This window comes from Lysinibacillus sp. AR18-8, from assembly GCF_001705465.1.
GTDB classification, from domain to species: Bacteria; Bacillota; Bacilli; order Bacillales_A; family Planococcaceae; genus Lysinibacillus; species Lysinibacillus capsici.
The window spans coordinates 1-57,671 of sequence record NZ_MDGU01000006.1 but is presented as its reverse complement, the minus strand read 5'-3'; the positions used below and the strand labels follow the sequence as shown (position 1 = coordinate 57,671).

The following is a 57,671-nucleotide window of genomic DNA, read 5'->3' as shown; positions in this document are numbered from 1 at the left end:
GTACCCCGCTTCCACTACTTTTATGGATTCGTGTAAGCCCTGCATTTGAAGCCCTAACTTAGGTAATGGCGCATTAAATGTGTAAAAAATGGACTCCAATAAATCGAGTGTCGAGCTACCACGTTCCCGATAAATAAAGTCCTCGTTCGATAATTCATAGATGGAGACAGTTTGATTTGCTAGAGGATGTGAAGGATGGACTATAAACCAAAACGGGATATCCAATACCTTTTCAAATTGTAAATCTTCATGACCAATTTTACTTTGAACGACAAAGCCAAAATCTACTTCATAATTCAGAACTTGCTCCTCCACAGATTGAACATTGCCTAACGATACAAAAAATTCAATTTGAGGATGTGCAAGCTTGTATTTAGCTATGTTAGGCGGAAGTATATAATTAATAGGGATGTAAGAGGACGCAATATGTATTTTGTCTTCCTTTGCTAAAAACTTACCAAGCTTCTCATCGATTTGTGCTTCTAAGTAAAATAAACGCATGCCTTGCTCGTATAAAAACTTCCCCTCTGGTGTTAATTGAATTCCACGCCCTTTACCTTCAATCAATTTTGCCCCTATTTCATTCTCTAATTTTCGAATTTGTATGGTAACAGCAGGTTGACTTAGTAGCATACTATTCGCCGCTGCAGTAATTCCCCCAAGCTTGGCTACATTCGTAAAGATCCTCAATGCATGTAAATTCATTCCATTCCAACCTTTCTATCCATAAATAATATTTATGAATAAGCAATAATTATATATTTGTTTTATGTATAGTTTACCAGTAATTTAAGTATTGAGGTGATTGAATGGAAATTTTACTACATGAATGGTTAACAGTAAAAGGAGTTATTTTATTTACAATTGGTTTACTCGCAGCCATAATAGGCGTTCTTTTTGGTGCAGCAGGCTTTATTTTGATGCCTTCATTGTTGCTCGTCGGCATTCCAATTCATACAACCGTTGCCGTTAATAAATTTGCGACAGGCTTATCAGCCCTATCAAATGTTGTTTCATTTGTCATAAAAGGACATTTATCTGTAAAAAAGTATTTTTCTTTCATGTTTGTTGCTAGTATAGGTGGAGTATTTGGGGCATTATTCGCAATCCTCTTATCGGAACAAATCATGAATGTCGTCGCTTGTATAAGCTTAATTTTTGCATTTCTGATTGTCCTTTGCAGTAATAAATGGATTGTCAAAGATGTAAAAGAAACAGAGGAACAACCCTTGAACAAGCTTATTCCATTTGCAATTTCCATATATGACGGTGGTTTTGGACCAGGCTCAGCTCTAATGAATATAACCTATTTCTTGAAAAAACAATACCATTATTTAAAAGCAGCCGAGTTAACGAGAATGCTCTCGTTATCAAGCTGTACAGGTGCTTTTCTCTTTTATTACTTTACTGGCATTGTTAATTGGGGAATTGCTATCCCTGTGTCACTTGGCTCTATTGCTGGCTCTTTCTTAGGTTTAAAGATTGTTCCGTATATCCAAACAAAATGGATTCAAATTATTTTACCAATCATTTTTTTGTTCTTAATTGTTCAAGTAGTGTCGGATTTAATAAAATAAGCGAAACAAGTCCTACCTTTTTTGCCCCCAAATTTAAGGACATCTAAGGTGGAGCTTGTTTAGAATCCGAAATTTACGACTGTTAGTATAATAGACGAAAGCAATAATAATTTGCCTATTTTTTATTTATCTACCGCCACTCACATGTATAATTTCTCCAAGGATGTAAATTGAGGCATCAGAAGAAAGGAAGGCAATTACTTCTGCTATCTCTTTAGGCGCTGCAGCTCGTTTAATTGGTACAGCGGAAGCCATTCGTTCAAGCCGATTGTCGCCAGGAGCAAATTTATCGTGAAAGGGTGTCTCTACCATTCCAGGCGCTACCCCGTTCACGATAATTCCATATTCAATTAATTCTCTGGACATACCAATCGTCATTGTATTGATAGCTCCCTTAGCAGATGCGTAATGAATACTTTCCCCTGCCCCACCAATACGTGCAGCTGCAGAAGAGACATTAATAATTTTTCCGCTTTTCTTCGGAATCATATGTCTTAATACAGCTTGAGAGCATAAGAGCACACTATTGACATTTAGCTTGAATGTTTCTTCCCATAGCTCTTCACTCATCTCCATAAAAGTACTTTGACGGATGCCGCCTCCAGCGTTATTCACTAAAACATCAATCGTGCCGAATGTAGAAATAGCCTGCTCAATCATTGCGTTCACTTCTTCTTTATTCACAATATTAGCTTGAATAGCAATGGCGTCTCCACCTTGTTCTTGAATTCGTTGGACAGCTTCGTTGGCACCTTCCACATTTGTATGATAATTGATAATTACTTTAGCCCCGTATTTTGCCACTAGCTCAGCCGTGGCAAATCCAATCCCAGAGCTTGCACCTGTGATAAGAATAACCTTTCCTGACAAGTTATGCATAGCGTCCCCCCTAACGTTTTTAATAGTAATTCGTTCATAAACAACTAATGCTCACGCACCACGATAGTTAATTATATGGTTCTACTACTAGTATATTTTTTAATGATCGTAACTAAAATCGCCAGAATAAATACAATCAAACTATTAATGAGTAAATAATAGGCAATGTTCAATCCATAGAATAATGCAAAGGGATCACGAATAATAATTAGTGCTAATACACTTCCTAGTCCACCAAATACACCTGCCAGTAGTAAAATGATAAAAGCAGCATTATATAGATTTTTCTTTTTTTTGTAGAATACAAACCCAATCACATTTGCAACAACAATTAAAAAGCCTATCAGTATGAAGAAAAAACCTTCCATTCAACTCCCTCTTTTCAAAACGATTTTGTCATGGGATAACTATTTCTTCCCCCTTGAATTAAAGTGGTCCACCCTCAAAACCAATAGGCCAACCATTTTCTTTAAATTTCACTTTATACTGAAACTCAAAGTGACCCTCATAAATAAAATCTAAACTAAAGCCTGAAAAGATATAACTATCAAAGTTAGCCATATTTCCAAAGCTTATTGTGGATAAATAATAACTGTTTATTTCTTGATTAGGAAAAAACTTATGTAAATACGCCAATGCGCGGCTTATATGTAAATGGAGTTCATCGAAAATTCTTTCTGCTAGTTCGATTATTCTCACCTCAGGATTTTCATTATTTCCTTGGATAATAATCTCTACATCCTCCCATTCCCCAATATTCATGCTGTATAACCACTGTTCCTGAATAAGATACTTTTCTTTATTGTATACAGGGGGATTGACTAGGTTTAATTCTTTGATGTCATCTTTAGTCAACGGTTTTGCAAGAATAAGCTTATTCTGCAAAATGTCTTTTATATTAGAGACCGTATATTTTGATTTGTTTAATTCTAAAGAGTCCATTTTCCACCTCCGTTTAAAGTAAGTTTACTTAAATTATACCATCATCGCTCTACAACCATTGTAAGTTCAAAAAGAAAAAAGAGCTAGCTATGTAACTAATTCTAGAAAAGATAACCGCTTCGAATCTAAACATATCGTTACCTCTGTTTTGACTAAATCAAGTGTCACTTTAATCTATCATCTATCAAGTTGTTCAGAAAAGAAGCCCCCAACCCTTGCAGTCAAAATAGCAAAACAGCTATTCAAAAAGGTTCGTCTTTTTGAACAGCTGCTGCATTTTATTGCAATGGAATGTTTACTTCAATATTCTCCCCAATCGGATTAGGGTAATAGTTTAAATATAGCTTAGCTTTTCCATTATATTCTTCAAATTGTGATGTCTCCACTACATACTGCTCGTCCCTTGAAATAGTCAAACTTTTGAATTCTAATGGCGTGCCATCTTCTTTTATGGCGTCAGAGAGCATTAATAATTTGCCTTCATTATTTTTTTTCATCTTAACTGCTACACTTTGCTGCACTATTGAAATGTCCCCCTTAAAATAAGTAGGCTTCGTGAGTATCTCTTTTGTGCCAAAATCAACTTCGATAAAATCCTCACCCTTTGGCACAGCTTGAACGGCGCCAATCATAACCGTCAATGACGCTGGATCATCGAAATAATTACTTTGCAAATAGAGCGTAAATTTGCCATCGCGAATATTCCCGTCTGTTGAAATGTCATTTCTAATACTTTCTCTACGTTCACCGCTTTCTGTCATGATGGCAACATCATCTAGCGCTAATAGTTGCATTGTATTATCTTTGGCTACCTCAATATCGAGTGCCACCTTTAATGGCGAACGGCGAATTTGTGTAATCGTAAATTTCTGCCCATTGACATCGATCGTACGATTTGCAGTAAAAATTTTCTCCTTTGCGATCTCGTTTTTCAGTGAAAACGGTAAAGATATTACAATGTTACCTTTCTCTTCATCCTGAAAGTGAAAAACTGCTTTAAAATCCTTGGAAGTATAGGCGATAGGCTTTAAAAAACTATATTTCACGGATGAAGAGATGTATGTTTGATTGCTAGCATTCATGGTAAACGTACAGCCGCATTCAATCTCCTCAGCTCCTTGAAACAATTGAACTTTCTCTAAGTTTAATTTTGAAATATCAAATGAGGCATCAGCGTCATAGAACAGGACAAATCCTAAATTGTCGGCAATCACGCCCTGCAATGTAAGTGCTAGACCTTTTCTAGATTGCGTCACATTGATTTCTTCATAGTATTCATGGTCTACAATATCTTTTATTCCTTTATCTATTGCAATCGCTGTGACAATTGCTTGAAAACCGGGTATTTTGGCAACTTGGCTAGCAATCGTTGGCGAAACGCGAATTGAAAAGAGAAGGCTTAAGCAAAGTATGGAGATGCATGCAACCGAAACAATGCGCTTCTTTCTTCTTTTTTCTCGTTGAACCTTTCGAAACATGTCCATACGAACTTGTTGCAGCTTCTCCTTTGGAACGTCAATTAATGGTTTACTCATAGCCAGTCCTCCTTTTCTCTAGCAAAGCTTCTAAGCTTCTTTAAAATGTAATGAAGCTTCGATTTTACAGTCCCCTCAGGAATTTGATTGAGCTCAGCAATTTCTTTATTTTTTAGTTGCTGGAAATATTTCATATAGACGAGTTGCTGCTCTGACAAAGATAAATGTTCCAATAATCTCTCCATATCTGAGTAGATGACCCATTCAGATAAGTGGTGTTCCTCAATCTGAACAGTCGGTAGACGTTTTCGTAAATGATCTTTACAACAATTGATTAAGACGCGCACAAGCCATGTTCTGGCATATTCGTACTGTTGAACGGTATGCATTTTTTTGAGTGCCTTGTAAACAAGCTCCTGCATCACGTCCATAGCATCTTGCTCATTTTTCATATATGTAAAGGCCATGCGATATAAAATATCCTCATCCATTTCAATCAGTGAAAGTATCGCTTCTTGATCTCCACGTATAGCACGCTGCTCTAATTCAAATTTCATCCTTTTTCGCCTCCTTCTCTCATTAGACTCAACATTGTTGCATTTCGTTCAAAATTTTTGAAACTTTTTAGGAAACTGTCATTTCAACACATTTCCCAATTAATGGTAAGAAGCGATTGCTCTAATTGAACAATCGCCTCTTCCCCTTACCTGTATGTATTGGCAAAAATTAAACACCATAATGAATCATCCATTTATCTTGTTTTATTGCTTCAGCTATTTTTTTGATTAATTCTTCAAGTTCTGCAGATTGGTATCCGACATTGGCTTCACTCACCATATTTAAAAATTGTTTATGAGAGCTCGGTGGTATCAAGGTTATCCCCCAATAGGCGAGACTTTTAAATGGCCTATTTGTGTTGTGTGCAAAAGTTTCGAGGTGATGTATTTTTTTGCCAAAATCCTTAGAAAGCAGTTCATCAAAGAGGTCACCATCTACAACGATGCAATTGTATTTTTCAGGTTCATAAGCAGCATACTCCTTGTCTTTTTCTATACAAGCAATGATCCCAAACTCATGAATGTATGGCATAGTAGCGCACCCCCCCATTCCATTTATGCCCTGCTAATGATTACGTTTCTTGCAAGAGGATCTTTGCAAGACGAAAAATGCCTTCCTCAATGGCTTGCTCGTCTATTTTAGCAAAGCCTAGTACCCATCCTTTTCGATTATTTTCTAAGCAATACTTGCTCAGTGGATAAACACGTATCCCATTTTCGAGTGCGAGGTTCGTCATTGCTTCTTCATCAAACGATTCTTCCGCCTCAAGAAGCATATGCAAACCCGTTTCAATGCCACTTAGCTTGAAACGTTCGGCTAATCCTGTCGCCATGATTGCCTTTGTCATCGCTTCATGTCTACGTCGATAGACATTTCTGGCTCTTCTCATATGACGCATAAAATGACCGTGCTCAATAAAATGGGCAAGCGTTAGTTGCTCCATAATGGGAAGATGCCGATAGGTTAATTGTTGTACTTGCGCAAGCTGGCGAATAGCATCTTTGGGGCCGATAACAGCCGATATTCGTATGCCAGGAGCAACCATTTTAGAAAAACTCATCATATATAATGTGTTGTGAGGTTGTTGGCTAAACAAGGTAGGAAGCGGGCCACCTCGATACCTAAACTCACCATCATAATCATCTTCTACAATCCAGAATTGATTTTTCGCGGATTTTTGCAGCAATTGTTGTTTGCGTGGCTCAGACATTATGACACCAACCGCGCATTGGTGAGAAGGTGTAACAAAAATAAGCTTGGTTTGTGGATCAATCTGCTCTACTTGTACGCCATACTCATCCACGGGCACAGCAACAACATTCATACGCCGATATTTCATGGTCATCCAGGCTGCAGGAAAGCCTGGATCTTCAACAGAAACCGTTTCTCCTTCCTTAAGAAGGGCTTGGGCAATGAGATCAATGCTATGCTGGGCGCCAGAGGTTAAGATGATTTGGTCAATCTCTACATGTACACCTCTTTCAAATGTCAGGTAACGTTGAATCTGTTCACGGAGCGGTGTGAAACCGTAGGCATCGCCATAGCCCCAATTGGTCAGATCTGTTTCTGCTGAAGCCTGTAAAAACGATTGTCGCCAAGTTTTTCGGAAATGCTCGTCCAAATACGGCTCATGGGGACAAAAATCGATTGCGACGTTTCCATTTTCTTTGCCTCTAAACCAACTGTTTAATTCATCAACTGCCACGTTTAATAAAGGTAATGTTGGCGTAGATGGTCCTTGAGGAATCACCTCTTCTGCCAAGTTGGTTTTAAATCCCCATTCACTTACTCTTGTTCCTCCACGCCAATTTGTCACAGTATATCCTCGACTAAATAATTCCTCATAAACAATTTGTATGGTTGAGCGTGAAACACCTACTAATAAGGCGAGTTCTCGGGATGGAGGAAGTAACTCCCCTGGTGGCCATTTGCCTGTTGTAATATGATGAATAGCTTGGTCAAGTAACTGTTGCCATATAGGATTTTTATCGTCTCGGTTAACTTGTAACATTCAATTCACTTCCAGTTAGAATAGAGATTGTTAAAATATGCGAAAATTAATCGTTTTGTACCGTCAATAAGTATTATACTATCAAATCGATCATTTTATAGATATAGGATGTTTGTAGTCCACTTTGCATCATCTAATTACACGACATCCTTTTAAAGGCTAGATCCGCAGCATGAATCGTTCTATCAATATCATGTATGGAATGAGCAGTCGAGATAAATATGCTTTCATATTGAGAAGGAGGTAGAAGTATACCCTGTTTAAGCATTTCTTTATAAAAACGGCGAAACATCTCAGCATCTATTTTTTGAGCATCATCAAAATTTTGTAAGGGCTGATCGATGAATGCGTATCCAATCATTGTCCCAGCTTTCGTTGTTTTAAGTGGAATATGATTGTTATGAGCTACTTTTGATAAGCCTTGAATAAGCCGATCTGCTAACGCTTCGATATACGTATAACTGTTATGATTTAATTTATTGATTGTGGTATACCCCGCTACCATAGCGATTGGATTACCCGATAAGGTTCCAGCCTGATAAATACTACCTTCAGGTGCAATGTGATTCATGATTTCTTTTTTTCCACCATATGCCCCAACAGGCATCCCTCCACCAATGATCTTTCCTAAACATGTTAAGTCTGGTTTTATGTTATAAAGCCCTTGAGCAGAGTGGTAATCTATACGAAAACCAGTCATGACCTCATCGAGTATAAATAGTCCACCATACTTTGTAGTGAAAGAACGTATTGCTTGAAGAAATTCAGGGTTAGCTGGTATTCCCGCCATATTGCCTGCAAACGGTTCTACGATGACTGCTGCTATTTGTGAGCCATATTTATCAAAGATCTTTTTCAGGACTTCGATATTATTATAAGGTATGGAGATTGTATGCTTAGTGATCTCTATAGGTACACCCAGACTATCAGGAAGGCTGAAGGTAGCAATTCCTGAGCCTGCCTTTACTAATAGATGATCACTGTGCCCATGATAGTTTCCATCAAATTTCACAATCATGTCTTTGCCAGTAAAGCCTCTAGCTAGTCTAATGGCGCTCATTGTCGCTTCTGTACCCGAATTAACCATTCGAATCTTCTCTATGGAAGGTATGCGAGTAGCTATTAATGTTGCTAGCTTATTTTCTTGTAAAGTTGGCAATCCAAAACTTGTCCCCCTCTTGATGGCTTCAAGAAGTGCATCTGAAACTTCCTTATCTGCATGTCCATGAATTAATGGCCCCCAAGATAGAACATAATCTATATAGCGATTGCCATCAATATCATATATGTTTGAGCCTTTCCCGTGACTCATAAAAATTGGCTCCATCCCAACTGATTGAAATGCTCTCACTGGGCTATTTACCCCACCAGGCATAATTTTTTTTGCTATTTCGAAGGCTTCTATTGATTTTGTCGTATCGATGTTAAAAACCACCTTTCGTAGTGATATTATCTTTGTCTAATTTGTTGTCCCTCATTTATACTTTGCTGTTTTCTGAGCAATGGAACATTCATTAATAAATGGGCGCCCAAACCAGCTACAAGCCCCCAAAATGCCCCGCCAACTCCAAGTAAAGTAACATTTGCGGCTGTTGCCAAAAAAGTAATGAGTGCTGTTTCGCGTCCAATAGGATTTGTTAAAGCATTGGCAAGGCTACTACCAATTGTGCCTAGCAACGCTAATCCCGCTAATGTTGCAATGAACGTAGCTGGGAGAATTAAAAACAATGCAGCCAATGTTACCCCAAAAATTCCGACAATTATATAAAAAATGCCACAAACAATACCTGCAATATAACGTTTTCTTGAATCCTCATGAGCGTCCTTCCCCGTACAGATGGCTGCTGTAATTGCTGCTATGTTAAAAGCATGCGATCCAAAGGGTGCTGTCAGGAGTGATCCCAATCCTGTTACAATCAAAATCGGATTGGCACTCGTTTTAAATCCATCATTTCGCAACACTAACATGCCTGGCATGTACTGTCCTGTTAAGGTAATAATAAAAAGCGGCAAAGCGACACCCAATAATGCATGTAGAGAAAACGTTGGCGCAACAAATACAGGAGACGCGAAGGCCAACTCGATATGGCTGAAATCTACCTGCCCCATACTTATTAAATAAATCAAGCCAATGACTAGAATACCGACAATTGCATAGCGAGATGTAAACCTTCTTAGTACGATATACGTAGTAAACAGGACGATGACAAGTAAAGGTTCCACTTTCGCACCACCAAAGGCTGAAATACCAAATTGTAATAAAATACCTGCCAATAGACCTGAAGCAATACCTGGAGGAATAAGTTGGACAAAACGTTCGAACATGCCTGATAAACCTAACAAAACAAATGCTATTGCAGAAATAATATAAGCTCCAATGGCTTCAGCATATGGGGTAACAGCTAAAGCCGAAACAAGAAACGCCACGCCTGGTGTTGACCAAGCTGTAATAATGGGTTCACGATACCGGTAACTTAGCCAGATACCCGTTACCCCCACACCAATGGAAATCGACCATATCCATGATGCAATCATTTCTGGACTTAGACCGGCAACCTTGGCAGCCTGAAACACCAAGATAAAAGTGCCCCCATAGTTAACTAAGACAGATATAAAAGCAGCGATGGTGGGCGACAGGAAATCCCGTACATTCAGTGAAACGGATGTTGAGTTCATACACTTTCCTACCTTTCTACAAATTATGTTAATCTCTTCTTCATACTAGAAATTCATCACGTATTCTCGTCCTTTAAGGACTGTTCCCTTGTGGAATGTTGTTTTCCTATTGTCATTAGCCCTCTTTATGTAAAGTGTCATTCCATTAAAATGTCAATTTGCTTGATTCCAAGTAACGCTTTACTTGCCGCTATTTGATAAAATGTCAATCTACCTGAACTAAACAGTAGCACTTCCCCTCCTTGCTAATAAATGAACGGTCTTAGCATAACGTAATACGGATTGATAAAAAACATCCAAAACTACGAATTTTAGCAGTCCATAAAATTAGGTACAATAAAAAAACACTATCCTTATATTGTAGTTTTAAAAAAGAATTGAACGTTTAAAACAAAGATTGATCATTCATTTTAAAGTTTGATTAAAAATCCTGTGTTGCTATGTAGGATTTTTTTGTTCAACAAACGGGCCAGATTGTGAAATAAAATCATTTTGTTCAATGTTACCAGTAGCTTATTTAACATAAATGATAGACTGTTTAAAAATTTCCATTAATATGTTATTTTTAATGAAATTAAATCTAATTTGAGGTGAATTTATATGTTATTAAAGCCAAATAAACTCCAGCAAGGAGATTATATCGCCACTATAAGTCCTTCTTGGGGAGGTGCTGGAGATCCAGAATTAAAATGGCGTTATGAACAGGGCGTAAAAAGACTTGAAGAGGTTTTTGGACTGAAAGTTATAGCAATGCCAAATAGCTTGAAAGGTGCAGATTATCTAGACAAAAATCCAAAAGCACGTGCAGAGGACTTAATGATGGCTTTTAAGGACCCCAAGATTAAAGCTATTATTGCAAATATTGGTGGAGATGATAGTGTTCGTTTACTCCCTTACATTGATTTTGAGGTTATAACTAAAAATCCTAAAATTTTAATGGGTTATTCAGATGTAACGATTGCTCATTTATTTTGTTTGAAGGCGGGTATATCTTCATTTTATGGACCAGCAATTTTAACCGATTTTGCAGAAAACGTTGAAATGCACTCATATACCGTTCAATCTATTCAGCAAACGCTATTTTCTAATGAAGTAATAGGTGAAATTGTTCCTTCTGTAGAATGGACAAGTGAGCATTTAGAATGGATAGAATCAAATAAAAATCAAAAACGCACAATGCAACCTAATAAAGGATACGAATTGCTGCAAGGTAAAGATATAGTACAGGGACGTTTAATAGGAGGGTGCATTGAAGTACTAGAGTTTGCTAAAGGTACCGTGCTATGGCCTGAAGAAAAATACTGGGAAAATTGCATCCTTTTCTTTGAAACATCTGAAGATCAACCGGAGCCTAACCTACTTAGATATTGGTTGAGAAACTACGGTGTACAAGGTATTTTACAAAAAGCAAACGGAATTATATTTGGTAAACCACAAGATGAAAAGTATTTCGAAGAATATAAAGAAGAGATTTTAAAAGTGATGGGAGAATTTAACTTGGATGATACACCAATTCTATACAATATGAACTTTGGACATACTGAACCGAAATTCATTTTACCTCTTGGTGCATTAGCAGAAATTAATTGTAATACAAGCTCTTTTACTATTTTAGAAAACGCTGTACTGTAAGATGTTAGCGGCTTTTTGGGATGAATAAGGATATTCAACAATCGGGCGCAATTTTGGAACAACATAGCTAAAAAATGTTCAAACTTTTTTATAAAAATCTCATACTTATCTAAAGAGAGTAACTCCATTTTGAGCGATCTTTTTTCAAAATGGAGTTTTTGATGTTGCTATTAGATAAGGATTAAGGGATGGGATATTTTTTAATCCATCTTTCTGATTTACCAATTTCTAAAACCAATACTATGTATGTGGGATTTTCTCAATATTGAACATCTCCCCTAAGGCAATTGGATTTTCTTTCGCGGTAATATGTTGAGGATCAATACGGTAAACTTGAACAGGCCCTCCGAAAACGGCTGATCGATATTTGTCCACGTGTTGCTGGGATAAGGGGCGATTATAGTAACCAGGTACATATTTATTTATCATCTCTTGCAACATGTGTGTCGCTTCATCCAAATCGAAAATAGGCTGAGCCTTGCCAAAAACCATGACACTCATATAAGCCGTGTCCGTCTTTGCAGGTACTGGATTTGTAATGGTTCCATATTCATCACAAACCGTAAAGCAAACCTCTGGATTCTCTTCCATCACTTGATTTCGTCTCCCGCCAGTGGCTCCATGGAAATAAAGCACTCCATTTGTCCACACAAAATTAAGGGGGACAACATACGGCAAATGACCATCAGCCATACCCAAATGCCCAATGCGAGCTTGCTGCAAAAATGCCTCAATTTTGTTCTTATCCAACACTTCTCTTACTTTATAACGTACCTTATCCATTGATATCACTCCTACTTGTAGTATGATGTGATTTTATCAACCTTTGGATTGAATAAAAACGTCCATAATTACAGCAATTAAGCAATCCATTTTCCAACTTGAACCAAAGACAAAACCACCGTTCGAACAAATAATGCTCAAACGATGGTTTCTATTGTTTAGGAGATAGGTAATTATAAACTTATTGGCTGACTAACTTTGCTATATTTACCTTCAAAGAACGCAAGTGGTGAACCATCGCTCATCTCAATATTGGGCTACATCTATCCTATAAAAGGAGAAGCCTTGAGGTTTGCGGTTATTACAAACAAAATACAATATAAAGGCTATTTCATTTTTACGATAATCTTCCCTTTTGCTCTACCTGACTCCGCATGTTCCATCGCCTTTTGAGCATCTTCAAATGAAAAAGTTCTATCAATGACTGGTTTGATTTTACCAGATTCAATTAAATCGGCGATTATGCGTAATTGATCGCCACTTGGTTTCATAAATAAGAAGGAATATTGAGCATGATATTTCTTTTCAAGTGAGGTCAGTTTATGACTTGCTGCTGAAAATAATAATGTTTTGAAAAATCCTGAACCATATTCTTTGGCGAAACGAGCATTCGGCGTGCCTGATACGGAGACAATTTTTCCACCATCCTTGATAATCTCGAAAGATTTTTCTAAGGTCTTTCCTCCAAGCGTATCAAAGACTGCATCATAATTTTTCAGTATAGCTTCAAAGTTTTCTTTCTTATAATTAATCACTTTATCTGCACCCAAAGATGTAACTAAGTTTGCACCAGCTTCGCTAGCCGTTGTTGCCACTGAGGCGCCCATTACTTTTGCTAGTTGTATAGCAAAGGTACCTACACCACCAGAGCCAGCATGAATTAAAATCTTTTGACCTTTTTGTAATTGCATGATGTCATGTAAAGCTTGGTATGACGTTAAGCCAACCAGTGGGATTGATGCAGCTTCCTCAAAGCTCAAATTTTTAGGCTTTAGGGCTATGTCATCTTCATGAATCGAGATATATTCCGCAAAAGTACCAATTTTACTCTTCCTTGGACGTGCATAAATTTCATCTCCTACTTTAAAGCGCGTCACTTTTTCGCCAACCTTTACGAGGACCCCTGAAAAATCATTTCCAAGGATCAGTGGCATTTTATAGTGGATTAACAGCTTTACTTTCCCATCACGGATTTTAAAATCAATCGGATTAATACTTGCTGCATGGATTTCAGCAAGTACCTCATATTCATCAATTTCAGGTGTAGGCAATTCTGCCATGTGCATTGGGGCTTTGCCATATTGATCTATCACCATTGCTTTCATCGTTCATTCCTCCAGATAACCTACTAATTGTCAATAAAATTCCGTTAACAACGTCTCAATATCCAACACCAGATTTTTTAACGAACCTAGTTTTGTCCGTATATCTATATAGTAAAAGTTTTTTGTACCTTCTTTGCGCATTAAAATAACACCAGCATCTCGCAAAATCTTAAGATGATGTGACACAGCTGGTCGAGATAGATGTGTTTGTTCTGTGATTTCACCTACACGCAATCCCGTTTGACAATCTGTGCTCATTAATACCATTAAAATAGCTTGTCTGGTTTCATCACCAATTGCTAATAGTACCTTTTGAGAATTTATAAAGTCGTCCTTAATCAAGTTAAGCTGGTCCTGTTTATTCATTAAAATCCCTCCTCTTACTAATCAGTTGAATAGTTTAAGTTAATGAACCATTGCTGCATATAACGATATAATATTGCCGTATTCGCTGCAATATTGGGAAAGTAAATCGAGACGAATGATTTTTAAAGGCGTACATCTTCCACTTTCCCCTCTTTCCATAAAAAAACACAGAAGTCACATGGACTTCTGTGTTATTTGCTCTCCTTAATAAGAGCCTTCATATCTCCAACGATTGTTTCAACTGGTACGTTTGTCGCGCCATCATAGTCTTTTACAACTGTGCCGTCTGCGTTTACTAAATAATAGCTCGACATATGTATGACTTGGTCTGAGTTAGGATCGTTTTTAACTAATGAATTAAATGATTTACGTGCAAATTGTTCAATGAATTTTTGTTGATAGCCAGTTAGTAGCTGCCATTTGCTTTCATCTACAACATTATACGTATTTAAGTAATTTGTTAAAACATCAGGCTTATCCACTTCTGGATCGACGCTAAATGCCACAATTTGATAATCTTCAAGGCCTTCATCCTGTAGTGCTTGTTGAACCTCTGTCATATTAAATGTCATGGGTGGACAGATTGTCGTACAGTTTGTAAAAATAAACATGGCTAGCCAAGGCTTACCTTTAAGATCATCTAGGGTCACTTGTTCATTTTTTTGATTCGTTACTGTGAAATCTTGAACCTCGAGATTTAATGTTGGTTCAAACTTGTAACTACCGCAAGCAGCTAGAATGCTACTAAATGCTAGAACTAAAACTAGCAATATACTTTTCTTTGTCATTAGTGGTGCCCACTTCCCTTCATTTCATCACCTTATTTTATTCATTATAGAAGCTAAACACAAGATAATGGACTTACACCCAGATGGCTATTTGTATAACATGTGAACATTAACTGATTCTGGAATTCCTCCTCACTAATTCTTCCAAATGACACATCCTTTTTAAAAATTTTTTCATAGCTTTTTTTTATCATTTTCGTTATTTCCCAAAACCTCAGATAATTGTTATATAACAAATTTTTTCTACTTAACAAGCTCCCATGGAATTTAATAGCAGAATAATAAAATACAGAAAATTCTCTTTTATGTTTGTATTTTCTCCTACATTCATTTTTATCAACAACAAACTATTTTAACAATATTATTTCATCAGAAAACTACACGCTCTTTTAAACAGAATTTTTCTAATAAATCCTTATTATTTCTATGTTATTTCCACAAAACAGAAGTGACTAAAAATTATAAAAACTCAAAATTTAGTATTGCATTATAGGATTCTCCCCCATAAAATAAGTGAATATAACGACGAACGAAAAAGAAATATGTCGTTTAAAACAGAAATATATAACTTTAGGGGGAATAATAATGGCGAATGTTTCAAGCAAAAAACAGGCCCAATCAATTGATTATCATGCAATTGAAGCAATGGAATCGTTTAATAGCTTTGTAAAAAAGAAAAATACCTTTCTTTTCTCGATTACAGCAGTGTTTTTAATTCTTTATATCCTGCTTCCGATTCTTGCTTTCCAGCCTGTACTACAACAAAAATTCTTCGGAAATATTACGGGTGTATGGGTTTATTCTGCAGGATTATTTATCATGACCATTGTGCTTTGTACAGTATATGTAAAAAAAGCTGCTTCATTCGATAAAGCTGCAGCCGCTGTTCTTGCAGAGTATCAGGCGAAAGGTGGAAAATAAATGAATATCGTATCTATAGGTTTCTTTTTAGCTATTGTTGGCTTAACACTTGTTGTTACTTATATTGCAGCAAAGCGTACATCTTCTGCGGCTGATTTTTACACTGCTGGTGGTGGTTTAAAGGGGTGGCAAAACGGCTTTGCGATTGCTGGTGACTATTTATCTGCGGCAGCCTTTCTTGGGGTGTCTGGTGCAATTGCCTTAACTGGCTTTGATGGTTTCTTCTTCTCTGTAGGCTATGTAGTAGCGAATTTAGTGCTGCTTTATGTCATTGCTGAGCCAATGCGAAACTTAGGCCGCTACACGTTAGCAGATATGTTAACGGCTCGTTTTAATGAAAAGCGAATTCGTGGTGTGGCAGCGTCTGGGACCATTATTATCGTAATTCTTTATATGATTGCACAGCTAGTTGGTGCTGGTGCATTGATTAAGCTATTATTCGGTATTGAGTATTGGATTGCCGTTTTAATTGTCGGTGTTATGATGACAACTTATGTATTGTTTGGTGGTATGACAGCGACTTCTTGGGTGCAAATCATTAAAGCAAGTCTATTATTATTCGGAACAGGTTTATTAGCGGTTTTAGTGTTAATGAAATTTGACTTCTCTCTTATGAAGATGTTCGACACAATTGCAGTAGATCATGGCGAAAAGTTCCTTGTACCTGGAATTAAGTATACAAGCACAATCGACTCCGTTTCGATGATGATGGCTTTAGTTTTAGGAACATCTGGTTTACCACATATTTTAATGCGTTTCTTTACAGTAAAGGATGCAAAGACAGCACGTGCCTCTATTTCTTGGACAACTTGGATTACAGCTATTTTCTTTTCATTAACAATTTTCTTAGGGTTCGGTGCATTAAACTTTGTAGGTTTAGATCAAATTCTTGCTGAAAGTAAGGCTGGTAATACAGCTGCTCCGCTACTTGCGCATTACTTAGGTGGAGATGTATTGATGGCATTTATCGGCGCAGTGGCATTTGCGACTATTTTAGCCGTTGTTTCTGGTTTAGTACTAACAGGGGCTTCAGCCATTTCTCATGATATTTATGGAGAAATCATTAAGGGCGGTAAATTAACAGAGAAGCAACAGGTAGTAGCAGCTCGTACAGGCTCTATCTCAATTGCGATCGTGTCTATAATTCTCGCTCTGTTTGCACAAAGCTTAAACGTTTCATTCCTAGTATCATTCGCCTTTTGTATCGGTGCGTCAGCAAACCTACCTGTAATCCTTTATACAATCTATTGGAAGAAATTTAATTCTACAGGTGCTGTAACTGCGATGGTAACGGGGTTAGTATCATGTTTAATTTTAGGAGCAATGGGACCAAATGTGTGGAGCCCTGTTGAAGGTGCGGCTATCTTTGTTGGACAACCCCTTGTGCCACTTGCTGTTCCAGCGATTATTACGATTCCATTAGGCTTTATTGCTGGATACTTAGGTACTGTTCTTTCATCTAACAAAGTGCCACAGGAAGAAGCAGAACGTATTTATAAAGAAATTCGTGTGAAAGCAAATACAGGCGTGTCTGTCTCTGATATTTCACATTAATATTTATACACCTCCTGCATAATGAATCTCAATTCAAAAAATGCAAAAAAATAGGCAAAAAATTCGATTTTTGGTCGAGTTTTTCGCCTTTTTTGTTATTCAATATCTACCAATTTATTTATCGAACAATATTATTTTACTTCCAAAAAACAGAAAAAATCCAATTTTCACTAGGTAAATAGTGTTTATTTTTAATTGAAAAAACAAGATTTTTTTGTAAATTTACCCTTCATTTTTTGTTAAGAATCTAGATTTCTCTTCACTTCATTTATTTATCTGAATTTTCTAAAACCCTTTATATTCTTGGCTTTGCGCCATTTTTTCTCTCTTAGGAGTATTTTCTGAAAAATTTTTTTTACATAATTTTTCTGAAATGTATTGCAATTTTGTGAACTGTTACATAAAATGAAAATGTGAATTCACTAAACTAGCAAAATCAAGTCTTGAGGTAGAAAAAATATACACAAAATGGGGAATGTTAATGGCGAACAATCAAGCAAAAAAAGGTATCGTGATTGACTATGATTCAATTGCAAATCAAGAATCATTTAAGTCTCTTGTACGAAGAAAGAACTCTTTTCTTTGGTCAATGACTGCCATATTTTTATCGGCATACATGTTGTTACCAATTCTGACATCGTACACGACAATTCTACACCAAAAGGCATTTGGGGAAATTACTTGGGTGTGGATCTATGCAGCAGGTCTTTTCATCATGACATGGGGGTTATGTCATTTATATGTAGCAAAGGCAAACAGCTTCGATAGAGAAGCAAAAGCGATTATCGCTGAATACGAGAACGGAGGTGGCCGCCGATGAGTAACGGAATGAGTCTTACAGCCATATTCTTCTTCGTAGCCATTGTTGGTTTAACATTAGTTATTACATGGTGGGCATCTAAACGTACATCTTCAGCAAGTGATTTCTATACTGCTGGTGGTGGCTTAACAGGCTGGCAAAATGGACTAGCTATCGCTGGTGACTACTTATCAGCAGCATCCTTCTTGGGTATCGCTGGTGCTGTAGCATTATTTGGATTTGATGGATTCTTCTTCTCTATTGGTTATTTAGTAGCTTACTTAGTGGTATTATATATCGTTGCTGAGCCATTACGTAACCTTGGGAAATTTACATTAGCTGACATGATTACAGCGCGTTTTGATAACGCCAAAGTCCGTGGAACAGCTGCTTTAAGCACTATTACAATTGTTTTATTCTACATGATTGCACAACTAGTTGGTGCAGGAGCACTTATTCAATTACTTTTAGGAATCGACTATTGGATCGCCGTATTAATCGTAGGATTCATGATGACAACTTACGTACTATTCGGTGGTATGACAGCAACATCTTGGGTACAAATTATTAAAGCTTGTCTTTTAATGTTGGGTACAGTTATTATTTCGTTCTTAGTATTAAAAGAGTTCGGCTTCAGTATCTCTACAATGTTTAAAGAAATGACAACGGTTACTGACAGTGGAGCTGCTTATTTAAACCCAGGTCTAAAATATACAAATGGACTTGATACAATCTCTATGTTAATTGCGTTAGTATTAGGTACTGCGGGTCTTCCACATATCTTAATGCGTTTCTTCACAGTAAAAGACGCGAAAACAGCTCGTTCATCTGTTATTTGGGCTACTTGGATCGTAGGTATCTTCTACGTTCTAACAATTTTCTTAGGCTTCGGTGCAGCAGCATTCGTTGGGAAAGAAGATATTATCGCAGCAAACGCTGCTGGTAACATGGCTGCCCCACTTCTTGCAGAAGCACTTGGTGGCGACATTCTATTCTCATTCGTTTGTGCAGTAGCATTCGCAACAATTTTAGCGGTAGTAGCAGGTCTTGTACTTTCTGGTGCATCTGCCCTATCTCATGATATTTATGGACAAATTATCAAAAAGGGTAAAATTACAGAAAAAGAGCAAGTTCTTGCAGCTCGTATCGGTTCGATTACAATCGCTGTTATTTCTATCCTATTAGCACTTGGTGCACAAACATTAAACGTTGCATTCTTAGTATCTTTAGCATTCTGTATCGCAGGATCTGCTAACCTTCCAGTTATCATCTACACAATTTATTGGAAACGCTTTAATACAGCGGGTGCTGTTACTGCGATGTTAACAGGTTTAATCTCTGCGTTAGTATTAGTTGCTATGTCTCCAAACGTTTGGAATCCAGTTGAAGGTAAGGCAATTTTCGTTGGTGATCCTTTAATTATGTTAACGAACCCAGCCTTAATCTCTGTACCACTTGGTTTCCTTGGTGGTTTCATCGGCACATTACTTTCTAAAGAAACAGATGATGCGAAGTATCGTGAAGTTGACGTTAAAGCAAACACAGGTATTTCTGTACAGGACGTATCTCACTAATACACTCGACAGCCTCGTAAGTATCTTGCTTACGAGGTTTTACTTTTTCTTCCCTATTCGCTACTATAGAATTAAAAATGAATTGGAGGCGATGCTCATGTCACAATCTAAAGCTAAAAAGAAACGGATGCACATTAAACGCACAGTTGGTAAAGATGTTGAAAAAAATCGACAATCTATCTCTTTTAGTACACATGAACGTCTAACGAAAACAAAAAACGAAAAATTAGAGCATGATTATACGAAATATAAAAAGCAGTATAAGGACGAATAACTCGTACCCTATACTGCTTTTTCTTATTAAAGCCGATAAAATGTTTTCGTGTTTTGCGTAATAATTTTGGCCACTACCTGTGTTGATAGCCCTTTGATGGAGGCAATCACCTCAATCGTTGAGTGCATCATCCAGGGAGATGTACGCTTCTTCGTAAACGGTCCCTCAAACGGCCAAGGACCATCCGTTTCTACCATCATTAGTTCAATGGGATAAGCATGAATTAGCTGTTGAATTTCCTCTTCGTACAAGCAATCTGGCGTAATGGAAATAAAATAACCTCGCTCTATCATGCGCTTCACAATAGCTTCATCCCCTTTAAACCAATGAAAATGGGCTTCGTGAAGCTGATGCTTTTCCAGCAAATCACACACAATATGGGCGTCCTCATATACTGCGTGTAACACAATCGGCTTGTCCAGCTCCTTCGCCAATACAACAAAACGCTCTAATAGCGCCACATAGGGACGTTCATCAATCGCTTGCTCTTGTTTTAAATAATAAGGTAGACCCACCTCACCAATAGCAACCATATCATTCTGATGCGAACGAATCCAATCAAATAAAGCTGTCTCATCATTTGGACTTAGTAAAGGCTGTTCAGGATGAAAGCCAAAAGCAGCCTTTACTTGCTGATAGCTATTCGATAAACGCAACGTTCTTTCACAAGAGGAAAGTTGCATACTAACTGCGATTACAGCTTTCACTTCTTCTAATAAGGAAGGAATTTCCTCATCGGTGTACTGATCCAAATGAATATGCGCATCAATCAACATACATATCACCCTTTTCCTCCTGTAAATACATAAATAATTGTTGCTTTAACGCTGTGAATGCTGCAGAATGTCGAATTTCCTCTTTCCGAGGTCTCTCAAACGGCACGATGATTTCCTTTTTAACGGTAGCTGGACGTTTGGTTAAAACAAGTATGCGATCTGCTAAAAAGAGAGCTTCTTCAATACTATGTGTAACAAATAGAATGGATTTGCGGTACTCCTCCCAGATAGATAAAAGCCATGCTTGCATTTCCAGTCGAGTAAATTCATCCAACGCAGAAAATGGTTCGTCTAAGCATAAAATCGGCTTATCACTGACCATTGCTCGAATAAAGGACACACGCTGCTGCATGCCTCCAGACAGTTCTTTCGGGTAGGCATGGATAAAAGAGGCAAGACCAACCTTTTCTAACCATTCCTTGGCACGTTCAACATTTGGTTTATGTTGTAATTCCTCTACAAGCGTGACATTTTCTACTATTGTACGCCAGGGTAATAGACATGGCTGCTGTGGCATATAGCCAATCGTTCCTTTTTTTTGTTGGATATCCTCTCCATTTAATAAAATGGCTCCTTGATCAATTGGCGAAACACCACCAATTAATTGAAAAAGTGTACTTTTACCACTGCCTGAAGGACCAACGATGGCCACAAACTCTCCATCCTTGACGTCAAAAGAAAGTTGATCAAGGACTTTGAGCGCATCGAAGGATTTAGCGATGTTTTGAATGCTGAGCATGATAGCCTCTTCCCTTCACCATGAATTTTTCAATTAAACGAATACCACTAAACAATAGTAAGCTCAAGAGAACAATCGCAAAAATTGCCACAAATACGCGATCCGTACGGAAGGAGGATTGGGCTAGGGTCATGTAAACACCAATACCCTTTTTTGCACCAAGCCACTCCGCAATCACAGCCCCCATCACACTATATGTAGCCGCAATTTTAATGCCTGAAAAAATAGCAGGATAGGCATAAGGCCATTCCAGCTTCCAAAAGGTTTGTGCCCTTGTAGCACCAACCATGGCAAAATAATGCTTTAATTCTGGAGCTGTTTGTCTAAATCCATCCATCGCTGCAATGACAATGGGGAAAAAGCACACAAGACAGATAATGATAAGCTTCGGTAATAAGCCAAAGCCAAACCAAATAATAAGGAGCGGTGCCAAGACTAGAATAGGAACATTCTGCGACATAATAAGAATTGGATAAAACAGTTCTCGAATAAATGTAAATCGATGCAACACTATTGCCACCGTTAGCCCACAAGCGATGCCAATGGCCAAACCTAGTAGAGCTAATTGTACTGTAGCGAATGCATGTGGTAGAAAGGTTTGATACGACTGGATGGCTTCTGACAAAATACTACTCGGTGTGGGTACTAACCAATGAGGAACTTCAGCAAACCGCACGATTAGTTCCCATATGAACAAGAGGAAGGCGATAAAAATTATCGTCCTTCCCTTCTGTAATGCACGTTTCATTACTGATATTTCTCCGTTAATGTATCCATCGTAATACCCGTTGGCTGATATAAAATTTTCACTTGTGTAATGACATTAATGGCACCAAGTTCGATCATCTTCTCATTCATTTTTTCAATGATTTGGAGCAATGTTGAAAGCTCACCCTCCATCGTTGTTTCCAATGGATGTACCTCATATTTCACCCCAGAAGCATCGATCACCGCAATTGCTGCATCGACATATGGTATAACATCTTCATATTTCTCTGTCTTCGGAATGATTTGTACACTGATTAATGAATTTGCCATCTTATTTGGCCTCCTTTTTAGGTAAGAAATCATTAGTAAAGGCTTTTTTCGCATCAAATTCGCCCTCTAATACTTGATTGCTAGACATCCATTTCGCGTAATTTTCCCACACAGAAAGCTTTTGCTCTCCCCATTGCTTGGCATCATCCTGATATTTATCAGCCAGCCATTCCTGACTTTTATGCACTAACGCTTTATCTAAATCAGGGGCCGCTTCGATTAAAATATCAGCCGCTTCACTTGGGTTTTCAATTGCGTATTCATAGCCCTTCGATGCAGCTGCCACAAAGGCTTTGACTACATCCGGGTTGTCCTGTATCATTTTTTCATTTGTAGCTAAAACTGGCGTATAATAATCCAATTGATCACTATAATCTGTAAGATATAGCATATTAATCTTTTCCCCACGCAGCTCAGCCTCAATCCCAGTCCATGCATAATAAATCCAAGCAAAATCTATATCTTTTTCCATCATTGTGAAGAAATCTAAATCCCCTGCATTGACGATATCTAGCTTATTAATATCTGCCTTTTCTTTTTGCATGAGTGATTGTAAAACGGCTTGCTCTAATGGCGCGCCCCAACCACCATAGGTTTTACCTTCAAAATCCTTTGGCGATGTAATGCTCTTTGAAGCAATAGAAGCAAAGCCAGATGTATTATGCTGTATAATTGCTGCGATGGAGACCAGCGGCACATCCTGTACTCGTGCCTGTGTTATGCCTTCCTGATAGCTCACGCCAAAATCCGCCTTTCCAGAAGCAACAAGCTGATCTGCGCCCGCCTCACCAGGCATAATAATATCAACATCTAAACCCTGTTCCTCAAAATAACCGAGTTTTTTGGCAACATATAGTCCTGTATGATTTGTATTCGGCGTCCAATCCAGTACCACAGACACCTTTTTCAGCTTGTCTGCAGCCTGCTTGTCATCCTTGTCACTACAGCCTACTAATGTCAATAGTGCTGCCAATAAAATAAAAAACCATTTTTTCATGCGAAAGCCTCCCAGTTTGTAATATGAAAGTGTTCATGAATGAATGTTGTCACCAGAAGAAAGCGTATACAATGTTGGCAAGCTGTTGCTTGAAAACATAAAAAAACGCCTAGGATTCCTCCCAGACGTATTGCAATCAATCTTCAAAACTTTGCTTTTTGAATAGATGTTCCCTACGCTGGTACGAGCCAAATCAGGTTCAAAGGGTCAGCGTCTATCGGACACAATCTCAGCTAGCAATTACTAGCCCCCCTACATTCTTTCGCTATGAACTTTTCGATGATTATTATACCCATAGTTTCACTTAAATGACAAGGTGCTATTTTGGAATAGAGCTTAAAGCCCAGTACTCCTTAGAGACTGGGCATGCATTTAGCTTGGTTTCTGTTCTTTTTTGGCTGTTACAACATGAGAAATTGCTCCATCTGTTGCAATATCCACTTTAAATGAACCATTGGAATGGCGATCCGCACGAGACAATGCTTGTACGTCAATCATCTCTTGAACACCTTTTTCAGTTTCAATCACAACCTGCTCCTCGTCTGTTGCTTGAACAACTGCCACAATTCGGTGAGGGTTTGCTTTTAACTCTGTTAATACTTTTAGTCCACGTTTTGCACGACTTGCTACTTCAACTTCAGCGACATTCATTTTTTTCACGGCCCCACGCTGTGTCACAATCACTACATATTGGGTAACATCAGGCTGTAATACATTGACTCCAACTAAGGCTTCTCCATCTTTTAGTGTGATCCCTTTCACACCACCTGTTTTCACACCTGTCACAGGTAGTTCCTCCATTGGGAAACGAATCGCATAGGCTGTATCCGTTGTGAGCATCAGCTCCACGTCATCAGTCACAAATGATGCATAGATCATCGCATCACCAGCCTTGACATTCATCGTTTTAATTGGCTTTGAATAACGCGTTACCGCATAGTCTGCGAGTGGTGAGCGCTTAATTTGGCCATCTTTTGTGGCTGTGAAAACATACGTATTTGGCTGTTCAAAGGTTTCGAAACCATAAACCGCAATAATCGATTCATCTTCCCCTGTTGGTACAATACTTGAAATATGCTGGCCGAGATCCTTCCAGCGTATATCAGGTAGCTCATGAACAGGCTGATAAATATAATTGCCTCGATTTGTGAAAAGCAGTAGATGGTGCTGTGTATTTAAATTTGCTTCATACAATAAATAATCCGAATCCTTCATGGCAAAATCTTGCCCGTTTGAAGCGGCATGAGAACGTATGGATGTACGTTTAATATAACCATCCTTCGTTACTGTCACGACAACCTCTTCACTTGGCACAAGGACATCCAATGTAATTTTGATTTCTTCAATTTCTTGCTCAATCTTCGAGCGACGAGGCTCTGTAAAGCGTTTCTTGATATCTAGTAACTCTTGTTTAATAACACGCACTAGCTTAGCTTCACTTTGTAGAATCCCCTCTAGCTTTGCAATTAGCTTATTTAACTCGTCCTGTTCCTGACGAAGCTCTGTAATATCCGTATTCGTTAAACGATATAATTGCAGGCTTACAATGGCCTCTGCCTGTACCTCTGTAAAATCAAACTTTGCTTGTAAATTAAGCTTCGCATCCTTCTTATCATTTGAAGAACGAATCGTCGCAATGACTTCATCTAAAATGGAAAGGGCTTTAATTAATCCATCTACAATATGGGAACGATCCTTTGCCTTTTGCAAATCATAAATAGAACGGTTTGTTACCACTTCTTTTTGATGGGCAATATACGCATCTAGCAATAATGGCAATGTCATCATCGTTGGACGACGATTATGAATGGCAATCATATTAAAATTATAAGCTACCTGTAAATCCGTTGTTTTAAACAAGTACTGTAAAATTCCTTTTCCTGGTACATCCTTTTTCAGCTCAATTACGACACGTAAGCCTGTACGGTCTGATTCATCACGAATTTCTGCAATGCCTTCTAGTCGTTTATCTACACGTTGCTCATCAATTTTTTTCACAAGATTCGCTTTATTTACATCATATGGTAACTCAGTGATAACAATTTGCTCTTTACCACCCTTGATTGGTTCAACAACTGCTTGTGCACGGACGATGATTTTACCACGACCTGTTTCATACGCCTTTTTAATGCCATCAACACCTTGAATGATTCCACCCGTTGGGAAATCAGGTCCTTTAATCACCGTCATCAATTCATCTACAGTAACATTAGGCTTGTCTAAGCGCATCAACACAGCATCCAGTACTTCATCTAAGGCATGTGGCGGAATATCTGTCGCATAACCAGCGGAAATTCCTGTAGAGCCATTGACTAAAAGGTTAGGAAAACGTGCTGGTAATACAGTTGGCTCCATATCCTGATCATCAAAGTTTGGCACAAATTCGACCGTTTTCTTGCCAATATCTCGTAGCATTTCAGCGGCAATAGCTGATAGTCTCGCCTCTGTATAACGCATTGCAGCTGGAGGATCGCCATCTACCGAGCCATTGTTCCCATGCATCTCAATGAGCATATGACGTGCCTTCCAGTCCTGACTCATCCGTACCATCGCTTCATACACAGAGCTATCGCCGTGCGGATGATAGTTACCAATTACGTTACCCACAGTTTTTGCGGATTTACGGAACGGCTTATCATGTGTGTTGCCTTCCGTAAACATCGCATATAAAATACGGCGCTGTACTGGTTTAAGACCGTCACGTGCATCAGGCAACGCGCGGTCTTGAATAATATATTTACTATAGCGACCAAAACGGTCACCCATCACTTCTTCTAACGGTAAATCTTGAAACTTTTCTGTACTACTCATGCTTGGTCCTCCTCTTGTTGGATGAATTCATTCTCTAAAATATTAGAATCATCCTCCATACCGAAGTCTACATTGGCTTCGATCCATTTACGACGTGGTTCTACTTTATCGCCCATTAACGTCGTGACACGTCTCTCTGCACGTGCGCCATCCTCGATTGTGACACGAATCAATGTCCGTGTTTCAGGGTTCATCGTTGTGTCCCATAGTTGGTCTGCATTCATCTCACCAAGACCTTTATAGCGCTGTAATATGTAACCCTTTCCAACCTTCTTGATGGCCTTTTGTAAATCACTTTCTGTCCAAGCATATTCAATGACTTCTTTTTTTCCAGTACCTCTTGAAACTTTATAAAGCGGCGGTAATGCGATATAGACTTTCCCAGACTCAATGAGTGGACGCATATAACGATAGAAGAATGTTAATAGCAACACTTGAATATGTGCCCCGTCCGTATCCGCATCGGTCATGATGACTACTTTATTGTAGGCAGAATCCTCCACCGCAAAATCCGTACCAACACCTGCCCCAATCGCATGGATAATCGTTGAAATTTCTTCGTTTTTCATAATATCCTGTAGCTTGGCTTTCTCTGTGTTGATTACTTTCCCGCGCAATGGCAGAATCGCTTGGAATGTACGGTCACGACCTTGTTTAGCAGAGCCACCCGCAGAATCACCCTCGACTAAATACAGCTCATTTTTTGCCGCATTACGTGACTGAGCTGGCGTTAATTTTCCAGATAGAATCGTACTACCCTTTTTGTTTTTCTTGCCATTTCGTGCATCCTCACGCGCTTTTCGAGCTGCTTCACGCACTTGCTGCGCTCGAATCGCTTTACGAACAAGAGAAGCTGATAACTCTGCATTTTCCTCTAGCACATACAAAATTTGCTCAGACACTACACTATCCACTGCAGAACGAGCCTCACTTGTCCCTAGCTTGCCCTTTGTTTGTCCTTCAAATTGCAGTAAATGCTCTGGAATACGAACAGACACGATCGCTGCTAAGCCCTCACGAATATCTGTCCCCTCAAGGTTTTTATCCTTGTCCTTTAACAAGCCAATTTTTCTTGCATATTCATTAAAGACACGCGTCAATGCTGCCTTTGCACCCGTTTCATGTGTACCACCATCACGTGTACGGACATTATTAACAAATGATAAAATTGTTTCTGAATAACCATCGTTATACTGGAAAGCGAACTCTACTTCGATTTCATCCTGTACGCCTTCCACATATTTCACTGGATGAAGGACATCTTTTTCCTCATTCAAATACGCAACGAAAGCCTCGATGCCATTCTCATAAAAGAACACATCGCTCTTGCCTTCCTCGCGCTCATCAATTAATTCAATTTTTAAGCCTTTTAACAAAAAGGCTGATTCACGTAATCGTTCTGCTAACGTATCATAATTGAATTTTGTGACAGAGAAGATCGTTTCATCTGGTAGGAAATGAACAAGTGTTCCTGTCTGCTTGGTCTGCCCAATATTTTCAAGTGTTGTGACAGGCTGTCCACCATGCTCAAAGCGTTGACGATACTTTTTACCATCGCGATGGATTGTCACCTCTAAAAATGTTGAGAGCGCATTCACAACGGAAGAACCAACACCATGTAAACCTCCACTTGTTTTATAGCCACCTTGACCAAATTTACCACCAGCGTGCAGCACAGTAAAAATAATCTCTGGTGTCGGTTTGCCCATTTTATGCATACCGGTTGGCATCCCACGTCCAAAGTCGCGCACACTCATACTTTGATCTTTATGAATTGTGACAATAATATGAGATCCAAAGCCAGCCAGTGCTTCATCCACCGCATTATCTACGATTTCATACACAAGGTGATGAAGTCCACGGCCATCCGTCGAACCGATATACATGCCAGGTCGTTTGCGTACCGCTTCTAATCCTTCTAATACTTGTATAGCGTCATCATTATAGACGCTAGGTGACTGTTTATTCGTCAAAAAAATTCCCCTCCAAAAAACAAACACATGTTCTATTTATGTTCTCATCCTAATAATAATAGCATTTCCTGTCAATAGCTAGCGACAGGTCCAATAAAATTTTAAAATTTGCTCACAGTTTTGATCATTTTTATTAATAGTAAACATCTTCAACAGTTGCTTAAAATTGGTATTTAAGCAAGACAGACTGCTTCTAGCTTCCATCATCATTTGACGCATTGAAGCCTACTTAGTTGCAAAATAAAGTTGTGAAGCTTGCAAATAGAAGCACACTACCTCGTGCCTTGCGATTAAACAGGATAAAGTTAGACTTCTATTCTACCAAAGGAATGAGCGATTGACAAAATTGCCATTTTGCCTATATTTTTATAAAGGTTTTAGCGCTTCCTACAAATTTATGTCTAAAAGCCTAGTCCTCGCTAATAGATTCGCTTTTGTATTGATTCAAGACTTCCGATGAAATCTCCTTCATAACATTGTAGATTAGCAAGAAAAAGTGTAAAATACTTGTTACAAACTATTAGTACCAAGTGATGGACTATGAATGAAAGGAGTCCAACTATGATCAATGGACTTATTATTTTATGTGCTTATCTAATCGGCTCTATACCTTCTGGATTATGGATAGGCAAAATTTTTTATAATACCGATATTCGTGAACACGGGAGCGGTAATCTTGGTGCAACCAATACTTTTAGAACATTAGGGAAAAAGGCTGGTATTATTGTTACGGTGATGGATGTCTTAAAAGGGACTGCCGCTGTCTTACTCGTGACACTTCCTGTTTTCTCTGATACTGCACTCCATTCTTTATTACTGGGTCTTGTCGCCGTTATCGGTCATATGTTCCCGATCTTCGCCAACTTTCGTGGTGGGAAAGCTGTGGCAACGTCAGCGGGTGTATTATTAGGCTATTCTTGGCCACTCTTTGTCCTACTATTTATTACCTTTATTGTGACATTAAAAATCACAAAAATCGTCAGCTTAACATCGATGATAGCCGCTTTAGTAGCGCTTATCTATGCAATCGTTTATTATTTTATTACAGGTGACTTTGCATTAGGCATCTTGGTAGCCTTTTTATTTACCTTTATTGTTTATCGTCACCGTGCCAATATTGCACGTATTAAAAACGGCACCGAACCAAAGGTAAAATGGCTGTAGGAAGAGAGGAGCATTTGAAATGAATATTGCATTGACAGATGAAGCCCTACAATGGTTCAAACATGAAATGGAAGTTGAACCTGGTGATACAATTCGTTTTTATGCACGTTATGGTGGCTCTAGTCCGTTTCATGAAGGCTTTTCGCTAGGCATGACACGTGAGGAACCTATTGCCATAGGTGTTCAGACAGAAATTGATGGTGTCATCTATTACATTGATGAGAAAGATCTTTGGTTCTTTAACGATCACAATTTACACGTTGATGTTGATACAAGTAAAGATGAATTACAATACGACTATCGTACATAAAGCAGTCTGTCCTTTCAATACATGAAAGGACAGACTGTTTTTTATTTATTACAAAACAAGACACACGAAAGTTGTAAGGGATGTGATATTGCTACAAATAGCTAGATTTTTCATATCTCTTTCGTTTATCTCTCAAATAAATTGTCCATTCTAAAGGTAATGAACGACCATTTGAGGAGGAAAACATATGTCCATGTCTAACAATAACGAGACCTCCCCATCCCATACAACGAACGATTTATTGTATACTTCCCTATCTAAAAATATAAAAATCATTCAACAGTCACTAGGGCATAGTAATGATATTATCATACGTGAAATTGCGATTGGAGAAACTGATCCCCATAGCCTCGCCATTATTTCCATTGATGGCTTATCGGATAAAACGACTATTTCTGATTCTGTTATCGATAAACTGATGGCAAATATTGAAGAAGAACAAGATATTGAAATAACAACAATTAACCAATATGTTCGGAATTCCTATTTAACGGTAGGCGATGTGACGAATATTGAGCATTTCACAACACTCTATAATGCCATTCTCAATGGTGAAACGGTTATTTTATTAGACGGTTTTGCTGAGGGGATTGTGACAAGTACAAGAAGTGCCAAGGATCGAGCAGTCACAGAGCCATCGACGGAATCCGTTATTCGCGGACCGAGGGAATCCTTTACAGAAACCTTGCGTACGAATACAGCGCTCATTCGTCGCAAAATAAAAAGTCCGAATCTCTGGATAAAATCACGCGTTATCGGTGATGTGACACAAACAGATATAGCAGTGATGTATATAAATGGCATCGCCAGTGACAAAATTGTAGCTGAAGTATTGGCTCGATTAGATCGTATTAATATTGATGGCATACTGGAAAGCGGCTATATTGAGGATTTTATTCAAGACTCAAAAAACTCTATGTTCCCAACCGTCTACAACTCCGAACGTCCTGATGTCATCGCAGGTGAATTATTAGATGGCAAAGTGGCGATTCTAGTTGATGGCACACCTTTTGTCTTAGTCGTACCAGCGCTATTTACATCCTTTTTACAATCAGCAGAAGATTATTATCAGCATTGGATGATTAGCTCACTTGTACGTATATTGCGTTTCTTTGGTATCAGTCTAGCATTAGTAGCACCATCCTTGTATGTGGCGATAACTACCTTTCACCAAGAAATGCTACCTACACCTATGTTAATTAGCATTGCTTCACAAAGGGAGGGCGTACCCTTTCCTGCAGTCGTTGAAGCTCTGATTATGGAGGTTGCCTTTGAGGTCTTAAGGGAAGCTGGACTTCGTATGCCTAGAACAATCGGTCCTGCGGTGTCCATTGTAGGAACTTTAGTTATCGGTCAGGCGGCTGTTGATGCGGGCGTCGTTTCCGCTGTAATGGTAATCATCGTAGCCCTGACAGCGATTTGTAGCTTCCTATTCCCTGCCTATGGCTTATCGAATACGATTCGTGTGCTACGTTTCCCATTAATGATTTTAGCTGCAATGTTTGGTTTATTTGGTGTTATGTTTGGCATTATGGTCATTATCCTTCATTTATGTAGCATTCGTTCATTTGGTGTACCTTATTTAAGCCCATTCGCACCGTTGGTATTACAGGATCAGAAGGATGCGTTTCTGCTGTTCCCGCGTAGAAAGTTACTTACACGACCTCGTTTGGTCAATCAAAAAAATATTGTTAGAGGACATAAATATATCAATGTAAAAAGCAGGAAATAACAACTGGATAAATGAGGAATGGAATATGGCAAAAATAAACTGGATTTGCTTACTATGTATCCTCACAATACTGTTAAGTGGCTGCTGGAGTAAGCGTGAATTAAATGAATTGGCCATAGTCGTAGCATTTGGCATTGACAAAATAGATGAGGAATATGAAATTACAGTTCAAATTGTTGATCCTAGTGAAGTCTCAGTGCGCCAAGCTTCCACTCAACGCTCTCCTGTCGTTAGCTATCATTCGAGAGGCGAGACCATCTTTGAAGCCATTCGGAAAATGACGACTATTGCAGCTCGAAAACCTTATTTTGCCCACCTTCAAGTGGTTGTATTAGGGGAAGATCTCGCGAAAGAAGGCATTAGTGATGCACTTGATTTAATTGTAAGGGACCATGAATTTCGTAAGGATTTCGACGTCATTATGTCTCACGAAGCAACAGCGAAGGAAGTATTAAATGTACTAACACCCATCGAAAAAGTTCCTGCAAATAAAATCTTGAATTCCCTTGATGTCTCTGAAAAGGCTTGGGGCTCCACAATAGCTGTTAATATTGATGAATTAGTCAATACGTTAACCAATAAGCATAAAGGGGCGTTAATTTCTGCTATTGAAGTTCATGGCGATAAGAAATTAGGTGTAGATCAAACAAATGTGCAACGTGTTAAAACACCTGTGCTATTACGTTATACAGGTTTAGCAGTATTTAAAGGGGATAAATATATAGGGCTACTGACTGAAAGCGAAAGCAAAAGTATTAGTTTTCTTAATGACAAAATTCAAAGTACGATAGAAATCATCGCCTGTCCTAATAAAGGGACCTTGTCTACTGAAATCACCCAATCCACTACAAAGGTGAAAGGGTCATTTAAAAACGGGAAACCGAAAATCGATGTCCATATTAATGTAGAGCAGAATGTTGGAGAGGTCGAATGTGATATCGATCTTACCAAAAATAAATCGATTGATTACGTTAATAAAAAAACAGCCCAGGGGATTGATGACCGCATTGAAAAAACAGTAGAGAAAATTCAACAGCAATATGAAGTCGATGTTTTTGGATTTGGGGATGCCCTACATCGGGCAGATCCAAAGCAGTGGAAAAAAATTAAGGATGACTGGACTTCCATTTTTCCAGATTTAGCAGTGGCTGTTCATGTAAAGGTAACAACCCAAGGTTCAGGTACGATGCAAAATTCATTATTAAACAAGCCAAAGGAGGAGTAATGAGATGGTACTAGCCGTAGCTATCTTGATTATTGCAATCATTGTTGCGCTTGTTTTTATTCCAAAGCTAAAAAAGCAACAGGATAGAAAAGCCATTATTGTATTCTCCTTTTTGCTATTTATTGGAACGGCTTTAAATATGGGGATTGCCCTTAAAATCCATATTCCTAGCCCATTAGATTTGATTACCTTTATCTTCACACCGATTAGGGATTACATTGTGTCATTCACAAAATAGAAAGATGGACTGAGAAACGGAGGGTAGCTTGATGGAAAAAGAGATAATTAGTTCAAGACAGTTTACAATCGTTACCTTTCTCTATTCTATCGGTACAGCGATTTTAATTATCCCTTCGAGTATTACTGGTGCCGCTAAGCAAGATGCTTGGATAGCGGCAAGCATTGGTGTTCTGCTCAGTTTACTGGTTCTAAAATTATTTTTAACACTGGCCAATCAAACACCGTCCCTAAACTTTATCGAGGCCAATGAAAAAATTCTTGGGCGTTTTTTCGGGAAAATCACAGCGATTTGTTTCCTGATTATGACCTTTCTTTCGGCTGGAGAATTACTTTATTTTATCGGTATTTTCATGAAAACGGAAGTTATGCCAGAGACACCGACATTAGCATTTGCCCTACTGTTCAGTATCCTTATTATGTATGCCGCTTATTTAGGGATTGAGACCTTTGCCCGTTCGGCAGAAATCCTCTTCCCATTGTTTATCTTTATTTTTATTTTTTTCGTCATTAGTATTACCCCTCAAATTACATTTGAGAATATTCAGCCTCTACTAGAAGCGACCAAAGCATCTATGTTTTATAGTATTGCACGCTTTATGAGTATCTTTTCCTTTCCATTAATTGTATTATTGATGCTCTATCCTACTGGCGTCAATGTACAGCCGTCTGCACAGAAAGGGCTATATATTGGGGCAATCCTTGGCGGAATCGTCTTAGTTACGTTGATTGTCCTATCGATTCTTGTATTAGGTCCTGAAAACACTGCATCAAGGACATTTCCTAGCTATGCCTTAGCGCAAAGAATATCTATAGGGAATTTTTTACAGCGCATAGAAATCATTATGGCATTTATGTGGATTACGTCTATATATATTCGTACATTTATGTATTTCTATACGACCGTTGTTGGCCTTGCACAAATTTTGAAGATTAAGGATCATCGTCCACTTATTATACCGATGGGTATAATTGTCATTGGACTTTCTCAAATTGTTCATCCAGATATTGTGCATTCTACTAATTATAATAATGAAATTTGGCCAATCTTTTCCTTTATTTTCACCATTTTATTACCTATACTTTTGTTGATTGTGGTAGTTATTCGCAATCGTAAATCCAAGGCTCAAAATAACGAAACACCTCAGCAGGAAACAGAAAATGACAATCAAAAAGTCTAATTTCTTCTAAGCTAGAAAAGAAATTAGACTTTTTATTAATTAAATATGATATTCGATTTCATCTACAAAATCCCATTCATATGGTGTTTCTTGGTAAACATAGTAGTTCAACCAGTTAGAGAATAATAGATGCGTATGGGCACGCCATGTATTCATCGGCACTTGTGTCGGATCGTCATTCGGGAAGTAGTTTACAGGAACGGCGATATCTATGCCCTTCGCCACATCGCGACTGTATTCATCGGCTAGCGTTGTCGCATCATACTCTAGATGCCCCGTAATCATAATATTTTTATTATCTTTTGATTGTACAATAAATACCCCAGCATCCTCTGAATAGGATAATAATCGTAGATCTGGATGATTGCGAACCTCGTCAATCGAAACAGATGTATAGCGTGAATGGGGCGCAGTAAATAAATCACTAAAGCCACGTACCAAATCTACAGTTAAATCTGTAATCACATGGGAATAGACGCCTGAGCATTTAGCAGAAAGCTCAACCTTCCCAATGCCATAATGATGATACAATGCAGCCTGTGCCCCCCAACATATATGTAGCACGGATGTCACATTCTTTTTAGACCAATCCATAATTTCTGAAATTTCCTGCCAATAGTTGACCTCTTCAAAAGCCATTTTTTCTACTGGCGCACCAGTTATAATCATACCATCATAGCGTCGGTGTCGAATCTGATTGAACGTTGTGTAGAAAAGCTGCAAATGGGATTTACTCACATTTTTAGACTCGTGTGTGGCTGTATTCAAAAAGGTAATATTCACTTGTAATGGTGTATTCCCCAATAAACGTAATAATTGGAGCTCTGTTTTTTCTTTTTCAGGCATTAAATTTAATATTAATATATTTAATGGACGGATTTGCTGTGTTTTCGCACGATCTTCTTCCATGACGAAGATTTTTTCCTCACGTAAATGTTCTCCAGCTGGTAAATTTTTCGGAATATTAATTGGCATCTTGCTTTCCCCTCTCTATAATCACTCTCTTTTAGCAAATCTTGCTTGCGTAGAATGCAATGAAATTAAAAAATCCTCCTCATTCCATACGAGATAGAATGAGAAGGATTTTTTTCACGTCCACTCTTATCTCTCAAAGGAAAAAATCCTTTGCTGGAATTAGCACCTTTCTAACGATTGTTAGAGGTTGCTGAAGCGTCATCGGGCCAAATCCCTCAGCTTCTCTTGATAAGATTATTTAATTATCTTGAATTGTAACACGAACTAGTTAGAATATCAATAATTCATAGAATATTTTGTGATTCATGTGCATGTTCCTTGCTCATTTGATGTACACTAAGCTTGCTATATGTGGTGTTTCTGCATTTAAAATTTATGGTAAACATGCCGTAATTATGTTACCATATACTTTTAGTAAGAGAGAGGAACGTGAATAGTTTGATTAAAATTGAATTTCCAAAACCAGATCTAGTAATCCGTCAACGTGAACAAGATTTAAAACCAGGTGATGTGCCAATCACACCTTACTTCGGTTTTATTGACTTCCATAAAATCACACGTGATAAAGGCGGCATTTTCTTATTCTATAATGACAAGAATGAGCTATTGTTTGTTGGGAAAGCACGTAAAATTCGTCAACGTATTAAAAAACATTTCGAGGATAATGTATCTCCGATGAAAAACCATCGTGATGAAGTGTTCAAAATTGAAGTCTATGAAGTAGAAGATCCAATGGAACGTGAAATTTACGAAACATATGCGATTAATACTTTCCGCTCTAAATATAACGTAGACAAAGTCTTTTATTAGGCATCACGTAAAGAAACCGAAATCTCATTTCTAAAGGGATTTCGGTTTCTTTTATCACATAATGGTCATACGATCAATTGGCGTACTCTGACCGTTTATTCGCAAATCAATGGTATCCAGCTCAGGATTCTTGACGGTGATTTTAAAAACATAGGGTTGTGCCTCTTTCCTTTGCTCGCTGCCTTCTTCTAACTGGATAATAAGCCTATTTCCCTCAGCTGTAATACTTGCCAATACATTCCCTTTTGAATAATAAACAAGGTAATATGGAGCATCCTTTTCATGCAATAGTTGTATTCTGTCATTAGAAACGATATTTTTTTGGACATTATCTGGGACAACCGTTAGCTCATGAATCGTTGGTGGATCGGTAGGTGGTGTAGCATTACAGGCTCCTAGCATTAGTAGGCTTATTAAACCTAGCAACACGAATTTTTTCAAGTAACTCCCCTTCCTTATACGACTATTCTAAGAAAAAAGCTTTACGCTCCTTAGCAATCCAGTCTTCTAACTCCTGATCATCACGTTTTACTAACCGATTGATGAGCACATCATGCCATATATAATCCTCTAACAAATAAATATGAACCGGATCATTGGTGATAAAGGCCGTCTCTTGGGTAGATGGAGAATGACCATAAATCATTTCCTGACCATCTATCGATAAGATAAACCAATGCGGTGTAGACGCTTTTTTTGTATAATGTGTGGCTCTATGCTGGTCAATTGAGGCGAGATGCTCTCCTACATACAACGTAATGCCATGAACAGGAACATGCAGCGCCACCTCTTGCAAATCTTCACGTAAGGCATCATACATATCTTCCCACATCGACAGCATCACTTTTTTCTTCGCCTTCTTTAGAAGTGACTGACAATAGTTGATAATGGATTCCTTGCCCTTCAGCATGACCACTTTAGGCTCAGCTTCCTGTACCTTTTCCTCTAATTTCTCTAATTTCCCGCTTATAGACGTAAAATTCGACTCCCAGCGCTGTTGCATTTGCTGTAAGAACACAGACACAGGCATTGCCGAATAGGTCGTTTGTTCTGCGGTCTCTTCTTTTAAAACGATGCCCTTTTCTACAAGGATATTTAAAATATCATACACTCTTGCACGTGGTATGCCAGAATTTTTACTAACCTGATAAGCACTGACATGACTTTGCTGAACAAGTGCCGTATAGGCCTTTGCTTCATATTCTGTAAAACCCATTTCTTTCAGCTGGGTGATTAATTCCTCCATGTAATCCCTCCATTATCTTTATTATAGGCTACCAATGTGAAGATTTGCCAATGAAAAAATGGGGTTTACAGCGCAAATAAATTTAGTTACTATTTCAGTAGTAACTAAATTTAAAGAGGTGTCATATGTTGTTTGAAATCGATGTACATATTCTAATACTATTAATTTCTTTTGGATTTCTGGCGGCTTTTGTTGACTCAGTAGTGGGAGGGGGCGGTTTAATTTCACTACCAGCATTACTATTTGTTGGGCTCAATCCAGCCGCTGCTGTTGCCACAAATAAACTAGCAGGAGCTATGGGCTCGCTCACTTCCTCTATTTCTTTCTATCGTTCTGGCCAGCTGGACATTCGCTCTGTCCTCAAATATTTTCCACTAGCATTTATCGGATCATTATGTGGTGCTTGGACTGTGCATCTAATTAATCCAGCATTACTAAAGCCATTAATGCTTGTTATGCTGGCAGTTGTTGGGGTATATACGATCTTTAAAAAGGATTGGGGTGCCGTCTCTACCGTAAAAAATCTATCTAAAAAACATTTGTTTTTATTTATGCTGCTATTATTTGCTATTGGTTTTTATGATGGATTTCTTGGGCCTGGGACAGGGTCGTTTTTAATCTTTAGCTTCTTACTGGTAGGCTTTGATTTTTTAAAGGCGGCTGGTAATGCGAAGTTTTTAAATTTGGCGAGTAATGTGGCTGGTGTTTGTATGTTTGCTTACTTAGGTCAAATTCATTATGTTTATGGTCTAGTAATGGGCATTGCGCAAATTGGTGGGGCTATGCTTGGCTCACGGATGGCAATCAAGAAAGGAAGTGGCTTTGTCCGCACGCTATTTATTGTCGTTACAATGACATTACTTGCGAAAAATGCCTATGATTTTATGATGCATTAAAATAAACGCCACAGAATTTGAAATCTGTGGCGTTTTGGCGTTAAATCATAAGCTTTTCGTTTTTAAATTTATGACTAGTGGACAAACTGACAATCACAAAAATAAAGAAGGATGCGACAATTGGTATCGTGACTGTATGCATACCAAAGACAGAAGGATAAAACCGATCAATCATAATATACAACAACATGCCTGAAATCATTGACGCAATCGCTCCGTATTTATTCGCTTTTTTCCAATACAATCCTAAAACGACTGTCCAAATAAAGACAGCCTCTAGTCCACCGAAGGCAAATAAGTTCAACCACACTAATAAATCAGGTGGATTGAGTGCAAAGATGACAACGGCTAGGCCAATGACTGTTGTTACAATAAAGCTTGCACGCTTTATCTCTGCATCACTAGCTTTCGGCTTCATATAATTTAAATAGATGTCTTTGACAACTGTAGAGCTGACAAGCATTAGTAAAGCATTAACCGTAGACATTGTCGCAGCCATTGGTGCAGCTAAAACGATTCCTGCTAAAAATGGCGGTAATACCTTCAATGTCAGGAGCGGCATGACTTTATCACCAATCTCAATGCCCGGTAAGACAGGTCGGGCTAACACCCCAATTAAATGCATGCCAAACATGATTGTCCCTATGGCAATCGTGCCAATAAGAATCGCTTGATGCATACTTTTGGAATCCTTATAGCTCATCGCACGAACCGCAATTTGCGGAAGTCCTACAACCCCTACACCAATGAGAATCCAAAATGTTGAGACATACAGAGGCGTTAAATCTCCTTGTGCGCCAAATGGTGACACAAAGTCAGGATTTTCAGCGACCAGTGAGGCCATTATATTGTCGATGCCTCCACCTGCCACAATGGTGCCGATTAATAAAATAATTGTACCAATCACCATAATTGAACCTTGGACCGTATCTGTAAGTGCAACCGCACGGAAGCCTCCGATAATCACATATACTAACACGGAAATCGCAAAAATAAACAGTGCTGCTGTGTAGCTTAAGCCAGTTAATGACTCAATTAAGCGTGCACCCCCAACCCATTGAGCCATCATAGCCGAAAATAAGAAAACAATGATGCTAATGGCTGATAAAATAACAATGACATGGCTTTTGTAGCGTTCACGTAAAAAGTCGATTAACGTAATGGCCTGGTAACGACGAGCAATTATGGCGAATTTTTTCCCTAAAATCATGAGTACAAAATAACCTGCTGGTAGCTGAGCCATTGCCAGTAATACCCACCCAAGTCCTTTTGTATAGGCTACACCCGGTCCTCCGATAAAACTACTCGCACTGCCATATGTAGCAATCATCGTCATTGCAAGGATAAAACCACCCATTTCACGACCACCTAGGAAATACTCCTGCAGGAATGAATTAGAGGAGCGGACATGCTTATTGGCCCAAATACCGATTCCAAAAATAATAATTAAAAATAATAGCAATGGAAATACAACTTGCCAATGCATTAGCGATCCACCTCCTCATCATCGAATGGTACTTCTTTGAAAAAGAGTTTCATCACAATCCAGATAAGAAGGATCATAAAGCCTGTCCCAGCGATACAGCTATAGAAAAACCAAGCAGGAAAACCAAATACATACGTATAATTTCTTGGATCTCCTGAACCTAATCCATAGGCAAAGCCAAACCAAATCGCAAAGTTGACAAGGACGAGTCCAATTCCGATAAGCGCCTCTCGATGCGCTATTTTAAAGCGTTGATCTTTCACATGTAATCCCCCTAACCTACTCTATTTTACTGATATGTCGGTCTGATGGGAAGAGATGTGAGTAAATAAGGATAAGTTATATGGAAATGATTTTGTTATACTAAGTAAAAGGTAAGGAGAAGAAAGTTGCCTGATCCTGACGTTTTTCACACAAACCTAACTATCCCTCACAATTATGTAGACATCTACAACAAACTGATAATGGAAATAAGTAAAAACCTTCGTCTATCTAGTTAGACGAAGGTTAGTTAGTTTATAATGGTCGCTTTTCCCAAGGTTGTAGCGTCCCGACAATATGGATAGGTTGATCCTGTTGAATAGCAGCAACGACACCTTGCGATATTTCCTCATGCGTAAGCCATCTCGCATGACCTTCTTCCATCATAAAACCTAGCTGGATTTGCCTGTATTGCGAACGAGCAGGGAGCTTCAATTTCTCTTGGACTTCACTTAAATTCGCCTTACTCCCCAACACATGAAACAGTTTCCATTCCCCGTTATTCTCTATTGAAATTACATTGGAGATGTTCTCTAATGTAGTGTCCGCATAGGAATGAATCCAAGCAACGACCAATTCAATGGGCCCGTTATGCTCGAGCGTTTCTTCTAGCTTCTCTTTTAATAAGGCTATATTACAATAATCAACTAAAATCGGCGTTAGAAGGGCAGGTTTGGTTGTTCTATTTCGCAAATCTTCCATTCGATGGGCACTACGTCCAATTACTGAGACATGGTAGCCATCATTCACTAACCAAAGGGATGTGTCAGCCAACATCCCTGTTCCACCAATAACTAATGCGTGGGCCATTTATGTGTCCCTCTCTTATTTCGGATTTAGAAAGACGAGCGTTTCTTCCTTCTCATCATACTTAACAGATCGATGAGTCGACAAGCCTATACAATGCCTTTTTATCGATTTTACCAACGCTTGTTTTTGGTAGTTCGTCTAAGAAAATCATTTGTTTTGGAATCTTATAACGTCCTAATTGTTGATGACATAGCTCATTAAGATCATCTATTAGAGAGGCTACTTGGTGGGGACAAACAATAAAAGCTGTCACGATCTCACCCCAATAGTCATCACCTACACCAATCACGGCCACCTCCCGCACATCTGGATGCCGTAGTAGACATTGTTCTACTTCCTGAGGATAGATATTTTCACCACCTGAAATTATCATTTCTTTTCTACGCCCAACAATATAAAAATCGCCTTCCGCATCCATCATAGCTAAATCCCCTGTTTTCAACCAGCCATCTTGCAGGATATTGGCAGTTTCTTGCTTGTTATTCCAGTAAAAGCGAAACATATGCTTCCCTCTTACCAATAGCTCTCCTACTTCTCCAGGTGCACAACTTTTTCCTGTATGACTGATGATTTTAGCTTCATTGAATTGCATGCTTTTCCCGACAGCCCCCTTTTTTGCATAGGCACGCTCTCGGTCAATATAAAAATTATTGGGTCCTGCTTCTGTTAAACCATATCCCTCTTTAAAAAATAATCCCTTATTATAAAAAGCATCGTAAATAGGATGAGGGCACGGGGCACCGCCAGATAAAAATACCTTCATGGAAGGAAATTGATTTTCCTGAAAATACTTCGTAGCAATCATTGCTTGATACATAGTTGGCACAAAAAGAGAAATTGTCGTTTGATATTGGTTCGTTGCTTGTAGTGCCTCTTCTGCATCAAATTTATCGCCAATAATGACGGTTCCTCCCGCCATCAGTAAGGGAATGCATAAAGCATTTAAGCCACCAGTATGAAACATCGGCATATAATTTAATGTCCGATCTTGAGCATGTAAACCCCAGCTAATAATAGTATTCATGGCATTCCAATTGACCGACTGAAAGGATAACACTACTCCCTTTGGCTGACCCGTCGTGCCTCCTGTATAAATCATTAACCATGGATCATCCACATCCACGTCTTGCCTACTTGGTTGTATCTCCTTCTCATGCTGGCTAACATGAAGTGAAAACATTTTTTCTAAAACTAAGGGACAATGACTATCCTCTTCGTATAATAGGATAGCAGGAGTTGCATCCTCCAAAATTTGTGTTAGCTCCTCCTTGCTTAAGCGCCAATTTAAAGGTACATAAATGAGCCCACGTAGCCCACAGGCAAATAAAACAGCAAACAATTGGATATGATTTTTCGCAAAAACAGCGACTCTACTTCCCTTTTGTAGCTGCTGCCGTTCGAAAAATTGACTCCATTTGCCGATTTCCTCAGATAATTGCTGGTAGGTCAATTGTTCCTTTGATGTTAAATTAATTAAGGCGATGTGGTGAGGTGTTAAAGCTGCACGTTTTAAAATCCATTCTTGCTCAACAAACATCTTGACTACCCCCTATCACATCATAATTGCGCCATCCACATGCAGAGTATGCCCATGAACATAGGAGGCCTCATCAGATGCTAAAAATAAATAGGCATTGGCAATATCACGTGGTGTCCCTAGGCGTTGTAGGGGGACGATTGATCGCATTTGAGCCAAAATATTTTCAGGCATTTTTTTGACCATATCTGTTTCTGTAAAGCCAGGTGCCACTGCATTAACATTAATCCCCTTACGCCCTAATTCCTTCGCCCATGTTTTTGTCATACCTACAATCGCTGCTTTTGTCGCTGCATAATTGGTTTGACCAACATTGCCATATACTCCACTAACTGAGGATGTATTTATAATTTTGCCTCCACCTGCTGCCACCATATAGGGAATGACCTCCTGTGTACAATGGAAGACACCTGTCAAATTGACATCTAGTACCTGCTGAAATTGATCCTCCGTCATTTTTGTCAGCATCGCGTCTCTTGTAATCCCCGCATTATTCACTAAAATATCAATCCGTCCTGCCTGTTCGATCACTGCCGTCACCAGCTGATTAACGCTCTCTCTGCTTGCAACATCTACTTGTATAAATACAGCATTTTCGCCTAGTTGTTGTGCTGCTAGAATGCCTGCTTTATCGTCATAATCGGCGATAAATACCCATGCCCCCTCCTCGATAAAACGCTCAGCCGCCGCATAGCCAATACCATTTGCAGCGCCTGTAATGATAGCCACTTTATTGTTCAAACGCATACTGTCTTCCTCCAATTTCTAAAAAGGCTTCAATTTCAGCTGTCAATTGTGCTAAATCATCGACCAAAGGCGAATGCCCACAATTTTTTAGGCTTACAAACTGTGCTGTTTTGCCTAAATCATGTAATATCTCTGCATTCATTTCCTCTGTAATCACCAAATCACGATCCCCTCGGAGCACTAAAATTGGGATATGAAGCAACATGGCCTCCCGAGAGCCTTTTGCCACCTCATTGTCAACAGCGCTTATATTAAATGTATTGAGTGCATGATATACTTCTGCTAAATTGCGCTGTGTAAGCATATCCTCTACATATTCTTGATATTTTCCCTCGTTTGGTCGATGATGCGTATAAATTAATGCATTCCATATAGACTGTAAGCCTTCCGCATTTTTTTCATCGTAGAAGCCTTGAATAAGCTTTGTTTTGGATGTATCCACCAATACCTCCTCATAATGATAGGCTCGCTTAAAGGAGGCTGGATTGCCTGTTCCTAAATCCGTGTAAAATGGATAACCACGTGTAGAAGCAGACGCAAGTAAAATTAGTCGTTGACAGTGTCCTGGATAATTTGCTACAAACTGCATACAGACAGCTCCACCTGTTGACCAGCCAATCATATCAAAGCTTTGCAGTTGCAGTGCATCCACAAATAGTTTGACATCATCACTAAAATCTTTAATAGCAGTGATTGGCTTAAGATAGGATGATTCACCAAAACCACGTAAATCTATCGCGTAAATGGTGTATTTCTCGTCTAAAGCATCCATCAGAATATCCCAATGCTTAGAAGATGTCATATTGCCATGTACCAACACTAAAGGATGACCTCCACCTGATCGCTTGCGATAGGCCATTGTTTCTCCATTTGCTAGTTGAATCGTTTTTACCATGCCATTTCCCCCTTATCCCCAACGTATTGTGATAGCTCCCCATACATAGCCAATGCCAGCACTAACAAGCGTCACAATATCGCCTGCTTGAATTTGGTTTTGCTCCTGTGCTAGCTGTAGGGACAATATTTGATCGATCTGACCAATATGTCCATAGTCTTGCAAATAAATAGACTGCTCCTGCTGTAAGCCAAGCTCCGTTAAAATATAATCATGTGCAGATCTTTTCATATGCAACATCGCTAAATAATCTAGCTGATCGTCACTGTATCCACTTTTCGCTAAAGAACTGCGAATGACCTTCAAAAAATTGCTTAAAGATTTTTGTTCTAGCCGCTCCTTCATCCCAATGGGGTCCAAAACGTCAAGCTTATATAAATTTTCGGTTAAATGGGTTGGGGTTAATGGATTTTTCGTTCCCCCGACTGGCACGACTACATCCTCTGAGAAAGAACCATCCGTTATAATATCAGCCTCTAGTAGCAAATTTTTTTCATAGTTTTTTTGTAATAACATGGCCCCTCCACCAGCCGCTAAATTGTACATAAAGCGCGTTCGTGGATTGCTGTAATCGATAAAATCAACATTGCGATAACCACCTGCTAACAGAATGGTTCGTATCGTGTCATCTGAGGCCATTAGGCTTTTCGCCACTTTCAACGCCATGATTGTAGTGCCGCAGCGTAATTGCACATCAAATGCCCATGCATTCACAGCACCAAGCTCCTCTTGCATTTTAATGGAGGCTGTCCAGAGTGGATATTCCTTATGTTCCTCCCCCATATAGATGACAACATCAATATCCTTAGGGTCTATATTTGCTTTTTGAATCGCCTCCTGTGCTGCCCATATACCCATTTGCACGGTATGATCAGACTTATCAGGAATTGGCTTTTCATGAATGCCCATTTTTTGACGGATAATGGCCTCAGGAATATTGGAAAGAGCCGCAATTTCCTGCGATGTCATCTTCTGTTGAGGTAGATAAATACCTGTACTAACAATACCAACTGTCATTCAAATCGCTCCTTTTCCTGAGGCAAGGGATCTGTCGTTTTTCGTTGCTTTAGCCTTCCTCGCCACTTCCAAAAGAGCAATCTTAATGAGCCAATAATACCTTTTGGGAAGAAGATAACGGCTAAAATATAGAGAATCCCGAAGAAGATAATCCAACGTTCAAAAATAGGATAATCTCGTGCAAGCCCTGACAGTGCATGCTGCGCATATTCAATGACCGCCGAGCCTAATAACGGCCCCACTAAAGTACCAACCCCACCGATAATCGTCATTAACAATGCATCCAGCGTAATATCCATGGCCATCACACTCGTGTTAACGAAGCGCAATGACACTGCATATAAGGAGCCAGCAAAACTTGCTACAATGCCTGCCACAACTGAGGCAATGACTTTATAATGCAACGTATTAAAACCTAATGATTTGGTCCGCTGTTCATTTTCACGAACGGCAATTAAAATACGGCCTGTTGGTGAATTAACAAAGCGGTAGAGCGCCAAAAAGATGACAACCAAGCTTGCTAGCACAAAGAAATAGAAGGTCATTCGATCTCTAAATAGATCAGGTGCTCTGAATGTAAAGCCATCATTGCCATACGTAACAGAGCGCCACTTTTCAGCTAAGACTAAAAATAACCCCGAAAAGGCTAGCGTCAGCATCGCGAAAAAATGACTTTTTAAGCGTAAGGTTAATAAACCTACTAAAAAGCTAATGAAGCCTGCTAGTAGCATACCAATCACGATGGACAGTACAAAGATCAAGAGTGTGTGATCCATCTGCTTAAGCATGACTGCTGTTGTGTAGGCACCAATGCCGAAGAACATGGCGTGCCCAAAGGAGACGATGCCTGTATAGCCTAGTAAAATATCATAGCTCATTGCCAATATCCCAAAAATAAAGATTTGTGTGAGTAAAATAAGTAGTGTCCTTGAATCATTGACAAAAGGAAGGATAATAAAAATGACAAGTAACAGGAAAAAAGCGAAAGCGCGTAAAGATATTTTGTTGTTCATGATGTCCGCTCCTTTCGCATCGCAAACAGCCCCTGAGGACGGAAAATTAAAACGATGGCCATTAAAATCATATTGACCGCCAGTGACAGCACAGGGACATAATAAGCCATAAAGCTACCTGCTAGCCCTACTAAAATCGCTGCAAGCAAGGAGCCGGAAAAACTACCCATACCGCCAATTACCACAACAATAAAGCCTAAAATGGCATACTCCATGCCCATTTCCGCATAAATCACACCTGAATAGGGAGCCATCAACATCCCACTAAGTGCCGCCAGAGCAGCGCCCACCATAAAGACGTATAAAAATACACGCTTAATATGAATACCGAGAGCCTGCGCCATTTCCTTATCCTGCACCCCAGCCCGAACGATCAAGCCAATCTTCGTACGCTTCAGCATGTATTGGAAAATACCAAAAATCACAAACCCTATGACAATAATAAATAAACGATATTTAATGATGATCACATCACCAATTTCCCAGCTTCCTGCTAAATAACTTGGTGTTTTTACTGCCACCCCATTTGGTCCAAAGACCACCTTAATAAGCTCCTGCAAAACGAGCATCAGCCCTAAGGTAATTAAAATTTGCTGAATATGATTGCCGTAAACAGGCGTAATAATGAATTTCTCTGTCAGCAGTCCAAGCAACGCTCCGGTCACAATCGAGCCTATAATCCCAACGATAAAACTTTCTGTCAACATATAGGTAAAGATGCCTGCATAGGCCCCCCAAACAAATAGCCCACCATGCGCAAAATTCAATACATCCATTAAACCGAAAATTAATGTCAAACCAGCTGCTAGCAGAAAAATTAACATCCCAGTGGCCAAGCCATTAATAATTAAATTGACCAATAGCTCCAATGATAGTCACCCCCCTCTATCCAATGCCAAGATACTTGCGTTTTAGCTCTTCATCATCAATCAAATCCTGCATATTGCCCGAATTTACTGTTCTACCATCATCGATTAATGTATAGGTATCACCAATTCGACTAGCCATTATAAAGTTTTGCTCCACTAGAACAATGGACGTTTTCTTTTTCATTTCCACAATGGCTTCCATCACTTTTTCCACAACTATCGGAGCAAGTCCCTTGGAAGGCTCATCTATCAATATTAATTGGCTATCATTGATAAAGGCTCTTGCCATGGACAGCATTTGCTTTTGACCACCCGATAAATGCCCACCAGCCTTTTTCCAAAACTTCTTTAAGTCAGGAAACAGCTCTAGCACATATTGCTGTCGCTCTAATGTGGCTGTATCCTCCTTGCGCATCGCTACCTTCATGTTTTCCTCTACCGTTAAATCTGCAAAAATCCCTTGATTTTCAGGTACATAGCCGATTCCTAATTTCGCCACCTTATAGGTAGGACTTTTTTTAATCGATTGGGAGCGAAAGGCAATGTCACCCTTTGTTGCAGGCGTTAAACCCATTATTGTTTTCAGGGTGGTCGTTTTCCCTGCGCCATTGCGTCCGAGCAGTACCGTAACCTGCCCCTCCTTCGCTTCAAAATTAACGCCCTGCAAAATATGATATTGACCAATATGCGTGTGAACCTCATTCAATGTCAGTAAGGTGGTCATCGTACAGCCCTCCTAAATATGCATGTTGCACAGTATCATTATTCATAATTTCTTCTGGTGAGCCATCTGCTAGTAGCTGACCATTGAACAACACCATAATAGAATCCGATAAATCCAAAATCATATCCATTTTGTGTTCAATGAGCAAAATGGTTTTATCCCCCTGCTGTTTTATGCTTCGAATAATTTCTAAAATCGTAGGTACTTCCTCTAATGACATCCCTGCAGTGGGTTCATCGAGCAGTAGAATTTCTGTATCTAACGCGAGTAGCATGGCAATCTCAAGCTTTCTTTTCTCTCCATGGGATAGCATTGTTGTCAGGGCATCTCGTTTATTGTCGAGTAACACAAGTGCCAATAACTCCTCCGCTTTGTCCGTAATCGCCTGATAGCTTTTGTAATGGCGGAATAGCTGATAACGAATTCTCTCCTTGGATTGGACGGCTAAACGAACATTTTCGAGAACCGTTAAGTTTGGAAAAACATTGGTAATCTGAAAAGATCGTCCCAATCCCATTCGAGTTCTTTCAATGGCCGACTTTTGTGCAAGTGATTGCCCTTTAAAATAAACATCACCCGTAGTTGGCTTTAGCTCACCACTAATCAAATTAAAGAAGGTTGTTTTCCCAGCACCATTCGGCCCAATAATGGACTTTAAATGCTTCTCAGGCATTTGAAAATTAACGCCATCTACAGCCGTATGTCCCCCAAAACGAATTGTTAAATTATCTGTATATAATATAGGCTCCATTCTCTACTCCCTTCCTTCTCACATTTATGTAGAGAGACAGCTATGCTGCCTCTCAATTCTTTAATTCATAACGGGAGGTGCTGTCTCTTCAGGACTAAGCTCCCGAATAAGTACTGGTACTGGATAATCCACACCATCTTGTTGCTCTAAGCGAATCGAATACATAGATTGTAGAGCCTGGTGATCCTCTTCACGGAATGTCATTGTCCCTTTTGGTGTTTCAAAGGACATACCTTCCATAACGTCGATTAACTTGTTGGCGTCTGCATCCCCATCCGATTGTTTCAATGCCTCCACAATAGCAATCGCCGCAGACATGCCGCCAGGCGTAAATAAGTCGGGCACTTCATTGAAACGTTTTTGATGTTCATCTACTAACCATTGATTGACATCATTTTGAGGAAGTGTATGATAATACACCGAGAAGCCTTCCATCCCAACCAATGGATTCATAAATTGAAGCGCAATAATATCCGGTGCACCCGTCGAAATTTTAATGCCCTTTTCTTGAATTTTAAGATCTGCAATTTGATTCCATGGTGAATTTGCTCCTGCCCAAACCACAAACAAATAGTCTGGCTTCGCATCAATCACTTTTTGCAAATTTGAAGTAAAATCTGTTGCAGCAGGATCTGCATACTCCTCTAGTACAATTTCAGTCCCTAATTTCTCCGCTGCCGTTTTAAAGGCATTCACACCATCCCAGCCAAACGAATAATCTGGCGCAAATGTAGCAATCTTCACACCTTTGCCTGCAATAGCCGCTGCTGCCGCATAGGCATCCTGTGATGAATTACGACCTGTTCGGAAAATATACTCATTGAACTCTGAACCTGTAATACTGTCAGCCACTGCAGGCTCTACCACCATAATTTTTTCATACTCCTCGGCAAGCGGTAGAACAGCGAGCGTATCACCCGAGCTTGAAGAGCCCACTAAAAAATCAACCTGATCATCTTCTAAAAGCTTTGTCGCTTTTTGCACAGCCACCTCTGGCTTTGTTTCGGTATCCTCATATACAATTTCTATTTTCTTACCATTGACCTCCATCGTGCCCCCTGTTGCATACTCAATTCCTAAATCAAATCCTCGCTGCGTTTGCTTCCCATATGACTCAAGCGCCCCAGTTAACGATGCAAGCACACCAATCTTAATTGTGCCGCCTTCCGCAGTAACCGCCTTCGTCTCCCCATCAGAAGAATCCGCTTCCGTTGCGCCGTCTTTCGTATCCCCATTACAAGCCACCAACACCACAGCCAACATCACTAAAAGAAACCAATACCACTGCTTCCTCATCCCATATCCCCCTTCAAAATAAGCTCCCTAGAAAGCGCTTTCTTGCTATGACAACACTATATAAGAGTTCAGTTACAAATTAGTTACAAGCTAGATAGCTCAAATATGAGCCACCTAGCTCTGTCCCGAAAATGGAGCGAAGCAGAATGGCAACTAAACAACATTTCTTAAAACAAAAAGCAAGAATGTTTAGAAATCAACATTCTTGCTTTTTAGAGTCCACATCTATTTTTCTTATAATTTTTTTCTCATTCACTACTGCATTTAATTGCAGTGATACATCGGATTCTTATTGCTCTTTTCCTTCTGCATAACTTTATACCCCTAAATAAAGATGACTTTTAATCGTACGCTTCATGATAACCATTCCTGTTTCAACATACTATACAATAATGAATCTCGCCAAACGCCATCTTTCATTAACATGTTTTCACGTAATATTCCTTCCTTTGACATTCCTATTTTCTCTAATACTTTGGATGATCCAATATTTCGAGGGTCGCATGTTGCATAAATACGATGGAGCTTTAATGTTTCAAAGCCGAAAGTCATCATCAATTTAGCACTCTGCGTTGCTATTCCCTTACCCCAATAATCAGGGTTCACGATATAGCAAATTTCCCCGACTTCATTTACAAAATCCCTAATCATGATTTCTACCGCACCTATTAATGTTTCTTGATGAATAATAGCAAAAACATATCGTTCCCTTGGTGTTTGTGTTGCTTCATCGAGAGCATCCTGAATGAATTCTTTTGTATCCTCTTCTGAATTCGGTCCCCATGTTTGATACCTACAAACAACCTCCTGAGAGGCATATTTATGCACATCAACCCAGTCTTGCTGCCTGAATTCTCTTAAAAATAATTTATCATTTGCAAGTATCACTTTAATCCATCGCTCCCTCTACACGATTCAACCATTCACTCATCAGCTCGGTAAACAATTCAGGTTGTTCGATCTGCAAATTGTGACCAGCACTATCTAAGATTGCAAAGCTTGCTCTGGGAAACTTCTCTAGAAGTGATAACGCGTCCTTATAGCCAACCACAGAATCTTGTTTACCCAGCAAAAAGAGACTTGGCTTATCAAAGGACTTTTCGTCAACGGCAAAGGAAAATCCGTAGCTTTGTTGAATTTTTTCTAAAAATGCCTGATCTGCTAGATTACACCCTGCCAACACCTCTGTTGAATAGCGCTCCCAATTATAGGCATCTAAGACAACTTGATTAGCCATAAAGTCATCTTGCTCCTGCTGACTTAATGTTGATAAAAAAGCAGTGTCTGTTTGTACAATACAATGCGGTGGCACCGTACGTTGTTCTTTTTCAGGAATGATGAGAGGGCAAATAAAGGCAGTACCTAAAAGTTGATCCACTGATTTCCTCATAATACCGCGCGCTAAATAGCCACCATAAGATTCACCAACCAACAGGTATGATTCTTGCGGAATGATTGTGTGTATCAATTCGATAATCGCTTCTAGCATTTCATCCGAGTTTTGAATTGATGAATAGTCTGTTGTCTTCCCCATTCCTGGAAGATCCAGATAAATACGTTTCCACCCTTCACGTTCTTTAAAAACAGGCTCCATACAGCCCTTCATCAAACGATGATCAGGAGAAAAACCATGTAGCATGATGATAGGTATCCCTGTTCCAATTATTTCGTAGTAAATTTTCGCTTTATTTGTCTGACAAAATGGCATTGTTGTTCCTCCAAATAGGTTACATTTTTTTCTAGTTTATATTAGACTACGCCACTGTTGGAGCGAGTTGACATGGTTTATGAGCGGCTATTCCCTTAATTAGAGCGCTTTGTCTACTCTTAGGAGCGGGCCTCCCCTCAATAGGAGCACTTTCATATTACTTAGGAGCAGTTCGAATCACTTCGCTTAGCCTAAACAACACTGACTAACCCATTATCAAGTCATAGACCGTCATGGTGGATTCCATCGGGGTTGTGTTTAGCTCCTGTTGTAATTGCTGGACACATTTTTCATACCATTTTAAGGCAAGAGAACGATTATGGAGTTGGTAGTGGCTGTACATGAGCAGGCGATACGCTTCTTCCCAGAGTGCATCCTCACGTAGCATCTTTTCTGCGAAAAAAATGGCTTTTTTATATTGCTGTTGCCTTGTTGCATTTTGTGCTAGTCGTTCCAAGACTTCGATATATAAAAATTGTAGCTTTTCACGGTCCTGCGTTAGCCAGTCGATTTGCTTTTTTTCCGCATAGAGCGCATCCGTATAGCTCGCTTCCGCTAATAAGAGCCACTCATTGGACAGCTGTGGATCAAATTCGTCGATTCCTAAGCTGTAATAATAGTGAAAACGTTCAACATCAATTTGGAGAAAAGCAATATTTTGTAACTGATACATATTATTTTTCCGCTGAATGAAAAAGCTCTCTTGTCTTGCATGTCGTTGCGGCTCCAACACTTTAAGTAACGTATTTAACACCACCTTAAAATCACAATCCCAGGACTCGACACTACGATCTGGCCATAATGCCTGTGCTATTTCTTCCTTTGGTGTAAAGCGATGGCGATGGCAATAGAGATATACGAATAATTCCTTTGATTTATCACGTTGCCATTCTTTGTCTTCTAGCTTTCGTTGTGAACGAATTAAATTTAAACTCCCGAAAAGATTTATCTGTATTTCATCATGCGGATAACTAATACTATCCTCGACCTGAAAATAATTTTGCAATGCTAATATAGCTGGATGCTTCATCTGGCATTTTTGACTAAATTGCAATAGCTCGTAAAAAACCATTCGATTGCTCGGACCAAGTATCGTTGGCCTTTGTAAGAAGTATTCATAGCCATTTGAGACACATAGTTGTGCAAACTGTTGAAAATACTGTTGAAACGGCTTCTTATTACACTCTTTCAGGGCAATCATTGATTGATAAAATAAGACATGCATCAAGCCATTGCGATCACCGCACTCCTGAAATAGTTGCTGTGTCTTCTTTAATAATTGCTTCGCTCTCCCTATTTCTTGCTCAGAAAGTATTATTTTTACTTCTGCTAAAAGAATAAGCGCTGTCATCCAAGCATCTTGAACTTGCTCCGTTTCCTGTAAGCCCAGTGCTAAGTATTTTTTAGCCGCTACCATATCTCCTAACAAATGTTTGACAATGGCTAACCCCATATATGGCTCCGCCTTCACACGAGAAATATTAATGGCATTCATGAGGGTCAACGCTTTTTCATAGGCTTGACATGCCCCATAATGATCTGGAAAATCCATTAACAGCAGGGCATGAGCCTTTCTGATATAGCCAACCGCCTCTATGAAAATAGACTTCTCTTTTTTTCCTCTTCGAATGCCATGCTGGGCAGCATACCAGGCTTCTTTGCCTTGACCTAACAGTGCATAAACGAAAGCTGCTAGCAGTTCACTTTCTCGATGGGTTGAAACAAGCTGAGGCGGTAATTCAAGTCGCTGCGCTAATAACTCCTTGGCCTCCCGTAGTTGTCCTGTTCGTAGTAAAACACGTACATCAACATTTGCTCGCTGTATGACATCCTCTGGCAATGCGACGTCCTCCATAAAGAGCTGTGCACCCTTGGCCTTCCCTAGATTCACTAAATTTTCAGCGTATTGCCGTTGAAGTTCTAGTAATTCCTCTTTGCGCAATGGTGTATGTTTCGCTAGCTCTAATGCTTTCTCGAGATATGGCTCTGCTAAAGCAGGTTGAATGGTGTCTAAGTAAATATGGGCTATCCCAGCTTGTGACTTTGTCATAAATAGGTGATCCCGCTGCTGCTGTGCGAGGATTGCACATTTTTCATAGGATTGTTTCGCTTTCTCATAATAAGCTCGGTAGCGATGACATTCACCCTCAAAATAATTTAATTTATAAAATTTATCTTTTTCCCGTGCACTAAATCGATTGATTTTTTCGAGCAACCATTCAAATTGACCAGCCCGTACGATTGATTCTGCATGAAGCTGTAGGAGCTCTCCGCAAAAATGATGATCATTCGTTTTAAAGGCATGATACAGGACAGCTTGAATATTTTGATGTTCTACATAATACAATGCTGCTTGTTTATGAAGGTCCGCATGTTGTGTTGGATACTGTCGCCATTTCATTTCTAAAAATCGACTAAACAATGCATGAAAACGATAGAAGCCATCTGTTGTCACAGGTTGGATAAATAAATGACGCTGAGTTAATACATTCAGCATTTGCGCAATCTCAGCGCCATAAAACGCTTTCAATAGCTCCGCAGAAAAGGTAGGAAAAATCGCTAATTTTAAGATCGTCTCCTGCTCAGTAGCAGTCATCCTACTATAAACTTCCTCTGATAAATATGTGAATAGCTCATTTGTGGGAATCGTCAGCCAATGATCTAGCGAAGCATGATGCCATTGCTCTGCCAATAAGGAAATGCTAATGGCCCAGCCTTCAGTGATCTCTAATACTTTTTTCATTTCAGCCTCGGATAAATGTACATCTACATATTCTTCAAAAAACACTGCAATCTCCTCAGTTGAAAATGCCAGTTCGTCCTCTTTTATAACGAGCCATCTTTTTTGTAGCTTTAATTTCCTCATAATATCCCAATTGGGTAGTGTTCTGGAAGCCAAAATAAAATGAATGCTGGGTGGAGCAAATTCAATGATTTTTTCCATGAAATAATTAATAGGAAAAACATGATCTACTAGGTGAAAATCGTCAATCACGATGAGAAGAGGCTCGTCTATATCGCAGAGGCAATTGACAAAAAGCTTATACCATCGATTGAGCTCATCCATTTTTGGAAAGCGCGATAATTGGTTCCACCCATCAAATGTATGACCAAAATTCGGTACGACGCGCTGTATACTAAAAAAGAGGTGCCTCAAAAAGGGTAATAAATTATCATCTTCATCAGAAATACTATACCAAGAAAACGTACTTGATTCGGTTGCAAGAAATTGAGTTAGAATGGTTGTTTTACCGTACCCTGCACCACTATGCAAGAAAGTACAAGTATGATGATGACTTTTCTTTAGCGTTCGCATTAGTGTTGCTCTATTAATACAATGCGTCGATGGATTGGGGGCCATACATTTTGATTGAATAATAATATCTGCTGTCATATAAACATAACCTCCATATTTTGTAAGGTTACAAAAATTTCTACAAAAATTCAGATTATTAAATTATTGACAGTTTACCATATTATTTATGTATTTTTATAGATTTTATCCCCATTTTTTGTTTGAGGGATGGAAGTAGAATTCAGTTGGTATTTTCTTCCCAATTTTAGTATCCTGTTATATTACTAAAATTTAGAAGGAAAGTGGCTAAATGAACCGCCTTTAAATATAGAGATTATACGAGTTCCGATTATAATGGAACTGCTTTACCGAGCGAAGGAATTTGAGTGAAGTATGGATATGTGGTTATTGCAATTCCAAAAGACTTAGTACCATTTATGAAAGAAAATTTAACAGTGGCAACTAGAAAGGCTATTCTTGCTATAAAGGAAGCATTATTTTTAGCAAAAAATTAGGCTTAAAAAAATTCCCGATTATCAACTCAATGATAATCGGGATCATTAGCTACGTTTATAGTAATTCTTTACGTAATTCAGCAGCTGATTTTGGCGAAAGTAGGCTGAATGGGATATCAAATACTGTTTTCGCACCTTTATCACCCGCTTGACTTAAGCGGTGTGCTGCACGTGCATAAGCCACTAATACGCTAGATGTAAAGTTTGGATTACTGTCCAGTTTTAATGAGAATTCGAGAATTTGTTTATCGTTTGCACCACTGTCACCACTGCGAATGACAAAACCACCATGTGGCATACCAGTATGATTTGCTTTAAATTCATCTTCAGAAATGAAGTTCACTGTTGTGTCATATTCATCGAAATAGTTAGGCATTGTGACAATTTCTTGTTCAACCTTTGTTGCATCTGCACCATCTTCTAATACAACCCAACATTCACGTGCATGTTTTTCACGTGTTGTTAGTTCAGGGTTTTCACCGTTACGAACTCGTTCTACCGCTTCTTTAATCGGTAATGTGTATTGAACAGCATTTTTTACGCCTTCAATACGACGAACAGCATCTGAATGTCCTTGACTTAGGCCATCGCCCCAGAATGTATATGTTGTACCAACTGGTAATACCGATTCTCCAAGTAGACGATTTAAAGAGAATAGACCTGGATCCCAACCAACTGAGATAACAGATACTTTACCAGATTTTTGTGCCGCTGCATCTACAGCATCGAAAAATTCAGGAATTTTCGCATGTGTATCGAAGCTATCAATTGTATTAAACCATTGTGCAAAATGTGGACCTTGCTCTGGTAAATCTGTTGCAGAACCACCACATAAAATCATAACATCAATGTCGTTTTGGAATTTTTCAGCGTCATCTACTAAATATACGCTTGCATTGCTTGCTACGTTTACTGTTGAAGGATCACGTCGTGTGAACACTGCTACTAATTCCATATCTGGATTTTGTGAAATGGCATACTCCACACCACGTCCTAAATTTCCATATCCTACAATACCTACTCGAATTGCACTCATTAAAAATTCCTCCTAACGATTTCGCGACTTTGTGAAAACTTTCACGTTAAATCTAATTACAATAATACTTCGTGTTAGAAAAATTCACAATAGTTTGAGTATGAGTTTTTTAAAAAGAATTTATATCAGTTTTCTATGGTTTTTATCCCATAATGGTATGAATACGGTTACAAATCACTAAATTTTCCATGAACCTTAAAGTTATTGTAAAAGCCTTGTAAATAACGGCTATTTTCCCACTTAGTCTTGTACAATAACTGTAACGACAAAAGGGGGCATGTTGAATGAAAAGTACTGGTTACTCATCAAGGACAGCATTGGCACAAGGAGAACTACTTGCATTCCATATGACACAAAACTCAATGAACAAGCATAGTGAATCGATACAAAGTGGCAGTAAGCAACAAGGAGATTTTCCAACAAATAATCATTTATGTATCGGTGTTTTACCTTTTGACGTTTTAGAAAACACCCCTGACCTCTCCATCCAAAAAAACAAGGTAAATGAAGTGGACTTTTACCATAGTGGTAAGGATATCGCTCGCTGGTTAATTAAAAAAAGTGAATACAACAAAAAAGGATTTGACTTCATTTAAAGAAGTCAAATCCTTTCAGACTGTAGACAAAAGCCCTCGAGAAGTTCACTCTCGAGGGCTTTTATCATTTTTCTTCCTATGTCGTCTTGATATTTGGTGATAGATTACCAAATCCAACATACTCTTCGAGCATAGTTGCTCTCTTAAGCTACTTGCCACGTCCAAGTAGCCAGTTTCTTTAAATTCATGGCAGCAAAAGTAAGCATCGCTTGCATGGACAATTTTTTTATACCTCTTAAGGTTGTCCATCGCATACCATGCTTTTCCTTTGCATCGGCAAAGACACGCTCAATCGTTTCTTTGCGCTTTGCATAGATTTGTTTGATGTCATAGGAATGGCGTAAATGTTCAGCTTCCTCCACATACGACTCCCAGATATGGCGTTGAATGAGTTTTTGATGATGCTTACTTTCTGTACATTGGGAAAGGCTTGGACACTTCGCACAAATCAAAGGATTCGATTTATATTGCCGATATCCTTCTTTCGTCGTTGTTGCATACTTCAATATCTGCCCTTGTGGGCAAAGATAACAATTATAGTGCTCGTCATATATATACTCATGCTTTCGGAAGAAACCATCTTTCGTTTTAGGACGTGTATACGGAAGAACAGGCAACATTTGATTCTCTAATAAAAAGTTCGTAATGGCTGGTGTTTTATAGGCTGCATCTGCCGCAACAGCGATTGGTTTTTGAACGTTTTGAATGACTCTTTCAACAAGTGGCTGCAATACATGGCTATCGTGCACATTTCCCGGAGTCACAATGGCACCTAAGACAAAGCCCTTTTCATCTGTCGCTGCATGAAAAGAATACGCAAACTGTTTCGTACGTTCATCCTTCACGTAATACCCACTTTCAGGATCTGTCG

Annotated in this window: 57 protein-coding genes, 1 pseudogene and 2 riboswitches (1 of these 60 running past the window's edge); of the genes and pseudogenes, 17 read left to right on the top strand and 41 right to left on the bottom strand. The window is 39.0% G+C overall.

Features of this window, described 5'->3' with window-relative positions:
• Positions 1-705, bottom strand: the 5' portion of a protein-coding gene (locus tag BFM98_RS04980; RefSeq protein ID WP_066036695.1) for a LysR family transcriptional regulator. It extends 180 nt beyond the left edge of the window; the window shows 705 of its 885 coding nt (coding positions 1-705); its start codon is at positions 703-705; the stop codon falls past the left edge of the window.
• 104 nt (positions 706-809) lie between these two features.
• On the opposite strand from BFM98_RS04980, the gene BFM98_RS04975 reads away from it, so the two are divergent.
• Positions 810-1,577, top strand: a complete 768-nt coding sequence (locus BFM98_RS04975; protein ID WP_066036694.1) for a sulfite exporter TauE/SafE family protein — start codon at positions 810-812, stop codon at positions 1,575-1,577.
• A gap of 126 nt (positions 1,578-1,703) precedes the next feature.
• Here BFM98_RS04975 and BFM98_RS04970 read toward each other — a convergent pair whose 3' ends face one another.
• From BFM98_RS04970 to BFM98_RS04930, 9 genes are all read right to left on the bottom strand, one after another.
• Complete coding sequence (locus BFM98_RS04970; protein ID WP_066036693.1) at positions 1,704-2,456, bottom strand: SDR family NAD(P)-dependent oxidoreductase; 753 nt, start codon at positions 2,454-2,456, stop codon at positions 1,704-1,706.
• A 71-nt stretch (positions 2,457-2,527) separates the two neighbouring features.
• Entirely contained in the window at positions 2,528-2,824 is a 297-nt protein-coding gene (locus BFM98_RS04965; protein ID WP_048393027.1) for a hypothetical protein, read from the bottom strand.
• A gap of 58 nt (positions 2,825-2,882) precedes the next feature.
• Complete coding sequence (locus tag BFM98_RS04960) at positions 2,883-3,398, bottom strand: hypothetical protein (RefSeq protein WP_066036692.1); 516 nt, start codon at positions 3,396-3,398, stop codon at positions 2,883-2,885.
• Between the two features lie 278 nt (positions 3,399-3,676).
• Positions 3,677-4,933 (bottom strand): DUF4179 domain-containing protein, encoded by a 1,257-nt coding sequence (locus tag BFM98_RS04955; protein ID WP_066036691.1) that lies wholly within the window; start codon positions 4,931-4,933, stop codon positions 3,677-3,679.
• Positions 4,930-5,430 carry a sigma-70 family RNA polymerase sigma factor gene (locus BFM98_RS04950; RefSeq protein WP_066036690.1) on the bottom strand — a complete coding sequence of 167 codons (501 nt, stop codon included), beginning with the start codon at positions 5,428-5,430 and terminating at the stop codon, positions 4,930-4,932. Before BFM98_RS04950 ends, BFM98_RS04955 begins: the two co-directional genes overlap by 4 nt.
• A gap of 169 nt (positions 5,431-5,599) precedes the next feature.
• Entirely contained in the window at positions 5,600-5,962 is a 363-nt protein-coding gene (locus BFM98_RS04945) for a hypothetical protein (protein ID WP_066036689.1), read from the bottom strand.
• A gap of 40 nt (positions 5,963-6,002) precedes the next feature.
• Positions 6,003-7,442: a MocR-like pyridoxine biosynthesis transcription factor PdxR gene (gene pdxR / locus BFM98_RS04940; protein WP_066036688.1), complete on the bottom strand. Its 1,440-nt coding sequence runs from the start codon at positions 7,440-7,442 to the stop codon at positions 6,003-6,005.
• A 133-nt stretch (positions 7,443-7,575) separates the two neighbouring features.
• Positions 7,576-8,877, bottom strand: coding sequence for a glutamate-1-semialdehyde 2,1-aminomutase (hemL, locus tag BFM98_RS04935; RefSeq protein ID WP_083225249.1), 1,302 nt, complete (start codon positions 8,875-8,877; stop codon positions 7,576-7,578).
• Positions 8,878-8,891: 14 nt separating this feature from the next.
• A complete protein-coding gene (locus BFM98_RS04930; protein WP_083225248.1) occupies positions 8,892-10,118 on the bottom strand; it encodes a benzoate/H(+) symporter BenE family transporter in 1,227 nt (408 codons plus the stop codon).
• A 600-nt stretch (positions 10,119-10,718) separates the two neighbouring features.
• Here BFM98_RS04930 and BFM98_RS04925 point away from each other — a divergent pair.
• Positions 10,719-11,750: a S66 family peptidase gene (locus tag BFM98_RS04925; protein WP_066036686.1), complete on the top strand. Its 1,032-nt coding sequence runs from the start codon at positions 10,719-10,721 to the stop codon at positions 11,748-11,750.
• A gap of 240 nt (positions 11,751-11,990) precedes the next feature.
• Here BFM98_RS04925 and BFM98_RS04920 read toward each other — a convergent pair whose 3' ends face one another.
• From BFM98_RS04920 to BFM98_RS04905, 4 genes are all read right to left on the bottom strand, one after another.
• A complete protein-coding gene (locus BFM98_RS04920; protein WP_066036685.1) occupies positions 11,991-12,533 on the bottom strand; it encodes a pyridoxamine 5'-phosphate oxidase family protein in 543 nt (180 codons plus the stop codon).
• A gap of 326 nt (positions 12,534-12,859) precedes the next feature.
• On the bottom strand, positions 12,860-13,858 hold the full coding sequence (locus tag BFM98_RS04915) for an NADP-dependent oxidoreductase (protein WP_066036684.1): 999 nt from the start codon (positions 13,856-13,858) through the stop codon (positions 12,860-12,862).
• Positions 13,859-13,888: 30 nt separating this feature from the next.
• Positions 13,889-14,224 (bottom strand): ArsR/SmtB family transcription factor, encoded by a 336-nt coding sequence (locus tag BFM98_RS04910; RefSeq protein WP_054550229.1) that lies wholly within the window; start codon positions 14,222-14,224, stop codon positions 13,889-13,891.
• A 191-nt stretch (positions 14,225-14,415) separates the two neighbouring features.
• Positions 14,416-15,012 carry an SCO family protein gene (locus BFM98_RS04905; RefSeq protein ID WP_004227948.1) on the bottom strand — a complete coding sequence of 199 codons (597 nt, stop codon included), beginning with the start codon at positions 15,010-15,012 and terminating at the stop codon, positions 14,416-14,418.
• A gap of 585 nt (positions 15,013-15,597) precedes the next feature.
• Between BFM98_RS04905 and BFM98_RS04900 the strand changes: the two genes are divergently transcribed.
• The 5 genes from BFM98_RS04900 (at position 15,598) to BFM98_RS23805 (ending at position 20,134) form a co-directional block, all read left to right on the top strand.
• Positions 15,598-15,933: a DUF485 domain-containing protein gene (locus BFM98_RS04900; protein WP_004227946.1), complete on the top strand. Its 336-nt coding sequence runs from the start codon at positions 15,598-15,600 to the stop codon at positions 15,931-15,933.
• Positions 15,934-17,487: a solute symporter family protein gene (locus BFM98_RS04895; RefSeq protein ID WP_016993894.1), complete on the top strand. Its 1,554-nt coding sequence runs from the start codon at positions 15,934-15,936 to the stop codon at positions 17,485-17,487. It abuts the gene before it with no gap.
• Positions 17,488-17,968: 481 nt separating this feature from the next.
• Entirely contained in the window at positions 17,969-18,307 is a 339-nt protein-coding gene (locus BFM98_RS04890; protein WP_048393058.1) for a DUF485 domain-containing protein, read from the top strand.
• Positions 18,308-18,315: 8 nt separating this feature from the next.
• The gene (locus BFM98_RS04885; RefSeq protein WP_048393165.1) at positions 18,316-19,860 is read left to right on the top strand and encodes a solute symporter family protein; all 1,545 of its coding nucleotides are present in this window, start codon (positions 18,316-18,318) and stop codon (positions 19,858-19,860) included.
• Positions 19,861-19,957: 97 nt separating this feature from the next.
• Entirely contained in the window at positions 19,958-20,134 is a 177-nt protein-coding gene (locus BFM98_RS23805) for a hypothetical protein (protein WP_004227938.1), read from the top strand.
• A 26-nt stretch (positions 20,135-20,160) separates the two neighbouring features.
• Here the strand turns inward: BFM98_RS23805 and BFM98_RS04880 are convergent, their stop codons facing one another.
• From BFM98_RS04880 to parE, 7 genes are all read right to left on the bottom strand, one after another.
• A complete protein-coding gene (locus BFM98_RS04880) occupies positions 20,161-20,910 on the bottom strand; it encodes a TatD family hydrolase (protein ID WP_066036683.1) in 750 nt (249 codons plus the stop codon).
• Positions 20,900-21,649: an ABC transporter ATP-binding protein gene (locus tag BFM98_RS04875; protein WP_048393062.1), complete on the bottom strand. Its 750-nt coding sequence runs from the start codon at positions 21,647-21,649 to the stop codon at positions 20,900-20,902. The genes BFM98_RS04880 and BFM98_RS04875 overlap by 11 nt, the downstream gene beginning before the upstream one ends.
• Entirely contained in the window at positions 21,624-22,397 is a 774-nt protein-coding gene (locus BFM98_RS04870; RefSeq protein WP_048393064.1) for an ABC transporter permease, read from the bottom strand. The genes BFM98_RS04875 and BFM98_RS04870 overlap by 26 nt, the downstream gene beginning before the upstream one ends.
• Positions 22,397-22,687, bottom strand: a complete 291-nt coding sequence (locus BFM98_RS04865; protein ID WP_004227928.1) for a thiamine-binding protein — start codon at positions 22,685-22,687, stop codon at positions 22,397-22,399. The genes BFM98_RS04870 and BFM98_RS04865 overlap by 1 nt, the downstream gene beginning before the upstream one ends.
• Position 22,688: 1 nt before the next feature.
• The gene (locus BFM98_RS04860) at positions 22,689-23,684 is read right to left on the bottom strand and encodes an ABC transporter substrate-binding protein (protein ID WP_066036682.1); all 996 of its coding nucleotides are present in this window, start codon (positions 23,682-23,684) and stop codon (positions 22,689-22,691) included.
• Positions 23,685-23,837: 153 nt separating this feature from the next.
• Positions 23,838-23,948, bottom strand: a riboswitch (TPP riboswitch).
• Positions 23,949-24,056: 108 nt separating this feature from the next.
• Positions 24,057-26,495, bottom strand: a complete 2,439-nt coding sequence (gene parC / locus BFM98_RS04855; RefSeq protein ID WP_066036681.1) for a DNA topoisomerase IV subunit A — start codon at positions 26,493-26,495, stop codon at positions 24,057-24,059.
• Positions 26,492-28,468 (bottom strand): DNA topoisomerase IV subunit B, encoded by a 1,977-nt coding sequence (gene parE / locus BFM98_RS04850; protein WP_048393067.1) that lies wholly within the window; start codon positions 28,466-28,468, stop codon positions 26,492-26,494. Before parE ends, parC begins: the two co-directional genes overlap by 4 nt.
• A gap of 561 nt (positions 28,469-29,029) precedes the next feature.
• Here parE and plsY point away from each other — a divergent pair.
• From plsY to BFM98_RS04820, 6 genes are all read left to right on the top strand, one after another.
• A complete protein-coding gene (gene plsY / locus BFM98_RS04845) occupies positions 29,030-29,632 on the top strand; it encodes a glycerol-3-phosphate 1-O-acyltransferase PlsY (protein WP_066036680.1) in 603 nt (200 codons plus the stop codon).
• Between the two features lie 19 nt (positions 29,633-29,651).
• The gene (locus BFM98_RS04840) at positions 29,652-29,942 is read left to right on the top strand and encodes a HesB/YadR/YfhF family protein (protein WP_004227919.1); all 291 of its coding nucleotides are present in this window, start codon (positions 29,652-29,654) and stop codon (positions 29,940-29,942) included.
• Between the two features lie 187 nt (positions 29,943-30,129).
• Positions 30,130-31,674, top strand: coding sequence for a spore germination protein (locus BFM98_RS04835; RefSeq protein WP_066036679.1), 1,545 nt, complete (start codon positions 30,130-30,132; stop codon positions 31,672-31,674).
• Between the two features lie 25 nt (positions 31,675-31,699).
• Entirely contained in the window at positions 31,700-32,899 is a 1,200-nt protein-coding gene (locus BFM98_RS04830; protein WP_054550234.1) for a Ger(x)C family spore germination protein, read from the top strand.
• Positions 32,900-32,903: 4 nt separating this feature from the next.
• Entirely contained in the window at positions 32,904-33,137 is a 234-nt protein-coding gene (locus BFM98_RS04825; RefSeq protein ID WP_054550235.1) for a hypothetical protein, read from the top strand.
• A 31-nt stretch (positions 33,138-33,168) separates the two neighbouring features.
• Positions 33,169-34,317 (top strand): GerAB/ArcD/ProY family transporter, encoded by a 1,149-nt coding sequence (locus BFM98_RS04820; RefSeq protein ID WP_066036678.1) that lies wholly within the window; start codon positions 33,169-33,171, stop codon positions 34,315-34,317.
• Positions 34,318-34,356: 39 nt separating this feature from the next.
• Here BFM98_RS04820 and metA read toward each other — a convergent pair whose 3' ends face one another.
• Entirely contained in the window at positions 34,357-35,292 is a 936-nt protein-coding gene (gene metA / locus BFM98_RS04815; RefSeq protein WP_004227915.1) for a homoserine O-acetyltransferase MetA, read from the bottom strand.
• Between the two features lie 123 nt (positions 35,293-35,415).
• Positions 35,416-35,527, bottom strand: a riboswitch (SAM riboswitch).
• A gap of 203 nt (positions 35,528-35,730) precedes the next feature.
• Here metA and BFM98_RS04810 point away from each other — a divergent pair.
• Entirely contained in the window at positions 35,731-36,102 is a 372-nt protein-coding gene (locus BFM98_RS04810) for a nucleotide excision repair endonuclease (protein WP_004227912.1), read from the top strand.
• Positions 36,103-36,156: 54 nt separating this feature from the next.
• Here the strand turns inward: BFM98_RS04810 and BFM98_RS04805 are convergent, their stop codons facing one another.
• Both BFM98_RS04805 and BFM98_RS04800 read right to left on the bottom strand, forming a co-directional pair.
• On the bottom strand, positions 36,157-36,543 hold the full coding sequence (locus tag BFM98_RS04805; RefSeq protein WP_066036677.1) for a hypothetical protein: 387 nt from the start codon (positions 36,541-36,543) through the stop codon (positions 36,157-36,159).
• A gap of 22 nt (positions 36,544-36,565) precedes the next feature.
• Positions 36,566-37,348, bottom strand: coding sequence for a TrmB family transcriptional regulator (locus tag BFM98_RS04800; protein ID WP_054550238.1), 783 nt, complete (start codon positions 37,346-37,348; stop codon positions 36,566-36,568).
• 125 nt (positions 37,349-37,473) lie between these two features.
• Between BFM98_RS04800 and BFM98_RS04795 the strand changes: the two genes are divergently transcribed.
• Entirely contained in the window at positions 37,474-38,244 is a 771-nt protein-coding gene (locus BFM98_RS04795) for a TSUP family transporter (RefSeq protein WP_066036676.1), read from the top strand.
• A 40-nt stretch (positions 38,245-38,284) separates the two neighbouring features.
• Here BFM98_RS04795 and panF read toward each other — a convergent pair whose 3' ends face one another.
• From panF to BFM98_RS04720, 15 genes are all read right to left on the bottom strand, one after another.
• Positions 38,285-39,730: a sodium/pantothenate symporter gene (gene panF / locus BFM98_RS04790; protein WP_048393080.1), complete on the bottom strand. Its 1,446-nt coding sequence runs from the start codon at positions 39,728-39,730 to the stop codon at positions 38,285-38,287.
• Positions 39,730-39,993, bottom strand: coding sequence for a YhdT family protein (locus tag BFM98_RS04785; RefSeq protein ID WP_004227902.1), 264 nt, complete (start codon positions 39,991-39,993; stop codon positions 39,730-39,732). Before BFM98_RS04785 ends, panF begins: the two co-directional genes overlap by 1 nt.
• Positions 39,994-40,246: 253 nt before the next feature.
• Entirely contained in the window at positions 40,247-40,801 is a 555-nt protein-coding gene (locus tag BFM98_RS04780; protein ID WP_054550239.1) for a short-chain dehydrogenase, read from the bottom strand.
• 61 nt (positions 40,802-40,862) lie between these two features.
• Entirely contained in the window at positions 40,863-42,338 is a 1,476-nt protein-coding gene (locus tag BFM98_RS04775; protein ID WP_066036675.1) for a class I adenylate-forming enzyme family protein, read from the bottom strand.
• A gap of 15 nt (positions 42,339-42,353) precedes the next feature.
• Positions 42,354-43,085 (bottom strand): 3-oxoacyl-ACP reductase FabG, encoded by a 732-nt coding sequence (gene fabG, locus BFM98_RS04770; RefSeq protein ID WP_048393085.1) that lies wholly within the window; start codon positions 43,083-43,085, stop codon positions 42,354-42,356.
• Positions 43,069-43,980: an intracellular short-chain-length polyhydroxyalkanoate depolymerase gene (gene phaZ, locus BFM98_RS04765; protein WP_066036674.1), complete on the bottom strand. Its 912-nt coding sequence runs from the start codon at positions 43,978-43,980 to the stop codon at positions 43,069-43,071. Before phaZ ends, fabG begins: the two co-directional genes overlap by 17 nt.
• 12 nt (positions 43,981-43,992) lie before the next feature.
• The gene (locus BFM98_RS04760; protein ID WP_066036673.1) at positions 43,993-44,997 is read right to left on the bottom strand and encodes a 3-oxoacyl-ACP synthase; all 1,005 of its coding nucleotides are present in this window, start codon (positions 44,995-44,997) and stop codon (positions 43,993-43,995) included.
• The gene (locus tag BFM98_RS04755; protein WP_066036672.1) at positions 44,994-46,010 is read right to left on the bottom strand and encodes a branched-chain amino acid ABC transporter permease; all 1,017 of its coding nucleotides are present in this window, start codon (positions 46,008-46,010) and stop codon (positions 44,994-44,996) included. The genes BFM98_RS04760 and BFM98_RS04755 overlap by 4 nt, the downstream gene beginning before the upstream one ends.
• Positions 46,007-46,879: a branched-chain amino acid ABC transporter permease gene (locus tag BFM98_RS04750; RefSeq protein WP_066036671.1), complete on the bottom strand. Its 873-nt coding sequence runs from the start codon at positions 46,877-46,879 to the stop codon at positions 46,007-46,009. Before BFM98_RS04750 ends, BFM98_RS04755 begins: the two co-directional genes overlap by 4 nt.
• A 16-nt stretch (positions 46,880-46,895) precedes the next feature.
• On the bottom strand, positions 46,896-47,603 hold the full coding sequence (locus BFM98_RS04745; protein WP_054550244.1) for an ABC transporter ATP-binding protein: 708 nt from the start codon (positions 47,601-47,603) through the stop codon (positions 46,896-46,898).
• Positions 47,578-48,354 carry an ABC transporter ATP-binding protein gene (locus tag BFM98_RS04740; protein WP_066036670.1) on the bottom strand — a complete coding sequence of 259 codons (777 nt, stop codon included), beginning with the start codon at positions 48,352-48,354 and terminating at the stop codon, positions 47,578-47,580. The genes BFM98_RS04745 and BFM98_RS04740 overlap by 26 nt, the downstream gene beginning before the upstream one ends.
• Before the next feature lie 60 nt (positions 48,355-48,414).
• On the bottom strand, positions 48,415-49,650 hold the full coding sequence (locus BFM98_RS04735; RefSeq protein WP_066036669.1) for a substrate-binding domain-containing protein: 1,236 nt from the start codon (positions 49,648-49,650) through the stop codon (positions 48,415-48,417).
• Between the two features lie 354 nt (positions 49,651-50,004).
• Positions 50,005-50,538, bottom strand: coding sequence for a GNAT family N-acetyltransferase (locus BFM98_RS04730; RefSeq protein WP_066036668.1), 534 nt, complete (start codon positions 50,536-50,538; stop codon positions 50,005-50,007).
• Position 50,539: 1 nt separating this feature from the next.
• A complete protein-coding gene (locus tag BFM98_RS04725) occupies positions 50,540-51,358 on the bottom strand; it encodes an alpha/beta fold hydrolase (protein WP_066036667.1) in 819 nt (272 codons plus the stop codon).
• Between the two features lie 205 nt (positions 51,359-51,563).
• Positions 51,564-54,752: a winged helix-turn-helix domain-containing protein gene (locus tag BFM98_RS04720; RefSeq protein WP_066036666.1), complete on the bottom strand. Its 3,189-nt coding sequence runs from the start codon at positions 54,750-54,752 to the stop codon at positions 51,564-51,566.
• A 287-nt stretch (positions 54,753-55,039) separates the two neighbouring features.
• Between BFM98_RS04720 and BFM98_RS24395 the strand changes: the two genes are divergently transcribed.
• Positions 55,040-55,168, top strand: a complete 129-nt coding sequence (locus tag BFM98_RS24395) for a hypothetical protein (RefSeq protein ID WP_256389906.1) — start codon at positions 55,040-55,042, stop codon at positions 55,166-55,168.
• 55 nt (positions 55,169-55,223) lie between these two features.
• Here the strand turns inward: BFM98_RS24395 and BFM98_RS04715 are convergent, their stop codons facing one another.
• A complete protein-coding gene (locus BFM98_RS04715) occupies positions 55,224-56,204 on the bottom strand; it encodes a diaminopimelate dehydrogenase (RefSeq protein WP_016993646.1) in 981 nt (326 codons plus the stop codon).
• Between the two features lie 284 nt (positions 56,205-56,488).
• Between BFM98_RS04715 and BFM98_RS04710 the strand changes: the two genes are divergently transcribed.
• Positions 56,489-56,800, top strand: coding sequence for a hypothetical protein (locus BFM98_RS04710; protein WP_066036665.1), 312 nt, complete (start codon positions 56,489-56,491; stop codon positions 56,798-56,800).
• A gap of 143 nt (positions 56,801-56,943) precedes the next feature.
• On the opposite strand, the pseudogene BFM98_RS04705 reads toward BFM98_RS04710, so the two are convergent.
• Positions 56,944-57,671 (bottom strand): annotated as a pseudogene (locus BFM98_RS04705) (IS1182-like element ISBsp5 family transposase); the annotation flags it as partial.

Coding starts and splice junctions, on each gene's coding strand:
- BFM98_RS04975 (WP_066036694.1), top strand. CDS start 810: ATGGAAATTTTACTACATGAATGGTTAACAGTAAAAGGAGTTATTTTA.
- BFM98_RS04970 (WP_066036693.1), bottom strand. CDS start 2,456: ATGCATAACTTGTCAGGAAAGGTTATTCTTATCACAGGTGCAAGCTCT.
- BFM98_RS04965 (WP_048393027.1), bottom strand. CDS start 2,824: ATGGAAGGTTTTTTCTTCATACTGATAGGCTTTTTAATTGTTGTTGCA.
- BFM98_RS04960 (WP_066036692.1), bottom strand. CDS start 3,398: ATGGACTCTTTAGAATTAAACAAATCAAAATATACGGTCTCTAATATA.
- BFM98_RS04955 (WP_066036691.1), bottom strand. CDS start 4,933: ATGAGTAAACCATTAATTGACGTTCCAAAGGAGAAGCTGCAACAAGTT.
- BFM98_RS04950 (WP_066036690.1), bottom strand. CDS start 5,430: ATGAAATTTGAATTAGAGCAGCGTGCTATACGTGGAGATCAAGAAGCG.
- BFM98_RS04945 (WP_066036689.1), bottom strand. CDS start 5,962: ATGCCATACATTCATGAGTTTGGGATCATTGCTTGTATAGAAAAAGAC.
- pdxR (WP_066036688.1), bottom strand. CDS start 7,442: ATGTTACAAGTTAACCGAGACGATAAAAATCCTATATGGCAACAGTTA.
- BFM98_RS04930 (WP_083225248.1), bottom strand. CDS start 10,118: ATGAACTCAACATCCGTTTCACTGAATGTACGGGATTTCCTGTCGCCC.
- BFM98_RS04925 (WP_066036686.1), top strand. CDS start 10,719: ATGTTATTAAAGCCAAATAAACTCCAGCAAGGAGATTATATCGCCACT.
- BFM98_RS04920 (WP_066036685.1), bottom strand. CDS start 12,533: ATGGATAAGGTACGTTATAAAGTAAGAGAAGTGTTGGATAAGAACAAA.
- BFM98_RS04915 (WP_066036684.1), bottom strand. CDS start 13,858: ATGAAAGCAATGGTGATAGATCAATATGGCAAAGCCCCAATGCACATG.
- BFM98_RS04910 (WP_054550229.1), bottom strand. CDS start 14,224: ATGAATAAACAGGACCAGCTTAACTTGATTAAGGACGACTTTATAAAT.
- BFM98_RS04905 (WP_004227948.1), bottom strand. CDS start 15,012: ATGACAAAGAAAAGTATATTGCTAGTTTTAGTTCTAGCATTTAGTAGC.
- BFM98_RS04900 (WP_004227946.1), top strand. CDS start 15,598: ATGGCGAATGTTTCAAGCAAAAAACAGGCCCAATCAATTGATTATCAT.
- BFM98_RS04895 (WP_016993894.1), top strand. CDS start 15,934: ATGAATATCGTATCTATAGGTTTCTTTTTAGCTATTGTTGGCTTAACA.
- BFM98_RS04890 (WP_048393058.1), top strand. CDS start 17,969: ATGGCGAACAATCAAGCAAAAAAAGGTATCGTGATTGACTATGATTCA.
- BFM98_RS04885 (WP_048393165.1), top strand. CDS start 18,316: ATGAGTCTTACAGCCATATTCTTCTTCGTAGCCATTGTTGGTTTAACA.
- BFM98_RS23805 (WP_004227938.1), top strand. CDS start 19,958: ATGTCACAATCTAAAGCTAAAAAGAAACGGATGCACATTAAACGCACA.
- BFM98_RS04880 (WP_066036683.1), bottom strand. CDS start 20,910: ATGTTGATTGATGCGCATATTCATTTGGATCAGTACACCGATGAGGAA.
- BFM98_RS04875 (WP_048393062.1), bottom strand. CDS start 21,649: ATGCTCAGCATTCAAAACATCGCTAAATCCTTCGATGCGCTCAAAGTC.
- BFM98_RS04870 (WP_048393064.1), bottom strand. CDS start 22,397: ATGAAACGTGCATTACAGAAGGGAAGGACGATAATTTTTATCGCCTTC.
- BFM98_RS04865 (WP_004227928.1), bottom strand. CDS start 22,687: ATGGCAAATTCATTAATCAGTGTACAAATCATTCCGAAGACAGAGAAA.
- BFM98_RS04860 (WP_066036682.1), bottom strand. CDS start 23,684: ATGAAAAAATGGTTTTTTATTTTATTGGCAGCACTATTGACATTAGTA.
- parC (WP_066036681.1), bottom strand. CDS start 26,495: ATGAGTAGTACAGAAAAGTTTCAAGATTTACCGTTAGAAGAAGTGATG.
- plsY (WP_066036680.1), top strand. CDS start 29,030: ATGATCAATGGACTTATTATTTTATGTGCTTATCTAATCGGCTCTATA.
- BFM98_RS04840 (WP_004227919.1), top strand. CDS start 29,652: ATGAATATTGCATTGACAGATGAAGCCCTACAATGGTTCAAACATGAA.
- BFM98_RS04835 (WP_066036679.1), top strand. CDS start 30,130: ATGTCCATGTCTAACAATAACGAGACCTCCCCATCCCATACAACGAAC.
- BFM98_RS04830 (WP_054550234.1), top strand. CDS start 31,700: ATGGCAAAAATAAACTGGATTTGCTTACTATGTATCCTCACAATACTG.
- BFM98_RS04825 (WP_054550235.1), top strand. CDS start 32,904: ATGGTACTAGCCGTAGCTATCTTGATTATTGCAATCATTGTTGCGCTT.
- BFM98_RS04820 (WP_066036678.1), top strand. CDS start 33,169: ATGGAAAAAGAGATAATTAGTTCAAGACAGTTTACAATCGTTACCTTT.
- metA (WP_004227915.1), bottom strand. CDS start 35,292: ATGCCAATTAATATTCCGAAAAATTTACCAGCTGGAGAACATTTACGT.
- BFM98_RS04800 (WP_054550238.1), bottom strand. CDS start 37,348: ATGGAGGAATTAATCACCCAGCTGAAAGAAATGGGTTTTACAGAATAT.
- BFM98_RS04795 (WP_066036676.1), top strand. CDS start 37,474: ATGTTGTTTGAAATCGATGTACATATTCTAATACTATTAATTTCTTTT.
- panF (WP_048393080.1), bottom strand. CDS start 39,730: ATGCATTGGCAAGTTGTATTTCCATTGCTATTATTTTTAATTATTATT.
- BFM98_RS04780 (WP_054550239.1), bottom strand. CDS start 40,801: ATGGCCCACGCATTAGTTATTGGTGGAACAGGGATGTTGGCTGACACA.
- BFM98_RS04775 (WP_066036675.1), bottom strand. CDS start 42,338: ATGTTTGTTGAGCAAGAATGGATTTTAAAACGTGCAGCTTTAACACCT.
- fabG (WP_048393085.1), bottom strand. CDS start 43,085: ATGCGTTTGAACAATAAAGTGGCTATCATTACAGGCGCTGCAAATGGT.
- phaZ (WP_066036674.1), bottom strand. CDS start 43,980: ATGGTAAAAACGATTCAACTAGCAAATGGAGAAACAATGGCCTATCGC.
- BFM98_RS04760 (WP_066036673.1), bottom strand. CDS start 44,997: ATGACAGTTGGTATTGTTAGTACAGGTATTTATCTACCTCAACAGAAG.
- BFM98_RS04755 (WP_066036672.1), bottom strand. CDS start 46,010: ATGAACAACAAAATATCTTTACGCGCTTTCGCTTTTTTCCTGTTACTT.
- BFM98_RS04745 (WP_054550244.1), bottom strand. CDS start 47,603: ATGACCACCTTACTGACATTGAATGAGGTTCACACGCATATTGGTCAA.
- BFM98_RS04740 (WP_066036670.1), bottom strand. CDS start 48,354: ATGGAGCCTATATTATATACAGATAATTTAACAATTCGTTTTGGGGGA.
- BFM98_RS04735 (WP_066036669.1), bottom strand. CDS start 49,650: ATGAGGAAGCAGTGGTATTGGTTTCTTTTAGTGATGTTGGCTGTGGTG.
- BFM98_RS04725 (WP_066036667.1), bottom strand. CDS start 51,358: ATGCCATTTTGTCAGACAAATAAAGCGAAAATTTACTACGAAATAATT.
- BFM98_RS04720 (WP_066036666.1), bottom strand. CDS start 54,752: ATGACAGCAGATATTATTATTCAATCAAAATGTATGGCCCCCAATCCA.
- BFM98_RS04715 (WP_016993646.1), bottom strand. CDS start 56,204: ATGAGTGCAATTCGAGTAGGTATTGTAGGATATGGAAATTTAGGACGT.
- BFM98_RS04710 (WP_066036665.1), top strand. CDS start 56,489: ATGAAAAGTACTGGTTACTCATCAAGGACAGCATTGGCACAAGGAGAA.